The following is a 48,001-nucleotide window of genomic DNA, read 5'->3' as shown; positions in this document are numbered from 1 at the left end:
TTGGGGTCCGCCGCGGCGAATAAGAAGTGGTGGCGCGCGGAGACACACAGATTATGCGGGGGGTCTATCTCGTCTTTTTGTCAACGGAAGAAAACGAACCCGCCATTCGCGACAGCGTGCGCGGTATGTGCACAAACTAAAGCTGTTGAACAGTCCTGGCGCGCTGGTTAATCTGCGCGCCAGTAATCGTTTTGTTGCAAAATAAGAAGCGGACGCCCCGGCCTGGGCGTCCGCTTCTTCTTTTGGATTGGAGGACCGTTTACTCTATAATCGACGTTATCTTTGTAATGACATTGACGTTATCCCTGCGGTATTCAAACTTGAATTTCCGCATCACCCTCTGCACAATGCTCTGCGCGGTCTCAACGGTGACGGTCTGCAGCAGGGCAATGTACTGCGTCGTGCTGCAGGAAGCGACGGTGTCCCCTTTTCTCATACTGGTCAGAATCGCGTTTTTCAGCTTTTCAGAGGCTGTTTTCAGCGCGTCCGGCTCCGGAGCGCCGCCGTCCTTTCCTCTAAGCGTAAAGAGGATCAGAAAGATGGAAAGCCCCGTGCGCGGCATCAGCCTAACCTGCGACCGGTACAGACATTTGAACATGTCGTAATCGCAGAAATAGGCTCCTTCCACTTTGGTTTTTTCCTGAAGGTCATTCCAGATTGTATCCAGATCCGTTTCCGACCGGCTTTGATTGTTCACCCGGCTGGAATACGGCTTCAGAAATTCTCCGAGGTCCACGCCGAATTCCTGGTAAAATGTTTTGACGGTGCGGTTGTAATGGTCAAACGCCTTCGCAGCGCGGCCCGTGTTCGAATAAGCCTTCAGCAGCAGGATATGGAACGGCTCCTCATAGGGGAACAGCCTCAGCGCGCTGTCGACGACCGGAATGATTTCTTCGTACCGGTTCTGGTCCGCCAAAAGGCCGCAGAGCTCATTGACGCAGCGTCTGTAAATCTCCGAGTAGCGCGCGCTCTGCAAAATCACCCAAGTGCTGTAGGAGGATTTCGGCAAAAAGCCTCCCCGGTACAGCCCAATCGCCTTCCGGTACCAGCCGATTCGCTTTTCCTCCTGCCCGGTCTTTACAAAGGCCTTTTTGGCACATTCAAGAAAGCGCTCGGAATCCACGCTGCAATCGCACTGGTTGTTCCACGCATAGGTTCCGTTTAAAAATATGATAAACTGGGACTGGTCCCCCGACAGTTCGCGCAGCAGAGCACGTGCCCGGTAAACCAGATTCTTCAGGGCGTTTTCCGGGTCGCCGCACTCGCGGCCGTCCCAGATGTCCCGCAAAAGGCGGTCAAGCGGCACCGGCGCAAAGCGCCGGACGACCAGGTACTGAATCAGCATCCAGACCCGCTTGGTACGCCCTTTCAGGTTTGTCAGGGTGTTCCCGTTAATGGTAATGGTAAATTCACCGAACATTTGAATCGCAATTTTGCTGTTCTCGGAATACAAATACATCGCTTCCCCATCCGAAAATCTACGCAAACAGTTTACCATATTTTACATAAAACCACAAGATTAAGTTTAGTAATTTTATATCTTGTATTCTGTATAATGAATAATACGAATTAATTGTCTTCCTCTAATTTCTCTAAAACAATGATCCCCCTGCGTCTGGTCTCGGCCATATCGATGACCCGCTGGTTCCGGCTTCCCCGAAAACGCAGCGTCAGGTCCTTCTCTTCCTGCAGAAACGGCCCGTCCACCAAAAGGTCGGTCTGCTCCAGCAGCGCGTCGATTTCAGGCCTTTGCATCGCAACCAGATTCTCATACAAATAACCGGTGTAGGTCGTCACGTCCAGCCCGGTGGAATGCACCAGCCGGGCAAGCTCCGTGAGCGGCCCGGGCTGGCAGAAAGGCTCCCCGCCGCTGAAAGTAACGCCCTTCAGCAGCGGATTTTCACGGATTTTTTCGAACAGGTCGTGAATCTTGCAAACCGTTCCGCCCTCAAACGGATGAGACTGCGGATTGTGGCACCCCGGGCAGTGATGCGGGCAGCCCTGCACGAAAACAACGAATCGGATGCCCTTTCCGTCCACAATGGATTCCGGCTCGATTCCGCAGACTTTCAGCTCAGATTCCATGCTTGACCCGGTCCCTTTCCTCGGCGCGCTTTGCGTCGTTGAACCGGTCCAGCGTACCCACCAGATAACCGGTGATTCGGCGGATGCGCTCAAACTTCGGCCCGTCGTCCTCCGTGCGGTGGCAGTGAGGGCACTCGTTGTCGATGATTCCGTTATAGCCGCAGACCGGGTCGCGGTCCACCGGATGGTTGACGGAACCGTAGCCGACGCCATTTTCCTTCATGCAGCGGATAATCGCCTCGAACGCTTCCGGATTTTTCGTCGTGTCGCCGTCCAGCTCCACATAGCTGATGTGCCCGCCGTTTGTCAGCTCATGGTATGGGGCTTCCAGCTTGATTTTTTCGAACGCGCGGATGGGAAAATAGACGGGGATATGGAACGAGTTCGTGTAGTATTCGCGGTCGGTCACGCCGGGGATTTTACCGTACTTTTTCTGGTCGATGCGCACGAAGCGGCCCGAAAGGCCCTCCGCGGGGGTAGCGACAAGGGAAAAATTGAGGCCGGTTTTCTGCGATTCGTCGTCGACCCGCTTTCTCATGTGGCCAATAATTTCAAGGCCGAGCTTCTGGCTTTCCGGGCTTTCGCCGTGGTGCTTGCCGGTCAGCGCCTTGAGCGTTTCCGCAAGGCCGATGAATCCGACGCTGAGCGTGCCGTGCTTGATGACCTCTTCAATGCTGTCCTCCCAGTCAAGCTTCTCGCTGTCGATCCAGACGCCCTGACCCATCAGGAACGGATAGTTGTAAACCTTTTTGGAGCACTGGATTTGAAAGCGGTGCAGCAGCTGACGGATCACAAGGTCGATCCGTTTATCCAGGATTTCATAGAATTTCGCCACGTCTCCGTGCGCCTCGATGCCGATGCGCGGAAGATTGATCGAGGTAAAGCTCAGGTTTCCGCGGCCGCAGGTGACTTCGCGGTCCGGGTCGTGAACGTTTCCCATCACGCGCGTGCGGCAGCCCATATACGCAACCTCCGTGTTATAGTCGCCCGGCTTGTAGTATTGCAGGTTGAACGGTGCGTCAAGAAAGCTGAAATTCGGGAACAGGCGCTTCGCGCTGATCCGGACGGACAACTGGAACAGGTCGTAATTCGGGTCGCCCGGATTGTAGTTGACGCCCTCCTTGACTTTGAAAATCTGGACAGGGAAAATCGGGGTCTCTCCCCCGCCGAGGCCCGCCTTTGTCGCCAGCAGCAGATTTTTGACCGCCATGCGGCCTTCCGGGGATGTGTCCGTGCCGTAGTTCAGCGAGCTGAACGGAACCTGTGCGCCCGCGCGGGAATTCATGGTGTTCAGGTTGTGGATAAGCGCCTCCATCGACTGGTACGTGGCCCGGTCCGTATTCCGGGTCGCCGTTTCGACCGCGTACTGATGCGCTTTCGCGGCCTCCTGCTCCGAAACCTCCTCATAGCCGCCCGCGCGCTGATGGCCGGGCAGAAACTGAACGAAGCGAATGCCGTAACCGTCCGCGCCGCCCATGGTGATATCATCGCCGACGGAACCGCGCACCGTGTCGATCATTGCGTCGGCATCGGCAACCGGCATGGAGTGGGCCACCTGAAAATAACGGGAAAGCTCCTGAAAATAGTGACGGCGAAAGGTTTTCGCAACGCCCGGCGCCATGGAATAATCAAAGTTCGGAACGCTCTGCCCGCCGTGCATTTCGTTCTGGTTGGCCTGAATCGCGATGCAGGCGAGCGCCGCGTAGGAGCTGATGTCGTTCGGTTCGCGAAGCGTCCCGTGCCCCGTGCAGAACCCGCCGTGGAACAGCTTTAAAAGGTCGATCTGGCAGCAGGTCTCGGTCAGCATATAAAAATCTTCGTCGTGAATATGGATGTCACCGCTTAAATGCGCTGCGGCGATGTCCTTCGGAAGAATGTAGTTGTTGATAAAGTACTTGGAACCCTCCGACCCGTATTTCAGCATGGTTCCCATTGCGGTGTCCGCGTCGATATTGGCGTTTTCCCGCTTCAGGTCGATATCCTTCGCGTCGCGGAAGGTCAACTGGCGGTAAATGTCCATCAAATCGCCCTCGGCCTGGCGGATTTTCGCGTGCTCCGCGCGGTACAGGATATAGGCTTTGGCGGTCTTCGCAAAATCCTTTGCAATCAGCTTTTCCTCAACGGCGTCCTGAACCTGCTCCACCGTCGGCACCGCGTCCCCGCCAAACCTCGCGGCGATCTCCGCCGTCAGGCGGTCCAGCTCCGCCTTGGACATCTTTTCGGCTTCCACCGCCCTGTTTGCCTTCTCAATCGCGCTGCGAATCTTCTTTTCATCAAATGGAACGACCGAGCCATTCCTTTTTTGAATCCGTGTCGCCATTTCAACTTCATCCTTTCCGGTTCTTCTCCGCCGGTAAATATTGGCATCCGACGGACGAGTGTAATAAGAATTATACTTGTTTTTCCCTGGAATGTCAAGAACGCTAACACAATATATTGTGTTTATTTTTTAACTTACCCCCATACGTGCAATAATCCGCGATTCGGCGCGAAATCAGCGCCAGGTCCAGCTTCTGCCGCCGTCCGCCGTTGCGAGCAGCCCGTGCGCGGCCAGAATCCAGCCGTGCGCCCCGTCCGTAAACTGCATGGGGCAGGGGTCCCGCAGGAGATCGAAAGCGTCCTGCGCAACCCCCTTAAATGGGTGCGGATTCCACGTTTTGCCCGCGTCGGACGTTGTCAGTAGTTCATAAACGCCGTCGCCGGATGATCCTGCCGTCAGAAGCATCCCCTTTCCTTCGGGCAGCAGCGCGGCGGCAACGGCCCCCGCGCTCTTCAAAGCGGAAACCGGGCTTTTCCAATCGGTTTTGTCTCCGGAGATGCGGCGCAGCTCGCGCTGATCGGAAATCACGCTGTCTCCGCCGCCGTACGCCGAGGAGCTCCATGTTTTTCCCCCGTCGGACGTGCGGTACACGCGGCTCCCGGTAATCAGCGCCCCGCTCTCCCGATTGAAAAACCGGAAACAGGCCGGGGAATCATCCGAGGCCGGTCCGTCGCACAGCTTGCTCCATGAGGCGCCTCCGTCCAGGGTGTGCAGAACCGTCAGCGAGCCGTCCGAAGAGCCTGCGGCAAACGCCAGAATCCAGCCCTCCTCCGGACTGATGAAGGACAAATTCTGAACGGTATAGCTGCCGGTGAAGCTTTTGACCGTCTTCCAGGTCAGCCCGCCGTCCTCTGTTTTCAAAACCGCGTTCGGGTCTGAAAGCTCCCCCAGGCCGAAACCGGTCCGGCTGTCGGAAAAAGAGAAGTCGACGGTGGGCTGCGGCGCGGGGTAAATCTGAGTCCACGCGGTCCCGCCGTCGTCGGTTTTCAGCAGAAAATCCCCTCTGTTCAGGTCTTCTCCAACGGCCCATCCAAGCCGCTCCGTTTGAAACACGATCTCCCGCGCGCTCGTGACCTTTCGGGTTTCCTCCGAATACTCCCTTCCGTCGTCCCCCAGCACGGAAAAGGTTTTTCCGCCGTCGCGCGTGACGGAAAGGCCGCCCGCGATCGGTCCCGCGCCGACGCTCAGCGGGACCCATCCCGTTTGGGAATCGGTAAAATCGAGTCCTTCCGGCGTCGGACGGACGCTTTTGATTTCCCCGGTTTTGCTCCAGTGCCTCCCTCCGTCCGCCGTACGGTACAGCTCTCCGTTCCAGGTGGCGAGGTCGGAGGTCAGGAACCAGCCCTCCTTCGCATTGAGAAAATCCATTCCGGCGCAGCCCGCCGCGCCTTCGTCCAGCTTCTTTCTGAACTGAAAAGTCCAGCTTTTCCCGCCGTCCGCCGTGTGCAGAACGGACAGGCTGTCCCTTTTGCCGGAAACGCCCGCCGCCCAGCCGGTTTTCCGGTCGGTAAAGAACAGTTTGACCGGGGAAAAATCTTTGATTCCGAACGAAACGGAATTCCACGTTTTCCCGCCGTCCGCTGTTTTCAGCAAATTGCCGGGAACCAGCGCATAGCCGCTCTGAGCGTCCTCAAACCACAGCACGGGGCCCGGAGCTTCCAGCGAATTGTTCTTTTGCACGACCCCGCTCGTCCACTGGGTATCCCAGGTTGCCCCGCCGTCCGACGTGTGCAAAACGGAATATTTTACCTGCCCCTGCCGGGAAGCGGTCTGCTTTTGAACCGTTTCTTCCGAAACCGCCCAGCCCTCTGTCGATCCGGTAAAACGGATTGCGTCCAGCTGCCGGCCGTCGGCCCCTGCCGTTTCCCAGTCTGCGCCGCCGTCCGCCGTTGCGAGCAGCTGCGAGCGGTAAGAATCAGAGCCGGAGTCGTACCGGTCCCGGATCATCCAGCCCGTTTTCCCGTCCGTAAAATCAACGCCGTGCAGTGAAAAGTCATTGTCTTCCCCCGTTACCGCTGCGGTCTCGCCCGGTTTTAAACCGATTTCAGAGGAAACGCTCCGCGAACTTGCCGCTTGCGGGGTCGCAGAGCCGCCCGCAGCCTGTGAACTTGCCGGAGCGCGCGAGCACCCCGCCTGAACCGTCAGAATCAAAATTGCCGCCAGGATTCCCATCCGCCTTTTCAACAGACATCCCCCTTTTCAAAATCCTCCGTAAGGAAGGGCCTTTCCGAAACGGAAAGGCCCTTCGCGTCTGATTCAAATCCGTGCTATTTCAGAATCTTTTCGATTTCCGCCAGCTCCTCGTCACGGAACGTCAGGCGGTTGACGGCGCCGACGTTCTCCTCCAGCTGGGCGACGCTGCTCGCGCCGATGAGCACGCTGGCCATGGTTTCCTGCCGCAGGATCCACGCGAGCGCAAGCTGCGCGGTGGTTTGCCCGCGCCGTTTCGCAAGCGCGCCGATTTTGCGCACCTTCTCGATTACATCCGGAGTAATCCGGTCCTTCGTCAGAAACGGCGATTTTCCGGAAGCACGGGAGCCCTGCGGAATGCCGTCGTTGTACTTTCCGGTCAGAAGTCCCTGCGCGAGCGGGCTGAACGCGGTCAAGCCCATCCCCTTTTCTTTCGCCGCTTCAAACAGGCCGTCCGTCTCGATTTGGCGGTCGAGCATACTGTAACGCGACTGGCAGATCAGGCAGCGCACCCCCATTTCACACAGCAGGGCGGCAGCCCGCTTCGCCGCTTCCGGGCTGTAATTCGAAATGCCCGCGTACAAAGCCTTTCCGCTTTTGACCGCCTGCGCCAGCGCGCCCATGCTTTCCTCCAGCGGCGTGTCCGGGTCCATGCGGTGATGATAGAAAATATCGACGTAATCAAGGCCCATCCGCCTGAGGCTCTGGTCCAAACTGGCAAGCAGGTATTTCCGCGAGCCGAAATCCCCGTAAGGGCCGGGCCACATCGCGTAGCCCGCCTTCGTGGTAATCACCATCTCATCGCGGTAGGGTGAGAAATCCTCCCGCATCAGCCGCCCGAAGGTCTCCTCCGCCGAGCCGACGGGCGGACCGTAATTGTTCGCAAGGTCGAACACCGTCACGCCGAGGTCAAACGCCCGGCGCATCACCGCCCGGTTTGTCTCGTAGCAGTCGTAGGTTCCGAAATTATGCCAGAAGCCGAGCGACACCGCGCTGAGCTTCAGTCCGCTTTCTCCGCACCGGCGATACTCCATTTTTTCATACCGTTCCTCATTCGCCGCATAAGGGGAAATTGTGGTTTTCCGTTCCATCCGCTAACCGCCTTTCTTTCGTTTCTTCACCCAGTCGCAGAACAGCTCCAGCGCCGGGTAAAGCCCCGCGGCGCAGCCGGCCGCGGCATACTCCACACGGGGCGGAATCTCCTGATACTGCCGCCGTTCAATCAGGCCGTCCGCCGTCAGCTCCCGCAGGCTCTGGCTCAGCATCATATCCGTGATGCCGGGAATCCGCTGCCGGATTTCGCCGTAGCGGGCCGGTTCGCCGGAGCGCAGCGCCCACAGAATGCGCAGCTTCCATTTGCCGCCGACCAGCGAAACGGCGTCTCTCAGCGGGGCGTCGTCCTCCGGCTGAGGCGCCGGGGAAGCTTCCGGCTGAATGCGAACCGATTCCTCCTGCCGGCTTCTTTTTTCCCGTTTCTTTTTCTTCTTCACGTCTCATACCCTCCCCCGCGCTCCGCACGTTTGAGGCGTGCGGCTTCCTTGGAAAACGGGCATCCGCAGAAGTCCTGCCGGTACAGCCCGTAGGTGCGGGAAAGCTCGATCGACCGCTGATACCCGCCGTTTTTCTTAAAATCGGACGGCAGAAACGGCACCTCATACTTCTGAGCGAGCTCCAATCCGATCTCATTGAGCTTCCGGGCGTTTTTATACGGGCTGACCGTCAGCGTCGTCGTAAAGAAGTCGTACCCGCCCGACCGGGCGTATTTTGCGGTTTCCGCGAGCCGCAGGCGGTAACAACCCATGCAGCGTTCCCCGCCCTCCGGCTCCTGTTCCATTCCGCGCGCCATTTCCAAAAACTGGCGGACATTGTACCGCCCCTCGATAAACTGCGCGGGATATTTCTGCGGCAGCTCGTCAAGCAGGCGCTTGACCTCCGCGACGCGCTTCCGGTACTCGTCCTCCGGCAGGATATTCGGGTTGTAGAAAAACACCGTGACCCGGAACAGCGGAGCAAGCTGTTCCAGCACACTGCTCAGGCAGGGGGCGCAGCAGTCGTGCAGCAGCAGCGTCGGCACCCTGCCCTCAAATCCTGCAATTACATCCAGCATCTGTTTTCTGTAATTGATTTTGTTCATCATGCGCCTCCTTTCCCGGCAGCGTTCCGCTGCACCTTCGCCCCGCCGTAGCGCAGAGCGGATTTGACAGCCCGGTTTGGCGGGAGAGTCTTCAAAAACTTCCGTTGAATATCCCGTACGAAATAATATTCGGTTCCGGCCGAGCTAAACCTTCGCGCACGCCCCGGACGCGGAGCGCCCGGGGCGCCTGCGGCGTCCGCGTCTGAAAAATACTGTTTTACATCATGATTTTCACCGCACTGGGATCCCACTTCCCGGGATTAGCTGAATTTGACGGGAAAGTTGTCGAAAAACTCCCGGTTAGCTTAACACAGTGAACGCCTGTAGGCACGAATGGTACTGTGCGTCCGGGTAAAGTTTCTTTTTTAATCCTTGTTCAGCAAAGCGATGCCCAGTTCTTCAAGCTGCTTGGGGTCGACTCCGGTCGGGGCGCTGCTCATCAGCTCCGCGGAGGAAGCGACCTTCGGGAACGCGATAACGTCGCGGATGCTGTCGCAGCCGAGCATCAGCATGACCAGGCGGTCCAGGCCGAACGCCATGCCGGCGTGCGGCGGCGCGCCGTAGCGGAACGCGTCGATCAAAAAGCCGAAGCGCTCCTGCGCCTGCTCGGGGGTAAAGCCGAGGGCCTGGAACATTCTCTCCTGGATGTCCGGCCGATTGATACGAACCGAGCCGCCGCCGAGCTCGTTTCCGTTGAGCACCATATCGTAGGCGATTGCCAGCACGCTGCCGGGGTCGGATTCCAGCTTGCCGAGGTCCTCCTCGCGCGGCATGGTAAACGGGTGATGCATCGCGACAAAGCGGTTTTCTTCCTTGCTGTACTCGAACAGCGGGAAGTCCGTCACCCAAAGAAGACAGGGTTTCGAGTCGTCGATCAGTCCGAACCGCCCGGCAAGCTCTTTGCGCAGCGCACCGAGAGAATCGAACACAACTTTGTTTTCGCCGCTCGCGACCAGGAACAGCACGTCGCCCGCTTCGGCGCCCAGCGCCTTGCGAACGCCCGCCGCTTCTCCCGGCGCGAGGAATTTTTCATAGGAGGAGGTTTCCCCGCCGGAGGCAAGCCGGGTCCACGCAAGGCCCTTTGCCCCGTAGGATTTGACCCACTCGCCCAGCTTGTCGATCTCCTTGCGGCTTAAAGCGTCCGCCTGCCCCTTCAGATTGATGCCGCGCACGCTGCCGCCCGCGGACAGAGCGCCGGCGAACACGCGGAATTCCGTGTTTTTCACGGCTTCGCTCACATCTGTTAATTCCATTCCGAAGCGCAAATCCGGCTTGTCGGAGCCGAAGCGGTTCATTGCCTCATGCCAGGTCATGCGGCGCAGCGGGATCGGAATCTCGACATCCAGAACCTTTTTGTAAACGTCTCTGATAAATCCTTCCGCGATCGCCATCACGTCTTCCTGGGAAGCAAACGACATCTCAAAGTCGATCTGCGTAAATTCCGGCTGACGGTCGGCGCGCAGGTCTTCGTCGCGGAAGCAGCGGGCCACCTGCATGTAACGGTCGTAGCCCGAAAGCATCAGAAGCTGCTTATACAGCTGCGGCGACTGAGGCAGCGCAAAGAAGCTGCCCGGGAACATGCGGGAAGGCACCAGATAGTCGCGCGCGCCCTCCGGCGTGGATTTGATCAGGTTCGGCGTCTCGATTTCAAGGAAGCCGTTTTCGTCAAAATAGTCGCGCGCAGCCTTGACGATGCGGTGCCGGCCGATGATTTTTCTCTGCATCTCCGGGCGGCGAAGGTCCAGATAGCGGTATTTCAGGCGCAGATCCTCCTTCACGTCGGTCTTTTCCTCAATGGCGAACGGCGGGGTCTCGCTTTTGGCAAGCACGCGCAGCTCCTCGACCTCAATTTCAATGTCGCCGGTCGGCAGCTCCGCGTTCTTGGAGGAGCGCTCCCTCACGGTTCCGCGCGCCGCCAAAACGAACTCCGCGCGGGCGGCAAAGGCCTTTTGAAACACCTCGCGGTCCGTCTTGTCGCCGAACGCGAGCTGTACAATTCCGGTACGGTCCCTTAAATCGATAAAAATCAGCTGCCCCAGGTCGCGCTGGCGCTGCACCCATCCGCAAACGGTCACTTCCCTGCCGCAGTCGGCCGTGCGCAGCTCCCCGCAGTAGTTCGTTCGTTTCAGGCCCGTTAATGATTCCGGCATTTTTGATTTCCCCATTCCGTTTAATCTTTTGATTTAAAAATACTCCTGTTACAGTCTTGGCGCGATTTCCCGAATCGCGGCCCTGACCAGCGAGTAAGGGCGCTTTTCCTCGTGCGCCGTTACGGTCACCACGGCTTCCCGCTCCGGCAGAAGAATGCTGAACTGGCCGTACTTGCCGTCCGCCCGGAATGAACCCGGCGCCGTGCAGAGCCAGACCTGGTAGCCGTACCCGGCGAGGCACTCCGGTTCCGAGCACCCGTCCCAGCCGCTTTTGATCGTGTCCCCGGACATCTTTTGCAGGTATTCTTCCGAAACCAGCCGCTTGTCCTCCCAGACTCCGTGATGAAGCAGGAGCCGCCCAAGGCGGCTGAATTCGTCCAGGGTCAGGAAAAGCTGGGTGGCGCAGAGCGTATGCCCCCGCGGGTCGGTGTGCCACTGCGGATTTTCGATCCCCAGCGGGGTAAACAGGCGCGGTACCAGAAAGTCCCGCACGTTGTTTCCGGTCGCCTTTTCCACCGCGCGCCCCAGCATATAGCAGCACGCGTTGGAGTAAAAGAACGCCGTTCCCGGCTTTTTTTCCACCGGCACGCGGAAGAAAATCTCCGCCCAGTCGTGCTCCGGCTTCTGCGCATCCAGCTCGCCGAACCAGAAATGCGGTTTGCCGGAGGCCATGTGCAGCAGGTCCCGCAGCGTAATGTTTTCGCTGCCGGGCGCGGCGATTTCCCGGTATTCCGGGAAAAAGTCCAGCACCCGGTCGGTCAGCGCGAATCTTCCGTCCTCCGCGCACATACCGACGGCAAGCGAGGTAAAGGTCTTGGCTGCCGAATACAGATTCACCGGATCGTTCGACCGCCAGAAGTGCGTGACGGACTCCCCGTTTTTCTTTTCCACGCGGATTCCGTATACCGTAAGACCCCGTTCCGCCGCGGTCAGGCGGAACCCGTCCAGAATTGATTCCTTCATGCAATCATCTCCGATTCCGTTAAAAAGAGAGGTCCTCTTCGTCTTCCGCCCGCGTGCTGATGGCGGCAAACTGCCCTTCGATATCGTTGTTCAGGTTGACCTTTGTTTTTTCGCCCGTCTTCATGTTTTTGACAACGCCAAGGCCCTTTTCCAGCTCGTCGTCGCCAAGCACCAGAGTAAACTGCGCGCCGAGCTTGTCCGCGTATTTCATCTGGGCGTTCAGGCTGCGGCCGACCTCGTCGCAGGCCGCGGCGATGGAGCATTCGCGCAGGCCGCAGGCCATTTGGAATGCCCGCTTCTGTGCCGCCTCGCCGATGGAGGCGATATACAGCTCGCAGGGGTGCGGTTCCGGGAATTCGACCTGCTGCGCTTCCATGATCATCAGCAGGCGTTCGATGCCGAGGGCAAACCCGAGCGCCGGAGTCGGTTTGCCGCCCATTTCCTCCACAAGGCCGTCGTAGCGGCCGCCGCCGCAGACCGTGCTCTGCGCGCCGAGGTCGGCGGAAACAAACTCGAACACCGTGCGGGTGTAATAATCCAGCCCGCGGACAATGGACGGGTCGACTTCGTATTCGATCTGAATGGAGTCGAGCGCCGACTTGACGCCCTCAAAATGAGCCTTGCAGTCGTCGCACAGATAGTCGAGAATGCGCGGCGCGCCCTTTGCCGCCTCGGCGCAGCCGGGCTCCTTGCAGTCCAGAATCCGCATCGGGTTCCGGTCAAGGCGGGAGCGGCAGGTCTCGCAAAGCCGGTCCTTCCGCTCGGTGAAATACGCTTTCAGCGCTTTCGTGTATTCCGCGCGGCAGGCCGGGCAGCCGATGGAATTGATCTTCAGCTTCAGATTCTTCACGCAGAGGCGGTCAAACAGGCCGTTTGCAAACGCGATCAGCCCGGCGTCCGCCAGCGGCAGCGAAGTGCCGAACAGCTCGACGCCGAACTGGTGAAACTCGCGCAGGCGGCCCGCCTGCGCTTTTTCATAGCGGTAGCAGGGGGTCAGGTAATAAAACTTCTGCGGGGCGGGGCTGTTGTAAAGACCGTGTTCCAGATAAGACCGCACGGCCCCGGCGGTTCCCTCCGGCTTCAGGGTAACGGAACGGCCCCCCTTGTCCTCGAACGTATACATCTCTTTCTGAACCACGTCGGTAGTTTCCCCGACGGAACGCTGAAACAGCCGCGTATCCTCAAATACCGGGGTGCGGATCTCCGAAATACCGTTCACCGCGGCCTCGTCCCGCATGACCTCCTCCACCGCCTGCCAGCGTTCGCTGTTTCCGGGAAGAATGTCCTGTGTTCCTCTCTGTGCTTTGATCAGTTCCATAGACGACTCCTTTTCTTTGTCTGCAAATAACAAAAAATCCCCGTCCCAATGGAAAGGGACGAGGGAGTTTCCTCTCGTGGTGCCACCCTTTTTCAGGGGCCGCAGGCGGCCCCCCTTTCGGCTGCCCCTCCCGGGGCGAAAAACGGCTCCCGGATGTCTTCGCCGAAGCTCGCTGTCGCGGACCCGCTCTCAGTCGCGGCGGGTCCTCCCTGTGCGGGGGCTTCGGGTACTCTTTCCGTTCTCAGCCGCAGGATTAGTCCTTTGGGTTCAAAATGTTGCGCCAGTCCAGGTCGCCGCGCTCCAGTCCGTGAATGAGCACCTCCGCCGTCGCGATGTTGGTTGCGACCGGGATGTTGTGCATATCGCACAGACGCAGCAGATTCATGTCGTTCGGCTCGTGGGGCTTCGGGTTCAGCGGATCGCGGAAAAACAGAAGAAGGTCCACCTCGTTGCAGGCGATTCTTGCGGCAATCTGCTGGTCGCCGCCCTGTGACCCGCCCAGAAAACGCTGAATTTCAAGGCCGGTAGCCTCCGATACCAGTTTCCCCGTGGTTCCCGTGGCGCAGAGCGAATGCCGGCTCAGCACGCCGCAGTACGCAATGCAGAACTGAACCATCAGCTCCTTTTTCGCGTCGTGGGCAATTAAAGCAATATTCATACAATTGATCCTCCAAAAATCAACAAATAGAATCAAAATCGGTTGACCGCGGGAAGCGGCACCTGTTCGCCCTCCAGCCTCGCCGCAAGGCGCCCGACCGCCAGCATCCCCGGCGAGGTTTCCGGCGCGGAGCCGGACTGGAACGTCGCCGCCGCCAAAGCCGGGTCCTCGGGAATCACCGCGATCAGCCTGACGCCGGCCGCGTCGATGACGGAATCGAGGTCGGGGTAACACTTCTGCGCGCGGAACCGCGCGCCGGAAAAGCGGTTGACCACCAGCCTGTGCTGCCGCACCCCGGCTTCCTCCAGGCTTTGCCGGGTGCGGGCCGCGGCCCGCAGGCAGACCGGGTCCGGCGTGGCCACGACAAGCGCCCTTTTAGCCGCTGCCGCCGCGCTTAAAAAGCCCTGCCCGATTCCCGCCGGGCTGTCGATGAGAACATGGTCGTAATACCGTGACAGAACGCCGACCAGCTGCCGCATCACTTCCGGGCTGACGACGTCCTCTTCCGTCCCCGGGGCGGAAAGCAGGAAGAGATTCGGATCAATCGCGCTCGGGTAAACCGCCTTTGACGGCTCCACCGCGCCGGAGACAACATCCGCGATGTCGAACACGCGGTGGTCCAGCACGCCGAGCATGTGGTCAAGGCTCCCCAGCCCCGCGTCGCAGTCGATCAGCAGCACGCGCCTGCCGCGCGCCGCGAGCGCGGCCCCCAGAGACGCGGTGACCGTCGATTTGCCGACCCCGCCTTTTCCCGATGTAATTACTGTTACTGAATCCATAGCTGGTACCTCTATTGTTATCATATTACCACAACAAATTATAGGAGTAAAGCATTTTGCCTGTCTGTTTTTACAATATTTTCGCCCCCGCGCCTCTCTTTATCCCTGTGAGGAGGTCTGGGACGACGCCGAACCGGAGGAACTGTTCTTTTTCGCCTGATCGGAGGCGGACGGCATGACCAGATTTCCGTTTGCATCGACGGTTTTCCCATAGAAATACGCGTCAAACGCGTCTTTTGCGACGGTCAGGCTGTATTTGCTCGTCGCTCCGTGCTCCAAAACGACCGCGACCGCGATCTGCGGGTTGTCGTAGGGCGCGAACCCGATGAAGGTGACGTTGTCGGAATGGGGCGTCTGAACCGCGGTTCCGGTTTTCGCCGCGAGCGGAACACCGTAGCTGTGGAAAACGGAGGACGCGCTGCCCGTCGCCGCCACGCTGCGCATGGCCGCTTTGACATAATCGATGTAGGACTGATCGACGCCGATATTTTCGGCCGTCTGCGGCTTTGTCTGGGAAATGACCTGACTTCTCGCATAATTGGTTATTTTATCCACAACATGGGATTTTAAACGCGTGCCGTTGTTGGCGATGGTCGCGGCATAGGTCGCAAGCTGCAGCGGGGTGAACTTGTTGTCGCTCTGGCCCACCGCCGCCTCGACGGTATCCGCGTCCCACCACGAACCGCCCGAAGCGCGCTTTTCCGCAGGTCCGGCGAGGACTCCCGCGCTTTCGCTCAGCTCGATCCCCGTTTTTACGCCGAGGCCGAAGCGCGGGGCGTAAAGATTCAGTGCGCTGATGCCGGTGCGGTAGCCGACCTCATAGAAAAACGAGTTGCTGGATTTTTCGATCGCGTAATTGGCGGTGATCATCCCGTAGTTGCCGATGCTGCCGAGCGGCAGCCCCACATCCGAAAAGCGGGTATACACGCTGTTGCCCAGAATTCGCGTGGAGGTGGTAATCGACTTTTCCTGCAGCGCGGTCAGCGCCACATAGGGCTTGACAACGGAGCCCGGCGTAAAGATGCCGTTGAACGCCCGGTTGATCAGCGGAAGGTTTTTATCCTTTAGAAGCTGGCTGTAATAATTCGTGTCCGTCAGATATTCGTTCTCATCGTAGGTCGGGAACGTGGACGCAGCCAGAACCGCGAAATCGCTGACGCGGAGGATCACCGCCCCGCCGGCCACGCAGTCTTCGCCGTGCGCGCTGGACGAACCCTTGTAGTGTTCGGCGCAGAGCTTTTCCCCGTATTCGCGCGTCGCCTTGATATTTTGAGCCAGCGACGCGTTCAGAACCTTCTGCAGGTGGCTGTCGATGGTAAGGTACACGGTTTCGCCCGGCTGCGGCGCGCTGGTCACCGTTTCGGAGGCGACGTTCCCCTGCCCGGTCATTTCAACGGCCTTTTCGCCGGTTTTGCCGCGCAGGGCGCTTTCAAACGCCTGCTCGATGCCGCTTTTTCCGATGCGGTCGTTGTATGCGTAGCCCTTATCCTGAAGTGTTTTCCATTCTTCGGCGGAAATGGAGCCGATGGTGCCGAGGATCTGAGGCATCAGGGTCCCGTCCGGGTATTCCCGCTTTGTGGTCAGCTTCGTCTGAACGCCCGGCAGCCGCATGGAGTTCTCGCTGATAACCTGCACTGTTTCCTTGCTCACATCCTGCGCGAAGACATAGGGCGTTGAAACGGAAAATCCTGATTTTGTCATATTGTACCGCACGGAGGCGATATCCCGCGTATCCCCGGCGGAGTACCCGCCGCAGTCGTACTGGTCGATCAGATGCTGCATGCACTGCGCCGCCGTCGCGTAGGATTCCACATTCAGAAAGTCCTTGGATTTCAGCGTTGCGATGTCCTTGTCCCTGCCGGGAACAAACTCATATTCCCCTTTGGAATTCACGGTAATCGGCAGCTCATCCTCCCATTTTTCCCCTTTGGACCCCAGCAGCCGGATCAAAGTCAGAATGGTCTGGTTCTCCGTTTCCTTCGTCAGGTACGCCTTGTCGAACACAACGGAGTAGCCGGTGCGGTTCACCGCCAGGCCGTTCCCGGCGGAATCCAGGATTTCTCCCCTGGCAGTGTCCATTTTCACTTTATAAGAGCTGGACTTGTCCGCTTTTTCCAGAAAGGACGCGCCGTTGACGATCTGCCAGTTAAACAGTCGCAGAGCGTAAGCGAGAAGGACGGCAAAAAGCAGCAGTCCGATAAAAAGCCGGCGCCCCAGACCTGTGGTTTTTTTCTCTTCCACCGTCATTCCTCCTTCGAACGGATCTGCAGGGCAAGCGCGCGGTTAAAATAGTACGCAAGAGGCATAACCGCCAGTGTATAGCAGAAAAGCGGCAGGTAATGGATTAAAAGCGCATACACCGCGTGTTCATATCCGCTCAGCACGAAAAAGAACAGCCACTGCAGCAAAAACGTCACGGCGACCGCCGCGGCCGCCAGCAAAAACGCGGAAACAAAATTCGTCCGGAACAGGTTGGCCGCCACCAGTGAAATGAGGTAGCACCCCGCCGCCAGCAGCAGAGCGTGAAACCCCAGAACGCTGCCGTACCCTAAATCGATCAGCAGGCCGCCCGCGATGCCGAATCCCATGGCGGCGGTCTCGCCTTCGAACATCGCGATGGAAAGCACCGCCGGAAGAACCAGCACCGGTCTCGCCGTATAGACCTCCGGAATCAGCCCGGGGGTTTCCTGCAGCACAAACAGGACCAGCAGTTCAATGGCAAAGGCGAAATAGCGGATCACTCTCAGCCTGGTTATCGCGCTCATTTTATTTTCCTCCCTGGGAAGAGGCGGACGAAGAGGAGGCCGGCTTCGTGTTGTCGTCCAAAGCCTGACCCTGGCCCTGAAAGGACGTGATGACCATGACGTCGCGCACGGTTTTCACGTCGACAAACGGGGTAACCTCCGCGTAAAGGGATACGTCGTAAGGGTCGCTCTTCACGCTCTTCACCGTTCCGACCGCGAGATCCCTCGGGTAAATTCCGCCGAGGCCGTTTGTCACGACAATGTCCCCCGCCTTCACGGTCGTGCCGGCGGAGAGCATCCCGAGTTTCACAATCCCCTGGTCCGAAAGCTTGACGTCGGTGCCGACCACGCCGCTTTCGCGGTTAACCTTGTCCATCGCGCTGATTTTCGTGTCCGGCGAAAGGACGGTGGTCACCCTGCTGTAATTCGCGCTGACGGAGGAGACCCATCCCGCCACGCCGCTTTCCGTAATGACGGGGTCGTACACGGCAATTCCGGCCAGAGTGCCCTGGTCGATGGTAAACTGGTAAAACAGGTTTGCCGGGTCGCGCGCAATCACCGCGGCGGAAACCGGTTTAAAATCCATGTTGTCATTTTTCAGTTCCAAAAATTTGCGCAGCTGCGCATTTTCCTGCTGGTAGGTATAATAGTTAATTAACTTGCGGTTCAGCTCGTCCACTTGCTGCTTCAGCTGAGCGTTTTCCGCCTCAAGCTCTTCTTTCGACTGCGTAACGGACTGCGCCGCCACCGTTGCGTTATTTGTAATCAGCGTGCTCACGCGTTCCATCGGCGTGGAAAGAAAGCCGAAAGCGTTCGTCGCGAACGACCCGCCCGAACCCGCCGTGATCAGCATGACCCCGAACAGGACAAACACGGTGATAATCAGAATTTTAAAACCGTTGGAATGGAACACATCCTTCATCCGGCGCGGCCCCCTTTTCCTGTCTCTGTTATTTTTCGGGCAGGGCTCGCCGCCCCGTCCGCTGATTTTTTATTATAGCATGCTTTCAGGCCGGAAACAAGGTTCCCGGGCGGCGCGGGAAAATATCGGAAAGAAACTCTTGACAACGGAAGAGAGCTGTATTATAGTTAGTTACACAAGTAATTAACTAGTTAAGGAGTGAGAAGGATGCCTCCCGGTTTTACAAATGAAAAACCGATCTTCCAGCAGGTCGCGGAAGAACTGGAGGACGCGGTTCTGAGCGGGGCCTTTCAGGAGGAGGAACAGATCCCCTCCACGACGGAAATCTCCGTCAGCTATAAAATCAACCCCGCCACGGCATTAAAAGGAATCAATCTGCTGGTGGAAGGATCCATTGTCTATAAACGGAGGGGAATCGGCATGTTTGTGGCCCCCGGCGCAAAGCAAAAGATTTTGGAAAAGCGCAAACAATCCTTTTACCGCGCCTTTGTGATTCCGATGGTCCGCGAAGCCGAAAAGCTGGGGCTTGGGCCGGAGGAAACCGCCGAACTGATGAAAAGAGGATTTAACAATGGGAATTGAACTGAATGGCGTGACGAAGCGTTTTAAGGGCGCGGCGGCGCTTAACCATATCGGCCTCACCCTGGAGGACGGCCATATTTACGGACTGCTGGGGCGAAACGGCGCGGGAAAAAGCACCCTGCTGAATCTGATTGCGGGCCGGCTCTTTCCGACACAGGGGGAAATCCTGATCGACGGGGAACCGGTTCTGGAAAACGACCGCGCGCTTGGCAAAATCTACTGCATGTCTGAGGCGAACTACTTTCCCGAGGGTCTGCGCGTCCGGGAGATCTTTCGCTTTACTTCTGAATTCTATCCCCATTTTGACCTGCCTTATGCACTCGACCTCAGTGAAAAATTCGAGCTGGACCTGAACGCGAAGAACAACAGGCTTTCCACCGGATACGGAACCATTTTGAAAATCATCACCGCGCTGGCGAGCGGCGCGCCGATCCTGCTGCTGGACGAACCGGTTCTGGGGCTGGACGCCGGAAACCGCGAGCTGTTTTACCGCGAGCTGATCCAGAATTTTTCGGAACACCCCCGGCTGATCGTTTTTTCCACCCACCTGATTGAAGAGGCGGCCAAACTGATTGACCGCGCGGTCATGCTCCGGAAGGGAAAGCTGATCCTCAATGAGGAGGTGGAAACGCTTTTGGAAGATTCGTACCTGATAAAGGGCCCGGCTCAGGCCGCCGACCGGTACGCCGAGGGGCGCACGGTTATCAGCTCTGAGCTGCTCGGCGGCCTGAAAACCGTTTACCTGCGCGGCAGGCCGGACCCCGGTGCGCTTGGAGGGGACCTGATTTCGGAAAAAATAGACCTTCAAAAGCTGTTTATCGAGCTGACGGGCCGCCGGAAGGAGAACCAGAAATGAATCTGAAACCGATCATCCGCATGCAGAGCCGGACCGACATCCGCGTGTTCCGCATCATGTACCTGGTGGTATACTGCATTGTGGCGCTCAACGTTTTTTACGAACTGTTCAGCGAAGACAGACAGCAGCTGACCACCTCCGGCCTGGAATTCACGACGGTCATCACGATTTTTATCGTCGGACTGAATTCGTTCCGTGAATTTTTTCTCTTCTACTCGGCAAACGGCGTTTCCCGCCGCCGCATGTTCGCCGGGATCGTTTCGTCGCTGGGAATCGCCGCCGCGTGCACGGCGCTGATCGACACGTTCAACATGTTTGTTTTCTCGCTGTTCATGAATTACCGGTCGGTTTACAGCCAAAGTCTGACGCCGACGGGCGTCAACCTTAAATTCAACCGGGTATGGCCGGCCCTTGGGAACCCGGCCGTGAGAAGCCCCGCCTTTCTGCTGAAAAACCTTCTGTGGTGTTTCTGTCTCTATTTTGTCGCCGCACTGCTCGGCCTACTGATTACGACCTTCTACTATCGGTTAACCCGCACCCAGAAGTTTGTGTTCTCCTTCGGGGTTCCCATCGTTTTGCTGATCGGTCTCCCCATGTTTGACCAAACCTTCACCGGCGGCCGCATTTCCGCCGCCCTCGCCGAAGCCTTCCGCTGGTGGATGAACTGCGCGATGAACCCGGCCGCCGATTTTGCGACCCACATGATTCTCGCCGCGTTTCTTGCCGCCCTGACCTTCCTGCTGGTCCGCCGTGTGGAAGTCAAGCGATAAGGGGGAATGAATCATGGGCGACCCGTCTAAATTTATCAGTACCGCCGAATATTTCTGGTTCAATTCGGCTTTCGGCCTGCTGTGCTGCTCGGAAGCACTGATCTGGCTGTTCACCTCCAGCCGCTGGGCACGGGGCGGTGTGCGTCCCGAACGCCGGGATGCCACCCTATGGCTGATTATTTTCGCGTGGTGGGGCGGCATTGTCGTCAGTTTCGGCCTGCGAAGCAAAGGGGTTTCCCCCTCTATGCAAAAGCTGCTTCTGCCCCACGCGTTCTATTTTGTGGGCATGGCTTTCCTGGTCGGCGGAATCCTTTTGCGGTGCGTTTCCGTATGGACTCTGAAACGCGCGTTCACGCTGAATGTTCAGACCACCGACGACCAGCATTTAATCACGAAAGGCCCTTACCGACTGATTCGGAACCCCGCTTATACGGGCAGCATCCTCAGCCTGCTCGGCATCGCGCTCTGCCTGCGCAGCGTGTTCGCGCCGGTTCCGGTGCTCATCCTCTGCGCCGTCTGCTACGGCCTGCGTATCCGCAAGGAGGAAAGGGCGCTGTCCGACCAGTTCGGCGAAGAATTCGAAGCCTACAAACAGCACACCTGGCGGCTGTTCCCCTGGTTGATATAAAAAGCCTATCGATTGCAAATATGAATATGTCCCTCCCCCGCCGAAGGCGGGGGAGGGACATAAGCAAATTCTACAATTCAACTGGAATTGCTGTAACCAGTAAGAATAATTATGCGCACGGCATGCTTTTGTGTTAAAATAGAGTACCAAAATTAAACCTAATTTCGCCAAGGGCACATCTGGGTCTTTACGCTAAGAGCGGTACTGTCTTTAACTTCTTCTATGGCGAGAGAGATGAGAAATTAATCTATGTCGCAAACTGAAATTAACGTTTATACATTTTTTCTGATATGGTTTCCTCTCATATGCCTTGTGTTAACTTTTTTGTTTTTTATCATCGACGGAATTTATAACGGAAAAAGCCGGTCTTCTCGCGGCTCGGCACTCTGTTCGCGGTTCTTTTCGTTCTCGATCTGGCATTCTGGGTTTTGGGAATCATCGTGGGAAGAATGAATTCCTGAGGAATACGCACGGCGCCCCGGCACATTTTTCTTGTGTCGGGGCGCCGTCTTTTTCTCCGTTATCCAAGCTCCGGGTCGTAGTGTGCCCGCTCGCCGCCGATATATTTCGGCCTTGTTCTGGCGCAGACCAGGTTTGCCTCGCCGATCTTTTTGACGCTTAGCCGCACCGGAACCGCCACCGGACGCAGGTGCATGCCGATCAGCGTGTCGCCGATGTCCATCCCCGCGTGAGCCTGTACACGCTCCACCGCGACCGGGCGCTCGAACGCGCGGTAGGCCGCCGTCGCGAACGAACCGCCCGCCTTCGGCTGCGGCACCGCGTTCACGATTGGCAGACGATACTGCTCCGCCGCCGCTTCCTCCAGAATGATCGCCCGGTTCAGGTGCTCGCAGCACTGGGCCGCGAGGTAAATTCCCTTTTCCTTTAAAACGGGATAGATCGCACCGAACACCGCGTTCGCCGTTTCCTCGCTGGAGCCGGAACCGATCCGCTTCCCGCAGATTTCGCTGGAAGAACAGCCGATCACCAGAATCTGCCCCGGCTTCACCGTTACCTGATCCAAAAATTCCGTCACGGCCGCGCGGGCCTGTTTTTCTATTTCGTTCAGCAATGTAATACCCCCATTCACAATTTTAACTATGACTATTATGATACCCCCGGCTGCGGCAAATGCAGGCGGGGGCGAAAATTCCGATTTTGTCAGTGTCTTGGCTTCGCGCGCACCCTGATTACAGCCTGAATCATCGCGGTAACGACCTGCGCGTTGGTCTGCGCGTCAAGGTCCGGCGTGATCTCCCTGTCGGAAACGACCCTGTATTTCGGCGGCAGCTTGTTCAGCGCCAGCGCGACGATGTCTTTTTTGCAGCGGTCGCAGCGGCAGCACTGAAACCGAGCCAGAACCGAATCCAGCTTCTCCAGAACGACTTCCTCCATGACGTTGACGACCTCCGTGCGGCGGCTGTCAAGTGACGGAACGCTGACCTTATGCGGCTCCGGCTCCCGGTGCGCGGCGGGCTCCTGTTCGGGCGGCGCGCTGAAATCGGACTGCAGCGACGCCGCGGCTTCGTTGACCGCGCCGGCTTCCTCCGCGGGATTCTGCTGTTTCGACTGGGACGGCATCAGTTTTTTATACATCAGTTCCTTGTCGATCTCTTTTTTCGACCTTGGCATGCGCCGTCATACCCCCCTTGCCAGCAGTTCGTCGATAAATTTCCCGTAATCCTGTGCAATATGGCTGCGGGCGTCGTAGTCGAACACGTTCTGCTGAAGCGACTGCGCCTCGCTGGCCGAAACGCTGCTGCGAATATAGTTTTCAAACATGCTGATTTTCAGGTCGTTCGCAATCAGCTCCGCGGTGCCGCGCACCTCCCGGCTCAAGCGGGTGCGGGGATTAAACCGGGTCAGCAGGATTCCCGCGATGGAAAGGTGCGGATTGCAGTATTTTTTGACGCGTTCCACGGTTTCGTAAAGCTGCGCGATGCCCTGAAGACTGAAGATATCCGAAATCATCGGCACAACGATATGATCGGACGCCGTGAACGCGTTGATGGTCAGTATGCCCAGATTCGGGGGCGTGTCCAGCAGGATGTAATCGTAAAAGGTCTGTATCGGCTGGATTGCCTCCTTGAGCAGAAACTCACGGCCCGTGTTGGTAAATTCCAGCTCGATTCCGCTTAACAGAATGCTGGAGATGATGATGTCCATGCTGTCGGTTTTCTGAATCGCATACTGGGTTTTGACCTCGCCCTTTAGCACGTTGTAAATCGACGCGCTGGTTTCGGTGTCAGCCCCGACGCTGAACCCCAGATTCCCCTGCGGGTCAAGGTCGATTGCCAAAACACGGTAGCCCCTTTTCTTTAATCCAGCGGCCAGGGCGCAGGTCGTCGTCGTTTTGCCGACCCCTCCCTTTTGGTTGGAAATTGAAATCACCTTGGCCATTTCGATTCCCCTTTCCCGTGATTCGACACGATTCGCATAATATCTTTATTATATCGTCTCACCGTGTGTTTTACAAGCGGTTCAAAGGAAAAAGCCCCGCCGCAAGGGCGGGGCTTAGCAGGAAATTCCTTACGAAAAAAGACCCGCAAAAGCGGTTTTCGCGGATCAGGCACGGGAAAATCACGCAGGAAGCTTTTTACGAGCGGTCGGAGCAGACAAGAAAGATGCGGGAGCAGTGCGCCAGCAGGAAGACGGCGCTGGAGGAATTTAAGAAATTGATGGAGAATCCAACATTTGCAATAAACTGTAGCCGCCGGGTTTACGGCGGCTGTTTTACGGTCTTTTCGGTCCCCGATTGCGCTAAGGATCACGGCCGCGATGAAGGCCCCGAGAAATTATCGCCATCGTGCGCAGGTAATTTCCTAAAATTTATTACGGCTATTAAATATTTTAATTAGCTTAATTCCAATAACAATAAGTACAAGATAAGCACATATTCTAAGGACAAACGCGATTACTGAAATCGCAGGCAACCAAAAAAGATTTTCCATACTTTTGTCCCTTTCATGTTTTTAAAAAAGAGGCTTGCTAGCCACTTATGCAGCTAGAAGCTTAAAATTATTGCATTTTCTCTTGTAATTTTCTTTATTGGTATCATAACGTTTGTTTTTCTGCTTTTCAATGATAAATATTGTTTTTGCAATAAATTAAAGTCTCATAGCAGGTTAGACCTTGGAGGTTGGTCGGTTGACCAAAGAAAAACGGGATTCTTCCTCAATAAGCGGCACGCCCGCCGGAATCAAAGAGTACCGGCCTGCTCGCCCTCCGGCACAATTTCTTAAGGGAAAACACATTTTATATAGAAACAAATCCCCCTTGCATCTCTGAATAAACAGATTGCAAGGGGGATCGTTTCGCTAATAAGATTTCCCGGCTTGAGACAGTCCAAATTTTTCCGGTGCTTCCTTATGACGTTTCAGCTTTTGGCGGGGTCCGGTACCGGAAAATCGCGTTACAGTCCCATCGCGATTTTAAAGTTCTTGCGCATTGTTTCGCATGAATCGCCGAATTTTTCCAGTTCCTCCTGCGTCATGCCGATCTCGACGATCCGCTCCGCGCCGTCCGCGCCGAGCACCGCCGGAACGCTCGCGTAAACGTTCCGCTGCCCGTACTGCCCTTCCAGCAGGCAGGAAACGGGAAGGATCTTCTTCTCATCGTGGAAAATGGTCTTGACGATTTCCGTCAGCGCCGTGCCGATGCCGAACTCCGTCGATTTCTTTCCGTGAAGAACAATCCAGCCGCCCTTTCGCGCCGCGGCCGCGATTTCGTCCAGATTCAGTTTTCCATAGCTCTCCGGATGTTTTTTCATCAGCTCCGTCAGGGAAACCCCGGCAACCGACGCGTTCGACCACGCCACCATCTGCGATTCGCCGTGCTCACCCATCACATAGGCGTGAATGGATTTCTGGTCGATTCCGGTCCGCTCGGAAAGGACCCGCCTCAGGCGCGCGGAATCCAGCGTGGTGCTGGTGGAAATCACATGCCTCGCGGGCAGGCCGGTGCGTTCCTGCAGATAATGCGCGATCACGTCCGCCGGATTCGAAATGCTGACAAGGATTCCCGAAAATCCGGATTCCTTCATCGGGCCGACTACGGTTTTCATTTCTTTGATCGTTGCGCCCAGCGTGTCCATTCTGGTCTGGTGCTCGTCCGGCAGCGGGCCGGCGGCCATTACGGCGATGTCCGCGTCCGCCAGCTCGTTGTAATCGCCGGCGCGCACGTTCACGTGGTGCGGAAGATAAACGGTCGCGTCCGCGAGGTCCATTGCCTGGGAAACGGCCTTGTCCCTGTCCGTGTCAAGATACACAAGCTCGTCGCAGACGCCTTGTGTAATCAGGCTGAATCCGCAGTGGGAGCCCACATGCCCCGCGCCGATCACAACGATTTTCCTTGTTTTCATGTCCACAGACCTCCTATTGAATCAGATATTTATTCCGGAGTGCGCCGCAACGTACCGATCGCGCCACACGCACCACCCGGTAATCGAGATGAGAACCAGCGCGCCGCCGAACAGCGCGTATCTGCCCGGAGCCTCCCCGTAAAACAGGAAGACCCAAATAGGGTTCAGGAGCGGTTCCAGCGTGCCGATGAGCGAGCACGCGAGGGGCGGGCAGTTTTTCAGCGCCAGGCCGTACAGAACATAGGGAACCCCAAGCTGAAAAATTCCCAGAATCAGGATGGCGGTAAGAGACTGCGCCGAAAAGACGGGCGGATCAAAAAAGATCACAGGCACGCCGATCACCGCCGTCGCAAGGTGTGCGAACAGAATGCCGCTCATGCGGGTGTCGGTGTCCGCCCTGGCGGAAACGATAAAATTCAGCGCCATCAGCACGCCGGAAAACAACGCGATGCAGCTGCCGAGCAGACCGCCGGCACTCAGCCGGTCGAAAAAAAACAGTGCGATGCCGAACATCGTTCCCGCGACCGCGAATACATCGGCCGGGTGAAAGCGCTGTTTGAAAATCAGCGCCGAAAACACAACGATGAACGCGGGGGCCGAATACTCCAGCACAATCGCGTTTGCCGCTGTTGTGAGCTTGTTTGCCACTACAAAGGAAAACAACAGCCCGCAAAGAGTCAGACAGCTGAGAATGGAATAGCGGTTGACGCATATTTTGATTCCGGCGTGCCTGATGTACAAAAACATGACTCCCGCCGCCAGCAGGCTGCGGAAGCCGGAAATGATAAAAGGATTCCACGGAAGCAGCTTGATCAGCGCCCCCGCAATGCTCCACAGCAGCGCGCTCCCGATCATCAGCATTACGGACTGCTTCCGGGCCTTTGACAACACCATCCGGCGATTCTCCCTTTTTAAACAGCAAACCTATCAATCTGGTACATTTTAGCACAGTTCGCACTGTGACTGCAATATTTTTAAAAACTTTTTATAAGCCGACGGCACGGCGCAGCGGGAACCGAAATCTTCCCGATCCGCCCAGAAAAAATTTTTCGTCATGAATTCCGATTTTACAAGGTAGCCGCTCATTTGCCACTCCACATGGGTGAAAACATGTTTCGCACCCGGCAGCGGCTCCATCCCCTGTGCCGAAACGCCCCACCCGCTCAGAATAAGCCGGGCCTCCTCCTCCGAAAGGGTCCCCGGCGCGCAGGGGAATTCCCACATCCCGGCAAGAAGACCGGTTTCCGGGCGTTTTTGCAGCGCCGCCTTTCCATCGCAAAGAATCAGAAACACCGTTTTCTCCTCCCTGCGGCGCGCGGGCTTCGGCGAAGCCGTAGGCAGAGCCTCCGCCCGCCCCGTTTTCAGCCCTTCGCACAAAGAGGAGAGCGGACAGCGTTCGCACAGCGGCGCGCCGTTCGGAAGGCAGACCGTCGCCCCAAGCTCCATCAGCGCCTGTGTAAAATCCCCGCTGCGCCCGGCGGGGTAAATTCCGCGCAGGTTTTCCGCCGCGAGGCGCTTCGCCGCCGGGTCGCGGATATCCCGTTCGTCGGCGGTCAGCCGCGCTAGCACCCGCAGCACATTGCCGTCAATGGCCGGCTCCGGTCTTCCGAACGCGATGGAAGAAATCGCCCCGGCGGTGTACTCCCCGATGCCCGGCAGTTTTCTCAATTCCCCCGGGTCGCCGGGAAGGATTCCGCCGTACTGCTCCACAACGATTCTCGCGGCCTTTTGAAGATTCCTGACCCGGCTGTAATACCCCAGCCCCTCCCAGAGTTTTAGCAGGCGGTCCTCCGGGGCGCGGGCCAGCGCCTCGGCATCCGGCAACTCCCGAAGGAAGCGCTCGAAATAGGGCTTAACCGCCTCCACCCGCGTCTGCTGAAGCATGATCTCCGAAATCCACACACGGTAAGGGGTCGGTTCCTCCCGCCAGGGTAAGCTGCGGCGGTTCTCTTCGTACCACCGCAGCAGCGGCCTTACAATATCTGCTAAATTCATGCGGTTTCCTCTCCCCCAATAAGCCTTTAAACTCGGATTCAATCCTTTTCCGCCTCAAAACGGAACAGCTCTTCCACCGTTGTATGGAAAACATCCGCAAGGTCCATCGCCAGCCGCAGGGAAGGATTGTATCTCCCGTTTTCCAGGTTGACAATGGTTTCGCGCCTCACGCCGACAAGCGCCGCAAGCCCGCTCTGCGTCATGCCCGTTTCCCGCCGAAACCGGGGCAGCTCCGTTTTCAGCCTCATACCGCGCTCCCCCGCCAGTCATACAGTACAAAAAACAGCGCGTACAACACGTCGATTCCCGCAAGAACAAAATCCATCACCGCCGCGGTCAGCGCGATCGTTCCCCCCGTAAAGATGCAGTACAGTGCCGCTCCCGCAAGAAGAACGGCAAGCACCGCCCAGGAAGCTGAGGCCGCCGAAACCGCGGTGGACCGCGCCATCTCGTCGTACGGCTGTCCTTTTTTCAGGTACCAAAAGAGCAGAAGCCCCCAAAGCAGCAGGAATACCGCATCGGATGCAAGCACAAAGGCTTTGGATGGAATGCTCCATGCTTTGTAAAGGCCGGAGACAAACATCACCGCTCCCGGCAGAGAAAACAAAAAGAAAACAGATACCCTTAAACTTAGTTTTTTCTGATTCATAGGATCCCTCCGGTGTGAACTATTTCTAACATATGTTAGAATTATATCACTTTACCCGGCGAAGTCAAGCAAGAAAAAACGGGGACCGCCGAAAAAGATCAGCGTTCGCCCCCGATGATTCCATTCAACAGGTCGGCCCATCCGGTTTCAGGTGCCGATCATTTTCATGATATCCTTTTTGCTTTTCACCCCGACCTTGCGGGCGGCTTCTTTGTTATCCCTGAGCAAAACCAGAGTCGGAATGCTCATGATACCGAACCTGTCGGCAAGCTCCGGCTCGCTGTCGATATCGACCTTTCCGACCCGGACCTTTTCCGCGGCCTCCCGCGCAATCTCGTCGACGATGGGGGCGGCCATACGGCAGGGCCCGCACCAGGGCGCCCAGAAATCGATGAGCAGCGGCTTGCCGGAATTCAAAAACTTGTGGATATTCTTGCTGGTAATGGTTACTGGCAACATTTGGAGTCTCTCCTTTTCCTATTTAAATTTGCTTTTGCTGTATTCTATGAAGAAGAGGAGAAATGTTCCGTAACATTGTCACGCAGGCAAAAAGTCAGCTTTTTTTCCGCGCCCGGAATTCTTTGATGACGTCCGCCCCCGCCAGCGCGCCGTCGCACACCGCTTTTGAAATTTGAAGCAGCCCGCCGGTGCAATCCCCCGCCGCGTACAGACCCGGCACATTCGTGCGCTTCTTTTCGTCGACCACAACCGAAACGCCCTTCACCTCCGCGCCGATCTTCCGCGCAAGGTCGGCGCTGCCCGCCACGCCGACCGCGACGAACAGACCCGCCGTTTCCAGCTCGGAGCCGTCCTCGAACCGGACTCCTCCGAGCTTCCCGTCGCCGGTCAGCGCCGCCACCTTCCGGGAATTTACCGTCATTCCCGCGGGGAACACGGCCTGCGGCTCCTGCCCGTCGGTCAAAATCGTGACGGAAGAAGCCAGCGGCAGCAACTCGGCGGCTTCGTGCAGGGCGTAATCGCCCGCGCCCAGTACTACAACCGGCTTTTTCCGATAGAAGAAACCGTCGCAAACGGCGCAGTAACTGACTCCCTTTCCCTCAAACTCCGCAAGGCCCGGGATTTTCGGCGCTTTGCGCGACGCGCCCGTCGCCATGACGGCAAACGGCGCGCGATAGGAATTTTCTTTTGTCGCGACCGCAAATTCACCGTCGAAAGAGAGCCCGACTGCCTCTTCCCGAACAATGCGAACGCCGAGGCGTTCGGCCTGTGCGATTCCGTTTTCGAGCAGCTGCCGACCAGAGACCGGTTCGGCGAACCCGTAATAATTTTCAATTTTATCCGTTTTTTCCAGCGCCCCCGCCCCGGAGGCGAGAATCAGCGTGGAAAGCCCGGCGCGGGCGGTGTACAGCGCGGCGGAAATTCCCGCTGGGCCGCTCCCCAGTATAATAACGTCCGGCATGACAGATCCTCCGTTCTTTTTTCGTGATTTTCATCCTAACCGGCTTTGCCGGTTTCTTCCGTGACAACGTCACAAAGTTATTTTTTTAACTTATGTGATTTTGTCACGGAAAAAGCGATACAATACATTTATTATATACTTGTATTTAAAAAATGGAAAGACGGGAGGGAAAGAAGACGGAATACCTGATCACCTTTTTGGAAGGCGTCGTCACCTTTGTCTCCCCCTGTCTTCTTCCGATGCTGCCCGCCTACGCTTCTTTTTTTGCCGGGCAGGAAACTTCCGGCGGCAATCGCGGCGCGGTGAAAAACGCGCTTGGGTTCACAGCGGGATTCACCGCCGTTTTTCTGGTCCTCGGCGCGTTCGCGGGAACGCTCGGCGCGGCGGTGCGCCAGCACTCCCGATTGGCCGGCCTTTTCGCGGGCGCCGTCATGGTTCTGTTCGGGCTGCATTTCGCGGGGGTGCTGCGCATCGGGTTCCTGGAGAAAAGCCGCGTTTCCGGATTCCGCCCGAACGGGCTTGGCTTTTTCCGTTGCGCGCTGTTCGGCGCCGCGTTTTCCGTCGGCTGGACTCCGTGCGTCGGCGCGTTTCTCGGCTCCGCCCTGATGCTAGCGGCGGCGGGCGGAGAAAGCTGGAAAGGGATTCTGCTGCTTCTCGCGTATTCCGCGGGGCTGGGAATTCCGTTCGTTGCGTCCGCTTTGCTGATCGACCGGCTGAAACGCTCGTTCGACCGCATCAAGCGGCATTACCGGGCCGTCACGGCGGCATCCGGGATTCTTTTAGTGATCGTGGGAATTCTAACAGCGGCCGGACTTCTGGTTCCGCTGTCTTAAAGGAGGGAGAAAATGAACCGGGCATGGAAAACGGTGCTTCTTACCGCCGCATTCGCGGCGGTCCTCGGCGGAGCTTACTTTGCCTACACGGGCCTTTCCGCGCGCTACCGGCCTGAAAGCGATTTCTTGGTCTCATCGGCGCCGACCTCTTCGCAGAGTGCCGCGGGTTCCTCGCAGGCGGCGTCCTCGGCGGTCGAAGCGCCGGATTTTACGGTTTACGACGCGGACGGAAACGCCGTGCATCTGTCGGATTTCAAGGGAAAGCCGGTCGTTCTCAACTTCTGGGCAAGCTGGTGCTACTACTGCAAGCAGGAAATGCCGGAGTTCAATCAGGTTTACGGCGAAGAGAAGGATCGGGTCCAGTTCTTATTTGTCAACTGGACCGACGGAAGGCAGGAAACGCAGGAAAAGGGCGAAGCGTTTTTGAAGCAGAGCGGCTATAACTTTCCGGCTTATTATGATCTGAATCAGGAAGCGGTATCCGCATACGGGCTGACGGGCATTCCGGCGACCTTTTTCATTCGAGCGGACGGGACGGTAGCCGCCGGCTCGCCGGGTGCCATGGACGGCGACACGCTGAAAAAGGGAATCGAGCTGATTCTGTCCGGCTCATAATTTCTTTATGCCCTGATTTATTTGACAATTCACAAACTATTATGAAAGGCGGTTTTACTATGAAGGTTTTAATCGTAGGCGGAGTCGCGGGGGGTGCCAGCGCGGCGTGCAGACTGCGCAGGCTCAGCGAGGACGCGCAGATCATTCTGTTTGAAAAGGGAAAATACATCTCCTACGCAAACTGCGGCCTGCCGTATTACATCGGCGGAACGATCAAGGATAAAGACAGGCTTCTGGTCACAAAGCCGGAAACGCTGCGCAGCCGTTTCAACATCGACGTGCGTGTGGAAAGTGAGGTCGTCTCGATCAACCGGGACAATAAAACCGTCACGGTCGTAAACCACGCGGACGGCTCCCGGTATGAGGAAAGCTACGACAAGCTGATTCTTTCCCCCGGCGGAAACCCGAAGCGGCCGAAGCTGCCCGGAATCGACCTGCCCGGAATCTTTACCCTGCGCACTGTTCCGGACACATTCCGCATTGACGAGTATATCAAAGAGCACAGCGCCAAAAGCGCCGTGGTGGTCGGCGCGGGCTTCATCGGCGTGGAAATGGCGGAAAACCTGAAAGAACGCGGGCTCGACGTCACCATCGTCGAATTCCTGCCGCAGGCGGTGTCGAACCTCGACCCGGAAATGGCCGCGATCCTGCACCGGCATCTGCGGGAAAACGGAATCCGGCTGATGTTCGGAACGGGTGTAAAGGGCTTTGAACAGAAGGAGCGGCTCTGCGTCAAGCTATCCGACGAGAACGAGCTTCCGGCGGACCTTGTCATTCTGAGCATCGGCGTCGCGCCGGACAGCTCTCTGGTAAAAGACGCCGGCCTTCCGCTCGGCATCAGGGACAGCATCCGGGTGGACGACACGTTCCAAACCGGAGACCCGGACATCTACGCGGTCGGCGACGCAATCGACGTGAAGCAGTTCATCACCGGCGAAGAGACCATGCTGGCGCTGGCGGGCCCGGCAAACCGGCAGGGCCGCGCGGCGGGCGAAAACGTGCTTGGAAAGCGGGTTCAAAAAGACGAGGGCGTCATCGGCAGCGCAATTCTGAAGGTGTTCGGCCTGACCGCCGCTTCGACCGGCCTGAACGAAAAGCAGCTGAAAGAAAAGAAGCTGCCGTACCTTAAGACCTATGTGCATCCCAGCGACCACGCCACCTATTACCCGAACTCGACCCAGCTGAGCATGAAACTGCTGTTCGCGCCGGACGGCAAAATTTACGGCGCCCAGGCAGTCGGCGCGGCCGGTTCCGACAAACGCATCGATGTAATCGCGACCGCAATCCGCCTCGGCGGCACGGTTTACGACCTGGAAAAGCTGGAGCTGTGCTACGCGCCGCCCTATTCCTCCGCGAAAGACCCGGTGAACATACTGGGCTTTACCGCCGCCAACATGCTGCGCGGGGACGTCAAGCCTTTCTACGCGGAGGACACGGACGGTCTTGACCGCTCCAAGGTTACGCTCCTCGACGTTCGCACCCCGGAGGAAACCGCGACCGGCATGCTGGACGGCGCCGTCAACATTCCGGTCGACGAACTGAGGAACCGCCTTTCCGAGCTGCCGAAAGACAAACCGGTCTACGCCTACTGCGCGGTGGGCCTGCGCGGCTATGTCGCGTCCCGCATCCTTGCGCAGCACGGGTTCGACGTTTACAACCTGAGCGGCGGGATGAAGACCTGGCGCGACGTTCACGACAAGCCGTCCGCCCCCTCGCCCACCGACTGCGTGGGCATAAAAAAAAACTGTGAGCCGGTAAAACCCGCGCCGCCCTCCGCCCCCGAAAAGACGATTGAGGTGGACGCCTGCGGCCTGCAGTGCCCCGGCCCGATCATGAAAACGGCGCAGGCCGTGAAAGCGGCATCGGAGGGCGAGACCCTGTGCATCCGCGCGACGGACCCCGGCTTTGTCTCAGACATCGGCGTCTGGTGCGAACGGACCGGAAACCGCCTGCTCGGCTCCGAGCGGAAAGGCACCGTCTATGAGGTCCGCGTGCAGAAGGACGCTCCGGTGCCCGCCGCTCCGGCTTCCGCGCCCGCCGCGGGCGGAAACGACAAAAGCATCATCGTGTTCAGCGGAGACCTTGACCGCGCCATCGCTTCCCTGATCATCGCGAACGGGGCTGCTTCCATGGGGCGGAAGGTAACGATGTTCTTCACATTCTGGGGCCTGAACGTTCTGCGCAGAAACAACCGCGTCGGCGTCCAAAAGAACCTGATTGAAAAAATGTTCGGCGCCATGATGCCGCGCGGCACGCAAAAGCTCGGCCTTTCCCGCATGAACATGCTCGGCATCGGTCCGAAAATGATCCGCGGCGTGATGAAGCGCAAGCACGTTTCTTCGCTGGAAGAACTGCTCCAGTCCGCGATGGACTCCGGCGTGCGGATCGTCGCGTGCCAGATGTCCATGGACATTATGGGAATCCGCAAAGAGGAACTGATCGACGGAGTCGAGGTCGCCGGAGTCGCGACCTTCCTGGGCGCGGCGGAACAGTCCGACACGAACCTGTTCATTTAAACGCTTCCCGCAGGTTTCAAATCCCGCTGCCGGACATACCGGCGGCGGGATTTTCGTTTTTTTCGTTCTGTAATTGTAATTGCGCCTCAATCCGGGTATAATCGTTTTTGGGATTATTTTCATTCGCTTACAAATCCATGTTTCTTAAGGAGTGTTTCAGATGGAACAGCTGTATCCGATCCGGCTGAACGCCGTTTGCAAGGATTATATCTGGGGAGGCACCCGGCTGAGAACCGAATACCGTCAGCAGAGCAGCGCGGCGAAAGTCGCGGAAAGCTGGGTTCTTTCCTGCCACCCGGACGGGCCCGCGGTCATCGCGAACGGCGAGTACCGGGGGCTGACTCTGAACGAATATTTTGAAAAAGCCGGAAGGCGGGTTCTTGGAACCGACTGCGAAAAGTTTCCCGATTTTCCGGTTCTGATTAAACTGATCGACGCAAAGAACGCGCTCTCCATTCAGGTTCACCCCGACAACGAGTACGCGCGCGCGCACGGCGGCGGATTCGGCAAAACCGAAATGTGGTACATCGTTGACTGTGAGGAGGGGGCGTACCTCTATTACGGCTTCGACCACGAGATCTCCAAAGAAGAATTCCGCGAACGGATTGAGAACAACACGCTGACCGAAGTCCTCAACAAGGTGACGGTGCACCCCGGGGACGTGCTGTATATCGAATCCGGAACGCTGCACGCCATCGGCGCGGGGATTCTGATTGCGGAAATCCAGCAGAATTCCAACCTGACCTACCGCATTTACGATTACGGCCGCCCGGGCGCGGACGGAAAACCGCGCGAGCTGCATATTCCGCAGGCGCTCGACGTTACCCGCCGAAGCCGCCCCTCGCGTCCCGTCGGCCCGCAGGGGGACGAAATCCGGGAACCGGGCTGCGTAAAAACCCTGCTCGGCTCGTGCGAATATTTCACCGTCAACCGCATGAAAATTACGGAACACGCGCTTTGCGCGAGCGAAAAAAGCTTTCAGTCCATTTTATGCCTGCGCGGCGACGCGCTGATTCTGGACCGCGGCCGGACGCTTCTGACCTTTGCAAAAGGAGACAGCGTCTTCCTCCCGGCGGGATTCGGCCGGTACACCGTAAAAGGAGACTGCGAAATTTTGCTGACCGAGGTCTGAGCCGGAGCAGCCGTTTGCCGTTTTTCCGGGTGGTCAGATCACCATGCCGCCGTTGACCCCCAGGACCTGCCCGGTGATGAAGCCCGCCTGTTCGGAAGCAAGGAACGACACCGCCGCGGCAATATCCTCCGGGGAGCCGATGCGGCACAGCGGGGTTTCCTCCCGCAGCTCTTCCATGGTCTGTTCGGAAAACCCCGCGTTCATTTCGGTGTCGATCACGCCCGGGGCAATGCAGTTGACCCGCACGCCGGAGGGGCCGACCTCTTTCGCGAGCGCTTTCGTCAGCCCGATGACGGCGGCTTTGGCGGCGGAATAGTGTGCTTCGCACGAAGCGCCGACCTGCCCCCACATGGAAGAAATATTGACGATGCAGCCGCTCTTTTCCCGGATCATATCGGGAAGGGCGGCGCGGCAGCACAGAAAAACGCCGCGCACATCCACATTGAACATCTCGTCCCAGTCGCGGTCTGTCAGGTCGGTAAACAGCTTCTGCTGCGCAATCCCCGCGTTATTGACCAGCAGGTCAAGCTTTCCGGCGGAGCGGAACAGTTCCGCCGCCTGGGCGGAATCGGAAATATCCGCCCGCGCCAGAACGGCGGATTCCGGGCCGCAGGCGCGCGTCAGCCTTTCCCAAAGGCTGCGCGCGCCTTTTTCATTTTTTAAATAATTCAGATACACTTTGTAGCCGTCGGCGGCCAGCCGGGCGGCGACCGCTTGTCCGATCCCCCCGGAGGCCCCCGTCACCAGCGCTTTTTTCACGCGGAACTCCCCTTTCTCCCCTCTTGATTCTCAATGCCGATTATACCACAACGCCGGAAAAAGCGGTACGGAAATTCGCCGAACGGCAGACAAATTCTCCTTTCCCGCATAGTATATACAGGGAACGGTCTGTAAAAGACCGTTCAGCATAAGTGAAAAGGAGGTTTTATTTTGAGCTGTTTCAATTGCAGCGATCCTTGCTCTTGCAACCGGATCTTCCCAGCGTTTCTTCCCATTAGCCGCGATCCGTACCAATGCCAGTGCTGCCAATGCGTCCCCTGCCCGCCTGTCTGTGATCTAAGGGTTCCTTCCTATGCGTTTTATTATACCACCGCATCCCAGGCGGTAGCGGCCGGCGCACCCGTGGTCTTCGGGACCGGCAGCTCCACTCCCGACATCGTACTGTCCGGCGGGAATCTGCTGTTCACCAGGCCGGGCGTTTATCTGATTCAATATCATATTTCCGTCACGGCGCCTATTGCGGGCGTTACGTTAGGTCTGGCTCTCAACGGCGTACCGGTCGCAGGCTCCGCCGCCATTACCACGACGGACACCCATTACAGCGGCCAGGCAATCGTCAGCGTACCCGCCGGCGGCGTTGTTTCCCTCACCGTAAGCGGTGCTTCTACAATATCCTCTGCCAGTATCACCGCCGTGCGGATTTCCTGCTAATCCCTCTGCTCCCCAATTCCGGCTTTGCCGGATTGGGAAGCTTTTTATTCCTTATTTGGACAAATCCTGCCGCAAGTCACTTAAAATATTATTGGCACAGAAGAACTTTCGGCATATTATGGTAGAAAAGGTAGCCGGCTTACTGCCGGCGAATCCGTTTTGACAGCAGGAGGGGATTTCTTGGGTTGCAATCAAAATTTTCCACGCCGTAACGGCCGGGATCCGGCCGGAAGCTCCAACCCCGCCTTCGCGGCGCCCGGCGGACGCTTCTGCCCTCCGGGGCCTCCCGGACCTCCCGGTACGAGGGGCCCGATGGGCTTTCAGGGCTTCACGGGCGATCCCGGTCCCGCCGGACCTCCGGGCCCTCCCGGACCTCCCGGCTTTCCGGGACCTCCGGGCTTTCCGGGGCTGCCGGGTCCAACCGGGCCGACAGGGCCCATGGGTATCAGCATTATCGGACCCGTCGGGCCCACAGGGCCGACTGGCCCCACGGGCGCAACAGGCCTGAGCATTACCGGGCCAACCGGGCCGACGGGCCCCACAGGCGCGGCGGGCCTGAGCGTTACCGGGCCGACCGGACCGACGGGGCCAACGGGAACCGCGGGCCTGAGCATTACCGGGCCAACGGGGCCGACAGGTCCCACGGGCGCGGCGGGCCTGAGCGTTACCGGGCCGACGGGGCCGACAGGTCCCACGGGCGCAGCGGGCGCTGCGGGTGCGGGTGCTATCATTCCATTCGCATCCGGCACTCCAACCTCTCTGACAACCGTGGCGGGAGGTCTGGTCGGAACCCTGGGATTGATCGGGTTCGGTCTGAACGCGCCGGGTGCCCTCGCTTTGGGAGTCATCGACCTGTCCGGCCTGACCAACTTTGCGTTCTCAATGCCTCGTGACGGCGTCATCAATTCCGTCGCCGCCTATTTCAGCGTGACCGCGGCGCTTGCGCTTGCCGGAACGACCGTGACCATCACCGCACAGCTTTACAGCTCGCCGACCCCGAACGACACGTTTTCACCGGTTGCCGGCGCGCTTGTAACACTTCCGCCGCTGACCGGCGCCATCGCCATCGGCGACACCTTCAATGCCATCACGACCGGGCTCGCCATTCCGGTCACCGCCCAGACGCGGCTGCTGATGGTCTTTTCGGCCACCGCGACGGGCGTTTCCCTGGTCAATACGATCGCGGGCTATGCCAGCGCGGGCGTTGGCATCAGCTGACGGCGCACTCCCGGAACGAAAAAGGGAAGCCCCTCTCCGTAAACTCGGAGAGGGGCTTCCCATCGTTTAAATGAAACTCAGAAGTGAACGTATTCCAGAATGTAGCGGATGATAAAGAGCACCGCGATCCCGTACATGATCGGGCTGACCTCCTTAACCTTGCCGCGCACCAGCTTGATGAAGCAATAGCTGATGCTGCCGAACGCGATGCCTTCGGAAATGCTGTACGCGAACGGCATCATTGCGATCGTCAAAAAGCAGGGAATCGCGATTTCCATGTCGTCCCAGTCGACATCCTTCACGCCGCCGATCATCATGACGCCGACGATCAGAAGGACCGGGTACGTCGCGGAGCCCGGAATAAAGCCGAGGAACGGAGCAAGGAAAATCGCGAGGATGAAGCAAATGGCGGTGGTCACGCTGGTCAGGCCGGTTTTGCCGCCCTCCGAAATACCCGCGCTGGATTCCACATAGGTGGTCACGGTGGAGGTGCCGAACACGGCGCCGACGGAGGTTGCAATCGCGTCGGCCATCAGCGCCCTCGTCGCGTTGGGCAGCTTGCCCTCCGGAGTCAGGAAGCCCGCCTTGCCGGCGGTGCCGTACAGCGTGCCGACCGTGTCGAACATGTCGACCATCGTCAGGGAAATCAGGACCGCAATCAGGGAAAAGAACGCCACACCGATGCCTTCATTGGTGTGAAGCAGCTCGGAAAAGCCGCCCGTGAATTTGCCAAAGGTCGGGGCAAGCGAACCGCCGACCGAAAGGCCCTGCGAAATGCCGACGTTGGCGCCGAACCCGAACTGCATCACAGCGCCCACGACGCTGGTTGCCAGAATGCTGATGAACAGGCCGCCCTTTACGCCTTGAACCACCAGGAGGACGGTGATGAAAATTCCGATCACGGCAAGCGCCGTCGTAGGATTCGTGAAATTGCCCAGCGTAATGATGGTGGATTCGCTCGGCGCGACGATTCCCGCGCCCTTAAGCGCCACGATTGCGATAAACAGCCCGATTCCGCCGCTGATGGCCTTTTTCATGGGAAGCGGTATCGCATCCACGATTTTTTCGCGGATTCCTCCGGCGGAAAGAACAATGAAGATGACGCCGGAAATGAACACGGCGGACAGGCCCGCCTGCCAGGAATAGCCGTAAGTGCCGCAGATGGTGTAGGCAAAGAACGCGTTCAGGCCCATGCCCGGCGCCTGTGCCAGCGGGTAGTTGGACAAAAGGCCGCTTAAAAGCGTCCCGATCGCCGAGGCGACACAGGTGGCAAGCATGACCGCACCCTTGTCCATCTTGGCGTCGCCGAGAATCGCCGGGTTTACAAAAATGATGTAAGCCATCGTGAAAAATGTGGTAAGCCCCGCGATGATCTCCGTGCGGATATCCGTGTGGTTCCCCTTCAGGTTAAAAAAGTCGCCCTTGGGATGGATCGCCGACGTTGTACTGTCTGCCATTTCGATTCCTCCGTAAAATAAAAATCGCCCGACAAAATTGCCGGGTCCCGTTTCGATTACAGGTTAAGTATATCGGTTCCTTTGTGAAAACGCAATATTGCATTTACACAAAATTTTTAATTCAGAAACAGTTTATTCATACTTTTTATAAAACGATGCCGAATTATAAGGAATTTCGGCTGATTTTCTTGCAATATAAAATGCGCCGTCCGTCCCGAGTGGGACAAGCCGGCGCATTCCGCATGAGTCATTTATGCAAGTTTTTCTTTCAGCTTTTTAAGTTCCGCTTTCAGTTCCTTCGGGAGCTTGTCGCCGAATTTCTGATAGAACTCTTCGATTCCGTCGGCTTCCTTCGCCCAGTCCGCGCTGTCGACGTTCAGAATCGTCTTGAGCGTGTCGACGGTCAGATCCAGGCCGGAAAGGTTGATGTCATCCGCTTTCGGCACAAAGCCGATCGGTGTGTCGACCGCGTCCGCCTTGCCCTCGCAGCGTTGCAGAATCCATTCGAGCACGCGCAGGTTGTCGCCGAAGCCCGGCCAAATGAAATGGCCTTCGTCGTCCAGACGGAACCAGTTTACATTGAAAATCTTCGGAGCCTTGTCGCCGAGCCTTTCGCCCATGTCGATCCAGTGCTTGAAGTAATCGCCCATATGGTAGCCGCAGAACGGCAGCATGGCCATCGGGTCGCGGCGGACGACGCCCACGGCGCCGGTCGCGGCCGCGGTTGTTTCAGACGCCATGATGGAGCCTACAAACACGCCGTTATTCCAGTCCCTGGACTGATACACAAGCGGCGTAGTGCGCGCGCGGCGGCCGCCGAAAATAATTGCGGAAATCGGAACTCCGCGTCCGTTTTCGAACTCGGGGCTGATGCACGGGCAGTTTTTCGCCGGTGCGGTAAAGCGGCTGTTCGGGTGCGCGCCCTTTTCCTTGCTGCTGGTGCCGTCCCACGGGCGGCCCTTCCAGTCCACGGCGTTCTTCGGCGGATTGTGGTCCAATCCCTCCCACCAGACGGTGTTGTCATCCAGATTATGCACAACATTTGTAAAAATCGTGCCTGATTTTGTCGTCGCAAGCGCGTTCGGGTTCGATTTCACGTTGGTTCCCGGCGCCACGCCGAAAAATCCGTTTTCCGGGTTGATCGCCCAAAGCCTGCCGTCCGGCCCGATGCGCATCCAGGCGATGTCGTCGCCGACCGTCCAGATTTTGTAGCCTTTTTGACGGTAGAATTCCGGCGGAATCAGCATGGCGAGGTTCGTCTTGCCGCAGGCCGACGGGAACGCCGCCGCCACATATTTGATTTCGCCCAGCGGATTCTGAATGCCGAGGATCAGCATGTGCTCCGCCATCCAGCCCTCGTTTTTGCCAAGGAAGGACGCGATGCGCAGCGCAAAGCATTTTTTGCCGAGCAGAACATTCCCGCCGTAACCGGAATTGACGGAAATAATCGTGTTGTCCTCCGGGAAATGGCAGATGTATCTTTTTTCTTCGTCGATCTCGCATTTGCAGTGCAGGCCGCGCACCCAGTCGCTGCTGTTGCCGAGAGTTTTAACAACCTCGTTGCCGACGCGGGTCATAATGCTCATATTCAGAACAACATAAATGGAATCGGTCAGTTCAATGCCGATTTTGGCAAACGGTGAGCCCACAGGGCCCATAGAATAAGGTATCACATACATGGTGCGGCCCCGATAGCTGTTCTTCGCGATTCCGTACAGCATTTCATAGGCCTTTGACGGCTCCATCCAATGGTTGGTGGGGCCCGCGTCCTCCTCGCTGCGGGAGCAGATAAAGGTGCGTCCCTCCACGCGTGCCACATCGTTTACGGCCGTGCGATGAAGATAGCAGCCGGGAAGCTTCTCTTCATTGAGCTTGATCATCTCGCCGGTTTTGCAAGCTTCGGCCCTCAACGATTCAAGCTGCTCCTGAGTCCCGTCAATCCAGATCACCCTGTCCGGACAGACCAACTCCTTCATCTTTTCCATCCATTCCAGTACCGATTGATTCTGAGTCATATGCTTCTCCTTTCGGCCCAATGGCCTAATGAATATACTGCCATTATAATACAACATTTCGTATTGTGCAATAACATCGCATCTGATTGTTAAGAATATATCAATTTTGCTATTTTATGCTTATGCGGAATAATGAATAATGATGAATCGCGTCCTGCAAAATTAAACGGAAAGGGATTCCACAGAAAGCTCCGCGCGGGCGTTCAGGCCGGGTCCGGCGACGTTCCCGGCCGCATACTCATAGAAGCCCTGAGCCGCAACCATCGCGCCGTTGTCGCCGCAAAGGTCCAGCCGCGGGCAGTAAAAAGACAGGCCGCGTTCCCGGCACACCGCCTTCAGTTCCCGCCGCAGCAGCGAGTTTGCGGAAACGCCGCCCGCCGTCACCAGCTTTTTCGCACCGGTTTCCTCCGCCGCAAGCAGCGTGTTCCGCACCAGGCAGTCCACGACCGCCCTGCGGTAAGACGCCGCAAGATCCGGAATCGAGACCGTTTCTCCGCGCTGCCGCGCGTTGTGCAGCTGATTCAGCACGTTGGTTTTCAGGCCGGAAAAGCTGAAATCGAACGGAGCCCCGTCCACGGACGGGCGCGGGAGTTTGTATGCCTTATCATTCCCCTGCTCTGCAACTTTATCCAGCTCTACCCCGCCGGGGTACGGCATGCCCATCGCGCGCGCGGCCTTGTCGAACGCCTCCCCCGCCGCATCGTCCCTGGTCTGGCCCAGCACGCGCAGGTCCGTGTAGTCCCGGACGTCGATCAGGTGCGTGTGGCCGCCGGAAACCACCAGGCAGAGAAACGGCGGCGTAAGCTCCGGAAAAGTCAGGTAATTCGCGGCGATATGCGCGCGCAGGTGGTGCACCGGAACGAGCGGCTTCCCCGTCGACAGGGCCAGACCCTTCGCGAAGTTGACGCCGACCAGCAGCGCGCCGATCAGCCCGGGCGCGCAGGTAACCGCGATCGCGTCGATTCCGTCCAGGCTTGTCCCGGCGTCGTCCAGCGCGTTTTTCACAATTCCGGAGATCGCCTCGCAGTGCCTGCGGGAGGCGATCTCCGGTACAACACCGCCGTAAAGCCGGTGTTCTTCAATCTGCGACGCGACCGCGTTGGAACAAATGATTCTGCCGTCTTCCACAACGGCGGCGGCGGTTTCGTCACAGGAGCTTTCAATTCCTAGAATTCGCATGTATCCTCCCCGGGTTCTTCTTCCCGCGTCCGGAAGCGCTTTCCGCCGCGGTGCTTTCGTCTCTTGGCGTCCGGTCCCTCAAGCGTATTGTTGTTGCCGCAGGAAACGGTGGTTCCGGCCTTGATCGGCGCAAGCAAAAAACCGATCACAATTCCGATGAACGTGCAGGCAAGCGCCAGCAGACGGGTTTCGCGTTTTGTCATGTTGCATTCCCCCTGATTCTTAAATTTGAGTTGAATTTCATACTCGATCTTTCCCATTCAGGAATTGAACCCCTATTTTTTCTTCCAGCCCCGAAGGGCGGCGTGCGGCGGGCTTTCGACCCCGCACAGGCCCGTACTTTCGGTCCCGTACGAAAGGCCAAAGTACGGGTCGGGGGAACAGCGCGGCGATGCATCCAAATGGTCGGTATCAAGAGCGGCGAGAGAAAATAAACATCCTAAAAACGCAGGGTAAGAATCAGCGCGTCCTCCGTCGGGTTCCGGTAAAAGTTCTTCCTTCTCCCGGCGGGGCGAAGTCCCAGCGATTGATACAGCGCGACCGCCGCCGTGTTGGAGGGACGCACCTCCAGGCTGAGAAACTCCGCGTTCCGTCCGCGCGCCCGGCCGATCAGCCCCCGCGTCAGCGCGCGCCCGACGCCCCGGCGCCGAAAAGCGGGGAAAACGGCGATGTTGTCCACATAGCATTCCCCGCAGACACAGTGCATCCCGGCGTAGCCGACGATTTCTCCGCCGCTCTCCGCGGTCAGAAAGACGGCGGTATCGCTGGAAAGCTCGGCGGCAAGCCCGTCCCTCGTCCACGGCTGTGCAAAGCAGAGCCGTTCCAGTTCGGCGAGGCGGTCCAGATGCCGCGGCGCCATGGGGACCAGCTTCAGTCCGTCCATCCCCGTCTCATCACCTTCCAGTCCGAGCCGTCCCGGATGCGGTAGATAATGTGAATCGCGACCCAGATCAGGTTAAAGAGCATCAAAACGGAAAACAGCTTCATGCTGATAAATCGGAACCGAAACAGAAACCGGCTGTAGGCGTAGACGGAGGACATCACCGTAATGACCGGGACATAAAACTTTTCCGGGAAATAAAACGCGAACACAAGCGAGAGCAGATCCGCCGGGTACCAGTACCTCTCATGCATAAACGGAAGAAAATACGGCAGCAGCATCACATAAAACAGCGCGAGGGAAACCAGCATTTCATCCGTGATGCGGAATTTCCGGGCGCAAAGATAGGCAAACGTGAACAGCACCAGCGCCCCCGCGGCCAGCACCGCCGCCTTGCCGACGGATTCCGGCGCGTCCGCGGGAAACCAGGAAAACAGATTCGGCAGGTTCATCGTCAGCTCGTTGTACTCCTGCGACTGCCGGAAATAGACGGTCAGCAATTCCCAGAAATCGCGGCCCATCAAAGCGGCGGGCAAAATGGAAATCACATACACCAGCGGCGGGATCAGCAGACAGCGCGCTTTGATTCTTCCCTTGAAGAGCAGGACGAACAAAAGCGGAGCGAAAAACACGGCCTGCAGCTTAAACGCAAGCGCAATTGAAAACGCCGTGACGGCAAGGTACTGCCGGTCCTCCATCAGATAGCAGACGCAGGCGAGCAGCGCGGCGGTGTAGATGGAATCGCACTGCGCCCAGACCGCCGAATTCAGAATCACGCTGGGCAGGAACAGCGTGACCGCGTAGGCGATTTCCCCCCAGAATTCACCGTATTTCCGGTCGACGATGCGAAACACATAATACGCCGCCGCGACGTCCCCCGCGCAGGAGAGCGCCTTAATCAGGTGCAGGCCGGAAAACGGAAGATAGGTGAGAAGGGCAAGCAGATAGTAGTAGGCCGGCGTGTAGTCGCCGAAATTGATTCCTACCGCCGAAAGGCCGCCGTTCTGGCGAAGCAACTCAAACCATCCGGATAAAAACTGCCGGTAGTCGCTGGAGATATACCCGAAAAATCTGAGACGGACCGCCATGGCGAGGACCGTGACGGCGACCATGAAGAAGATATTCTCCGCTTTGACAAAGTTAACGAACGCCTTGCGCTTGCTCATCATTCTCCCACCTTGCGATAGAGTAAAAAATCGAATCCTATTTCCGTTCTAAGCGTTTGCGTCCTGGCAAGCCGCTCGCAGCCCTCGCGCGGGGTTTTTCGGAAGTAGGGCGTCATGGCGAACAAGTCCCCGATTTCCCGCGCCCCGTTTAATGTGATATTCCCCCGCACCGGCACGCGCCGGAGGAACGCAAAACCAGGGTACTCGGTTTCCCGGTATTCGTTCTCGTACGGTTCGTCGTAAAGGATCTCTTTCAGGCCGTACAAATGCCGCTGCGACGGCACGGCGAGGATCAGAAACCCGCCGGGGCGCAGTACCCGGGCATATTCCCGCGGAACAATCGGCGCGAACACATCCGTAAGAACGTCGGCGGACGCGGAAAGAGCCGGAATGCCGAAGATGCTGCCCACGGCGAACGAAATCCCCTGATACTTCTTCGCGGCGGCACGCACCGCGGATTTGGAAATATCGAACCCGTACTGCTCCGGAGCCGCTCCCCTTTTCAGCAGATGTTCCCGCAGCCGCCCGGCATAGTACCCCTCGCCGCAGCCAGCGTCCAGAATCACGGGGCTCCCCTGCGGAAGATTCTCCTCCGCCAGACGGTTCAAACAGTCGCTGAACGGCGCGTAATGCCCCGCTTCCAGAAACCGCCGGCGCGCCGCGACCATTTCGCGGCTGTCCCCCGGGTCGGCGGAATGCTTCTTGTTTGGCGGAAGCAGATAAACATAGCCCTCTTTCGCAAGGTCATAACTGTGCCCCTGAGGGCACCGGTATGCCGTTTCCTCCCGCAGGAGCGGCTCCCCGCAGACGGGGCAGGCAAAAATCCCCATACGCTACGCCTTCGCCTCGTACCAGGTTTCCCCGGTTTTCGCTTCCGCGATCATCGGAACGGAAAGCGACACGGCGTTCTGCATTTCCTCGGTCAGAAGCAAGGCGGCACGGTCCGCCTCCTCTTTGGGGGCCTCGACGATCAGTTCATCGTGCACCTGCAAAATGAGCTTCGACTTCATCTGTTCGCGTTCCAGACGGTCCCGCACACGGATCATCGCAATTTTGATGATGTCCGCCGCCGTTCCCTGAATCGGCATATTCCGCGCCACGCGCTCCCCGAACGCGCGCAGATTGTGATTCGACGATTTCAGCTCCGGCAGATACCGCCGCCGCCCGAACAGCGTCTGCACATAGCCGTCTTCCTTTGCCTGCTCCACCACGCGCTCCATGTAGGAATCCACGCCGGAAAAATTCGCGAGGTAATCCTCGATATACCGCTTTGCCTCCGCAACGGAAACATGGATGTTTTTGGACAGCGAAAACGCGCCGATGCCGTACACGATTCCGAAATTGACGGCCTTCGCCCGGCTGCGCATCAGCGGCGTGACCAGCTCCTCCGGCATATGGAACACCTGCGCGGCCGTGCTGCGGTGAATATCGTTGTTGTTCAGAAAAGCATGGATCATATTTTCATCGTTCGCAACATGGGCGAGCACCCGCAGCTCGATCTGCGAATAGTCCGCGTCCACCAGCACCCAGCCGGGGCGGGCGCGGAAAAAGCGGCGCATTTCGCGCCCGAGCTCCGTGCGAACGGGAATATTCTGCAGGTTCGGCTCCGTAGAGCTGATGCGCCCCGTGCGCGTTTCGGTCTGGTTAAAGCTGGAATGAATCCTGCCGTCCGGCCCGATGACCTTTAAAAGGCCGTCGCAGTAAGTGGATTTCAGCTTTGTAAGCGCGCGGTAATCGAGCACCATCTCGACCGCCGGGTGGTCGTACCGCAGCTTTTCCAGCGTTTCCGCTCCGGTCGACCAGCCGGTCTTCGTCTTTTTGCCGTGCGGAAGACCCAGCTTTTCAAACAGCGCGTCGCCAAGCTGCTTCGGTGAATTGATGTTGAATTCGTACCCGACGGATTCATAAACCTGTCGCTGCAGCTCCGTGATGCGCTGCTCCAGCTTTTCACCAAACTCTCGGATTCCGTCCTCGTCCACCGCGAAGCCGGTGTTTTCCATATCCGCAAGCACCTTCGCCAGCGGAATCTCGATGCGGTCGAGCAGCTCCGTCTGGGAATTTTCGGCGATCTTTTCCGCGAGCCGGTCCACAAGGCCGGGCATCAGCGCGGCGGCCGTCTGCGCTTCCGTCAGTTCCCCGGCAGGTTCCGGCGCGCCGTACTCCCTCGCAAGCCGCGCCGGCTCGTACCCGGAGGCCGACGGGTTCAGCAGATACGCCGCCAGAAGGGTGTCGAACACCGGCCCGGCCAGCTGCACGCCGTCCTTCAGCAGTCTGGAGCAAAGCGGCTTGACGTTGTGGGTGTTCTTCCGGACGGATACGTCCGAAAACAGCGCGCGCAGGGTGTCCGCGTCTTCCACGGTATGGAGGACGCCGTCCCGGTTCCAAAGCACGCGCAGCGCCCCGTCCGTCTCCGCGACAAAGTCCGCCCGCCCGGCTTTTCGCGCGGCTTTCAGCAGCTCCGCCGGGTCCGTATGCTCCGCGACCGTCACGGCCTGCTCCTGACGAACCTCCTCCGGCTCCGGCACGTCCAGGCCCATTTTCTCGATCAGCGAGAAAAACTCCAGCTTCGCCATCAGCCGCGCCGCGCCCGCGCGGTCGCCGGGAACGGGAACATAGTTTTTCAGGTTTGTGTCGATCGGCGCGTCGGTGCGGATGGTTCCGAGGTGACGGCTCAAAAACGCGCTGTCCTTCCCGGCCTCCAGTTTTTTCCGCATCCCGTCCTTGATTTCCAGCTCGTCCAGGTGCTCATAAATGTAATCAATATTATGATAGGCCTGAACCAGCTGCCCCGCGCCCTTCGGCCCGATTCCGGCGACGCCCGGAATGCAGTCGGAGGTATCGCCCTGAATCGCCTTGATCTCGATCATTTCCTCCGGAGTCACGCCGTAATCCTCTTTGATTTTCGCTTCGTCGTAAAGTGTGACCTGCGGCTGCCCCATTTTTGTGGAGGCAAGGCGGACCGTCACATGCGGCCCGACCAGCTGCAGGCTGTCGCGGTCCCCGGTCGCGAGGACGCACTCGTCGCCCGTTTTTTCGCATTGGTGCGCGAGGGTGCCGAGGATGTCGTCCGCCTCGAAGCCCTCGCATTCCACCAGATGATAGCCGAGCAGCACCAGAAGCTCCTTTAGCGTCGGCAGCTGCTGGGCAAGCTCCTCCGGCATCCCCTTGCGGTTCGCCTTGTAGCCCGCGTATTCTTTGTGCCGAAAGGTTGGCGCGCGCAGGTCGAATGCGACCGCGACCGCATCGGGGGAAGTTTCCGCGTTCATTTTTTGCAGGATGGTCAGAAAACCGTAGATTCCGTTGGTAAACAGCCCCTCTTTCGTCGTCAGGAGCCGCACGCCGTAGAACGCCCGGTTCAGAATGCTGTTGCCGTCCAGTACCAGTAATTTCATCGCTTTTCCCCCGGAATACAAGTTATGGAAGTATTATATCACGTTCCCGGGGAAAAATTAAGGGTTATTCTCAACGATGAGAAAAGAAACAAACCGCCCGGAGCAACGGGCGGTTTGTTTCTTTCCAGATATAATTTGACTACCACGCGACGGCCACTCCAACGCCGCGCAGAGCTATCCGCCCTTAAATCATAAAGAAAGCCGCGTGAGTGCTGAATCACCCACGCGGCCCAGTGTCGGCGGCCCCGCCGTTTCAAAAGGACGGAGAGCCATGTTGCCTGCGGCACACTTCAAGAGAATGAACTCGAGAAGAGCGTGCCTGATTCAAAGAACTCCTTTTCACGCGCTTTGCACTTTCCCGTCCGTCAAAACGGAAAAGCCGCCGGTACCGGGCGGCGTGCTCCCGCCCCCGCGGAGAGAATGGCGGCACGAAATTTCCGGGTTCCGTGCCAAAAAATACGCGGGAGCGGGCGTTTCGCCCAATACAGGGCACAAAAAAGCACCGGTACGGAATTTTCATTCCATACACCGGCGCGCGTGAAAAGCAGGATTTATTTTTCGCCCCTTTTTTCCCGCTCTGTACAAAACAGGGGGAATGAGGTATAATATTACCTGCAAATGCGCGGTTTTACCGCTGTGTATGG

The 48,001-nt window shown here is 58.0% G+C and carries 44 protein-coding genes; 10 read left to right on the top strand and 34 right to left on the bottom strand.

The window, feature by feature from the left end; translation table 11 throughout:
• Window positions 1–259 precede the first annotated feature (259 nt).
• The 15 genes from ACLQ3M_RS04145 to mreC all read right to left on the bottom strand — a co-directional run bounded on the left by ACLQ3M_RS04145 (window position 260) and on the right by mreC (window position 18,263).
• Window positions 260–1,459: an AfsR/SARP family transcriptional regulator gene (locus tag ACLQ3M_RS04145; RefSeq protein WP_411676443.1), complete on the bottom strand. Its 1,200-nt coding sequence runs from the start codon at window positions 1,457–1,459 to the stop codon at window positions 260–262.
• A gap of 110 nt (window positions 1,460–1,569) precedes the next feature.
• On the bottom strand, window positions 1,570–2,085 hold the full coding sequence (gene nrdG, locus ACLQ3M_RS04140; RefSeq protein ID WP_411676442.1) for an anaerobic ribonucleoside-triphosphate reductase activating protein: 516 nt from the start codon (window positions 2,083–2,085) through the stop codon (window positions 1,570–1,572).
• The gene (locus ACLQ3M_RS04135) at window positions 2,075–4,405 is read right to left on the bottom strand and encodes an anaerobic ribonucleoside triphosphate reductase (protein ID WP_411676441.1); all 2,331 of its coding nucleotides are present in this window, start codon (window positions 4,403–4,405) and stop codon (window positions 2,075–2,077) included. The genes nrdG and ACLQ3M_RS04135 overlap by 11 nt, the downstream gene beginning before the upstream one ends.
• A gap of 174 nt (window positions 4,406–4,579) precedes the next feature.
• A complete protein-coding gene (locus ACLQ3M_RS04130) occupies window positions 4,580–6,589 on the bottom strand; it encodes a YCF48-related protein (RefSeq protein WP_411676440.1) in 2,010 nt (669 codons plus the stop codon).
• 83 nt (window positions 6,590–6,672) lie between these two features.
• Window positions 6,673–7,686: an L-glyceraldehyde 3-phosphate reductase gene (gene mgrA, locus ACLQ3M_RS04125; protein WP_411676439.1), complete on the bottom strand. Its 1,014-nt coding sequence runs from the start codon at window positions 7,684–7,686 to the stop codon at window positions 6,673–6,675.
• A gap of 3 nt (window positions 7,687–7,689) precedes the next feature.
• Window positions 7,690–8,085 carry a winged helix-turn-helix transcriptional regulator gene (locus tag ACLQ3M_RS04120; RefSeq protein ID WP_411676438.1) on the bottom strand — a complete coding sequence of 132 codons (396 nt, stop codon included), beginning with the start codon at window positions 8,083–8,085 and terminating at the stop codon, window positions 7,690–7,692.
• Complete coding sequence (locus ACLQ3M_RS04115; protein WP_411676437.1) at window positions 8,082–8,732, bottom strand: epoxyqueuosine reductase QueH; 651 nt, start codon at window positions 8,730–8,732, stop codon at window positions 8,082–8,084. The genes ACLQ3M_RS04120 and ACLQ3M_RS04115 overlap by 4 nt, the downstream gene beginning before the upstream one ends.
• A 362-nt stretch (window positions 8,733–9,094) precedes the next feature.
• The gene (aspS, locus tag ACLQ3M_RS04110; protein WP_411676436.1) at window positions 9,095–10,879 is read right to left on the bottom strand and encodes an aspartate--tRNA ligase; all 1,785 of its coding nucleotides are present in this window, start codon (window positions 10,877–10,879) and stop codon (window positions 9,095–9,097) included.
• A 48-nt stretch (window positions 10,880–10,927) separates the two neighbouring features.
• Window positions 10,928–11,842, bottom strand: a complete 915-nt coding sequence (locus ACLQ3M_RS04105) for a serine hydrolase domain-containing protein (RefSeq protein WP_411676435.1) — start codon at window positions 11,840–11,842, stop codon at window positions 10,928–10,930.
• A 19-nt stretch (window positions 11,843–11,861) separates the two neighbouring features.
• Window positions 11,862–13,160 carry a histidine--tRNA ligase gene (hisS, locus tag ACLQ3M_RS04100; protein ID WP_411676434.1) on the bottom strand — a complete coding sequence of 433 codons (1,299 nt, stop codon included), beginning with the start codon at window positions 13,158–13,160 and terminating at the stop codon, window positions 11,862–11,864.
• 253 nt (window positions 13,161–13,413) lie between these two features.
• Window positions 13,414–13,818: a methylglyoxal synthase gene (locus ACLQ3M_RS04095; RefSeq protein WP_066646634.1), complete on the bottom strand. Its 405-nt coding sequence runs from the start codon at window positions 13,816–13,818 to the stop codon at window positions 13,414–13,416.
• Window positions 13,819–13,850: 32 nt separating this feature from the next.
• Window positions 13,851–14,597 (bottom strand): P-loop NTPase, encoded by a 747-nt coding sequence (locus ACLQ3M_RS04090; protein ID WP_411676433.1) that lies wholly within the window; start codon window positions 14,595–14,597, stop codon window positions 13,851–13,853.
• Between the two features lie 99 nt (window positions 14,598–14,696).
• Window positions 14,697–16,838, bottom strand: coding sequence for a penicillin-binding transpeptidase domain-containing protein (locus ACLQ3M_RS04085; RefSeq protein ID WP_411676432.1), 2,142 nt, complete (start codon window positions 16,836–16,838; stop codon window positions 14,697–14,699).
• Window positions 16,839–16,840: 2 nt separating this feature from the next.
• Window positions 16,841–17,362: a rod shape-determining protein MreD gene (mreD, locus tag ACLQ3M_RS04080; protein WP_411676431.1), complete on the bottom strand. Its 522-nt coding sequence runs from the start codon at window positions 17,360–17,362 to the stop codon at window positions 16,841–16,843.
• Between the two features lies 1 nt (window position 17,363).
• Window positions 17,364–18,263: a rod shape-determining protein MreC gene (mreC, locus tag ACLQ3M_RS04075; RefSeq protein WP_411676430.1), complete on the bottom strand. Its 900-nt coding sequence runs from the start codon at window positions 18,261–18,263 to the stop codon at window positions 17,364–17,366.
• A 207-nt stretch (window positions 18,264–18,470) separates the two neighbouring features.
• On the opposite strand from mreC, the gene ACLQ3M_RS04070 reads away from it, so the two are divergent.
• From ACLQ3M_RS04070 to ACLQ3M_RS04055, 4 genes are read left to right on the top strand one after another with little or no spacing between them, the layout of a single operon-like run.
• Window positions 18,471–18,845, top strand: coding sequence for a GntR family transcriptional regulator (locus tag ACLQ3M_RS04070; protein ID WP_411676429.1), 375 nt, complete (start codon window positions 18,471–18,473; stop codon window positions 18,843–18,845).
• Complete coding sequence (locus ACLQ3M_RS04065) at window positions 18,835–19,701, top strand: ATP-binding cassette domain-containing protein (protein ID WP_411676428.1); 867 nt, start codon at window positions 18,835–18,837, stop codon at window positions 19,699–19,701. The genes ACLQ3M_RS04070 and ACLQ3M_RS04065 overlap by 11 nt, the downstream gene beginning before the upstream one ends.
• Window positions 19,698–20,471, top strand: a complete 774-nt coding sequence (locus ACLQ3M_RS04060) for a hypothetical protein (RefSeq protein WP_411676427.1) — start codon at window positions 19,698–19,700, stop codon at window positions 20,469–20,471. The genes ACLQ3M_RS04065 and ACLQ3M_RS04060 overlap by 4 nt, the downstream gene beginning before the upstream one ends.
• A 13-nt stretch (window positions 20,472–20,484) precedes the next feature.
• On the top strand, window positions 20,485–21,099 hold the full coding sequence (locus ACLQ3M_RS04055; RefSeq protein WP_411676426.1) for a methyltransferase family protein: 615 nt from the start codon (window positions 20,485–20,487) through the stop codon (window positions 21,097–21,099).
• Between the two features lie 520 nt (window positions 21,100–21,619).
• Here the strand turns inward: ACLQ3M_RS04055 and ACLQ3M_RS04050 are convergent.
• The 10 genes from ACLQ3M_RS04050 to ACLQ3M_RS04005 all read right to left on the bottom strand — a co-directional run bounded on the left by ACLQ3M_RS04050 (window position 21,620) and on the right by ACLQ3M_RS04005 (window position 29,523).
• Complete coding sequence (locus ACLQ3M_RS04050; protein WP_411676425.1) at window positions 21,620–22,171, bottom strand: TIGR01440 family protein; 552 nt, start codon at window positions 22,169–22,171, stop codon at window positions 21,620–21,622.
• Between the two features lie 89 nt (window positions 22,172–22,260).
• Window positions 22,261–22,731: a late competence development ComFB family protein gene (locus ACLQ3M_RS04045; protein WP_411676424.1), complete on the bottom strand. Its 471-nt coding sequence runs from the start codon at window positions 22,729–22,731 to the stop codon at window positions 22,261–22,263.
• A gap of 6 nt (window positions 22,732–22,737) precedes the next feature.
• Entirely contained in the window at window positions 22,738–23,499 is a 762-nt protein-coding gene (locus ACLQ3M_RS04040; RefSeq protein ID WP_411676423.1) for a ParA family protein, read from the bottom strand.
• 1,012 nt (window positions 23,500–24,511) lie between these two features.
• Window positions 24,512–25,459, bottom strand: a complete 948-nt coding sequence (locus tag ACLQ3M_RS04035; protein WP_411676422.1) for an L-lactate dehydrogenase — start codon at window positions 25,457–25,459, stop codon at window positions 24,512–24,514.
• Between the two features lie 21 nt (window positions 25,460–25,480).
• The gene (locus ACLQ3M_RS04030) at window positions 25,481–26,353 is read right to left on the bottom strand and encodes a DMT family transporter (RefSeq protein ID WP_411676421.1); all 873 of its coding nucleotides are present in this window, start codon (window positions 26,351–26,353) and stop codon (window positions 25,481–25,483) included.
• Between the two features lie 48 nt (window positions 26,354–26,401).
• Window positions 26,402–27,454: an A/G-specific adenine glycosylase gene (gene mutY, locus ACLQ3M_RS04025; protein ID WP_411676420.1), complete on the bottom strand. Its 1,053-nt coding sequence runs from the start codon at window positions 27,452–27,454 to the stop codon at window positions 26,402–26,404.
• Between the two features lie 38 nt (window positions 27,455–27,492).
• Window positions 27,493–27,702 carry a helix-turn-helix transcriptional regulator gene (locus ACLQ3M_RS04020; RefSeq protein ID WP_066646691.1) on the bottom strand — a complete coding sequence of 70 codons (210 nt, stop codon included), beginning with the start codon at window positions 27,700–27,702 and terminating at the stop codon, window positions 27,493–27,495.
• Window positions 27,699–28,103 (bottom strand): hypothetical protein, encoded by a 405-nt coding sequence (locus ACLQ3M_RS04015; RefSeq protein WP_411676419.1) that lies wholly within the window; start codon window positions 28,101–28,103, stop codon window positions 27,699–27,701. The genes ACLQ3M_RS04020 and ACLQ3M_RS04015 overlap by 4 nt, the downstream gene beginning before the upstream one ends.
• A gap of 147 nt (window positions 28,104–28,250) precedes the next feature.
• Window positions 28,251–28,562, bottom strand: coding sequence for a thioredoxin (trxA, locus tag ACLQ3M_RS04010; protein ID WP_411676418.1), 312 nt, complete (start codon window positions 28,560–28,562; stop codon window positions 28,251–28,253).
• Between the two features lie 94 nt (window positions 28,563–28,656).
• On the bottom strand, window positions 28,657–29,523 hold the full coding sequence (locus ACLQ3M_RS04005; RefSeq protein ID WP_411676417.1) for an NAD(P)/FAD-dependent oxidoreductase: 867 nt from the start codon (window positions 29,521–29,523) through the stop codon (window positions 28,657–28,659).
• Between the two features lie 152 nt (window positions 29,524–29,675).
• Between ACLQ3M_RS04005 and ACLQ3M_RS04000 the strand changes: the two genes are divergently transcribed.
• The 4 genes from ACLQ3M_RS04000 to ACLQ3M_RS03985 all read left to right on the top strand — a co-directional run bounded on the left by ACLQ3M_RS04000 (window position 29,676) and on the right by ACLQ3M_RS03985 (window position 34,619).
• Window positions 29,676–30,356 (top strand): cytochrome c biogenesis CcdA family protein, encoded by a 681-nt coding sequence (locus ACLQ3M_RS04000; protein WP_411676416.1) that lies wholly within the window; start codon window positions 29,676–29,678, stop codon window positions 30,354–30,356.
• Window positions 30,357–30,368: 12 nt separating this feature from the next.
• Window positions 30,369–30,971, top strand: coding sequence for a TlpA family protein disulfide reductase (locus tag ACLQ3M_RS03995; protein WP_411676415.1), 603 nt, complete (start codon window positions 30,369–30,371; stop codon window positions 30,969–30,971).
• A 59-nt stretch (window positions 30,972–31,030) separates the two neighbouring features.
• On the top strand, window positions 31,031–33,487 hold the full coding sequence (locus ACLQ3M_RS03990) for a DsrE/DsrF/DrsH-like family protein (RefSeq protein ID WP_411676414.1): 2,457 nt from the start codon (window positions 31,031–31,033) through the stop codon (window positions 33,485–33,487).
• Window positions 33,488–33,647: 160 nt separating this feature from the next.
• A complete protein-coding gene (locus tag ACLQ3M_RS03985) occupies window positions 33,648–34,619 on the top strand; it encodes a type I phosphomannose isomerase catalytic subunit (protein WP_411676413.1) in 972 nt (323 codons plus the stop codon).
• A gap of 33 nt (window positions 34,620–34,652) precedes the next feature.
• Here ACLQ3M_RS03985 and ymfI read toward each other — a convergent pair whose 3' ends face one another.
• A complete protein-coding gene (gene ymfI / locus ACLQ3M_RS03980) occupies window positions 34,653–35,378 on the bottom strand; it encodes an elongation factor P 5-aminopentanone reductase (protein WP_411676412.1) in 726 nt (241 codons plus the stop codon).
• Window positions 35,379–35,549: 171 nt separating this feature from the next.
• Here ymfI and ACLQ3M_RS03975 point away from each other — a divergent pair, with 171 nt between their 5' ends.
• On the top strand, window positions 35,550–36,050 hold the full coding sequence (locus ACLQ3M_RS03975) for a BclA C-terminal domain-containing protein (protein WP_411676411.1): 501 nt from the start codon (window positions 35,550–35,552) through the stop codon (window positions 36,048–36,050).
• 438 nt (window positions 36,051–36,488) lie between these two features.
• Window positions 36,489–37,268, top strand: a complete 780-nt coding sequence (locus ACLQ3M_RS03970) for an exosporium glycoprotein BclB-related protein (protein ID WP_411676410.1) — start codon at window positions 36,489–36,491, stop codon at window positions 37,266–37,268.
• Window positions 37,269–37,345: 77 nt separating this feature from the next.
• Here the strand turns inward: ACLQ3M_RS03970 and ACLQ3M_RS03965 are convergent, their stop codons facing one another.
• The 8 genes from ACLQ3M_RS03965 to polA all read right to left on the bottom strand — a co-directional run bounded on the left by ACLQ3M_RS03965 (window position 37,346) and on the right by polA (window position 47,357).
• Window positions 37,346–38,725, bottom strand: a complete 1,380-nt coding sequence (locus ACLQ3M_RS03965; protein ID WP_411676409.1) for an NCS2 family permease — start codon at window positions 38,723–38,725, stop codon at window positions 37,346–37,348.
• 251 nt (window positions 38,726–38,976) lie between these two features.
• Window positions 38,977–40,740, bottom strand: a complete 1,764-nt coding sequence (locus ACLQ3M_RS03960; RefSeq protein WP_411676408.1) for a phosphoenolpyruvate carboxykinase (GTP) — start codon at window positions 40,738–40,740, stop codon at window positions 38,977–38,979.
• 162 nt (window positions 40,741–40,902) lie between these two features.
• Window positions 40,903–41,919: a tRNA (adenosine(37)-N6)-threonylcarbamoyltransferase complex transferase subunit TsaD gene (gene tsaD / locus ACLQ3M_RS03955; RefSeq protein WP_411676407.1), complete on the bottom strand. Its 1,017-nt coding sequence runs from the start codon at window positions 41,917–41,919 to the stop codon at window positions 40,903–40,905.
• Window positions 41,907–42,122, bottom strand: coding sequence for a hypothetical protein (locus ACLQ3M_RS03950; protein ID WP_411676406.1), 216 nt, complete (start codon window positions 42,120–42,122; stop codon window positions 41,907–41,909). The genes tsaD and ACLQ3M_RS03950 overlap by 13 nt, the downstream gene beginning before the upstream one ends.
• A 236-nt stretch (window positions 42,123–42,358) precedes the next feature.
• Entirely contained in the window at window positions 42,359–42,802 is a 444-nt protein-coding gene (gene rimI, locus ACLQ3M_RS03945; RefSeq protein ID WP_411676405.1) for a ribosomal protein S18-alanine N-acetyltransferase, read from the bottom strand.
• Window positions 42,790–43,968 carry a glycosyltransferase 87 family protein gene (locus ACLQ3M_RS03940; protein WP_411676404.1) on the bottom strand — a complete coding sequence of 393 codons (1,179 nt, stop codon included), beginning with the start codon at window positions 43,966–43,968 and terminating at the stop codon, window positions 42,790–42,792. Before ACLQ3M_RS03940 ends, rimI begins: the two co-directional genes overlap by 13 nt.
• Complete coding sequence (locus ACLQ3M_RS03935) at window positions 43,965–44,795, bottom strand: putative RNA methyltransferase (protein ID WP_411676403.1); 831 nt, start codon at window positions 44,793–44,795, stop codon at window positions 43,965–43,967. The genes ACLQ3M_RS03940 and ACLQ3M_RS03935 overlap by 4 nt, the downstream gene beginning before the upstream one ends.
• A gap of 3 nt (window positions 44,796–44,798) precedes the next feature.
• On the bottom strand, window positions 44,799–47,357 hold the full coding sequence (gene polA / locus ACLQ3M_RS03930) for a DNA polymerase I (protein WP_411676402.1): 2,559 nt from the start codon (window positions 47,355–47,357) through the stop codon (window positions 44,799–44,801).
• Between the last annotated feature and the right edge of the window lie 644 nt (window positions 47,358–48,001).

The organism is Caproicibacter sp. (assembly GCF_046707225.1).
Classification (GTDB): Bacteria; Bacillota; Clostridia; order Oscillospirales; family Acutalibacteraceae; genus Caproicibacter.
Note: the sequence above shows the minus strand (reverse complement) of the source record. Positions and strands in the feature narration are given on the sequence as shown.

Excerpts from the sequence above, each read along its gene's own strand:
- ACLQ3M_RS04000 (WP_411676416.1), top strand. The coding sequence starts at position 29,676 with ATGGAAAGACGGGAGGGAAAGAAGACGGAATACCTGATCACCTTTTTG.
- ACLQ3M_RS04070 (WP_411676429.1), top strand. The coding sequence starts at position 18,471 with ATGCCTCCCGGTTTTACAAATGAAAAACCGATCTTCCAGCAGGTCGCG.
- ACLQ3M_RS03985 (WP_411676413.1), top strand. The coding sequence starts at position 33,648 with ATGGAACAGCTGTATCCGATCCGGCTGAACGCCGTTTGCAAGGATTAT.
- mreC (WP_411676430.1), bottom strand. The coding sequence starts at position 18,263 with ATGAAGGATGTGTTCCATTCCAACGGTTTTAAAATTCTGATTATCACC.
- ACLQ3M_RS04145 (WP_411676443.1), bottom strand. The coding sequence starts at position 1,459 with ATGTATTTGTATTCCGAGAACAGCAAAATTGCGATTCAAATGTTCGGT.
- ACLQ3M_RS03970 (WP_411676410.1), top strand. The coding sequence starts at position 36,489 with ATGGGTATCAGCATTATCGGACCCGTCGGGCCCACAGGGCCGACTGGC.
- ACLQ3M_RS04045 (WP_411676424.1), bottom strand. The coding sequence starts at position 22,731 with ATGCCAAGGTCGAAAAAAGAGATCGACAAGGAACTGATGTATAAAAAA.
- ACLQ3M_RS04065 (WP_411676428.1), top strand. The coding sequence starts at position 18,835 with ATGGGAATTGAACTGAATGGCGTGACGAAGCGTTTTAAGGGCGCGGCG.
- mreD (WP_411676431.1), bottom strand. The coding sequence starts at position 17,362 with ATGAGCGCGATAACCAGGCTGAGAGTGATCCGCTATTTCGCCTTTGCC.
- ACLQ3M_RS04035 (WP_411676422.1), bottom strand. The coding sequence starts at position 25,459 with ATGAAAACAAGGAAAATCGTTGTGATCGGCGCGGGGCATGTGGGCTCC.
- rimI (WP_411676405.1), bottom strand. The coding sequence starts at position 42,802 with ATGGACGGACTGAAGCTGGTCCCCATGGCGCCGCGGCATCTGGACCGC.
- ACLQ3M_RS04090 (WP_411676433.1), bottom strand. The coding sequence starts at position 14,597 with ATGGATTCAGTAACAGTAATTACATCGGGAAAAGGCGGGGTCGGCAAA.
- ACLQ3M_RS04105 (WP_411676435.1), bottom strand. The coding sequence starts at position 11,842 with ATGAAGGAATCAATTCTGGACGGGTTCCGCCTGACCGCGGCGGAACGG.
- ACLQ3M_RS03990 (WP_411676414.1), top strand. The coding sequence starts at position 31,031 with ATGAAGGTTTTAATCGTAGGCGGAGTCGCGGGGGGTGCCAGCGCGGCG.
- ACLQ3M_RS04095 (WP_066646634.1), bottom strand. The coding sequence starts at position 13,818 with ATGAATATTGCTTTAATTGCCCACGACGCGAAAAAGGAGCTGATGGTT.
- ACLQ3M_RS04060 (WP_411676427.1), top strand. The coding sequence starts at position 19,698 with ATGAATCTGAAACCGATCATCCGCATGCAGAGCCGGACCGACATCCGC.
- trxA (WP_411676418.1), bottom strand. The coding sequence starts at position 28,562 with ATGTTGCCAGTAACCATTACCAGCAAGAATATCCACAAGTTTTTGAAT.
- ACLQ3M_RS04055 (WP_411676426.1), top strand. The coding sequence starts at position 20,485 with ATGGGCGACCCGTCTAAATTTATCAGTACCGCCGAATATTTCTGGTTC.
- ACLQ3M_RS03995 (WP_411676415.1), top strand. The coding sequence starts at position 30,369 with ATGAACCGGGCATGGAAAACGGTGCTTCTTACCGCCGCATTCGCGGCG.
- ACLQ3M_RS03935 (WP_411676403.1), bottom strand. The coding sequence starts at position 44,795 with ATGGGGATTTTTGCCTGCCCCGTCTGCGGGGAGCCGCTCCTGCGGGAG.
- ACLQ3M_RS04020 (WP_066646691.1), bottom strand. The coding sequence starts at position 27,702 with ATGAGGCTGAAAACGGAGCTGCCCCGGTTTCGGCGGGAAACGGGCATG.
- mgrA (WP_411676439.1), bottom strand. The coding sequence starts at position 7,686 with ATGGAACGGAAAACCACAATTTCCCCTTATGCGGCGAATGAGGAACGG.
- ACLQ3M_RS04040 (WP_411676423.1), bottom strand. The coding sequence starts at position 23,499 with ATGGCCAAGGTGATTTCAATTTCCAACCAAAAGGGAGGGGTCGGCAAA.
- ACLQ3M_RS04135 (WP_411676441.1), bottom strand. The coding sequence starts at position 4,405 with ATGGCGACACGGATTCAAAAAAGGAATGGCTCGGTCGTTCCATTTGAT.
- mutY (WP_411676420.1), bottom strand. The coding sequence starts at position 27,454 with ATGAATTTAGCAGATATTGTAAGGCCGCTGCTGCGGTGGTACGAAGAG.
- aspS (WP_411676436.1), bottom strand. The coding sequence starts at position 10,879 with ATGCCGGAATCATTAACGGGCCTGAAACGAACGAACTACTGCGGGGAG.
- ACLQ3M_RS03960 (WP_411676408.1), bottom strand. The coding sequence starts at position 40,740 with ATGACTCAGAATCAATCGGTACTGGAATGGATGGAAAAGATGAAGGAG.
- ACLQ3M_RS04015 (WP_411676419.1), bottom strand. The coding sequence starts at position 28,103 with ATGAATCAGAAAAAACTAAGTTTAAGGGTATCTGTTTTCTTTTTGTTT.
- ACLQ3M_RS04115 (WP_411676437.1), bottom strand. The coding sequence starts at position 8,732 with ATGATGAACAAAATCAATTACAGAAAACAGATGCTGGATGTAATTGCA.
- nrdG (WP_411676442.1), bottom strand. The coding sequence starts at position 2,085 with ATGGAATCTGAGCTGAAAGTCTGCGGAATCGAGCCGGAATCCATTGTG.
- ACLQ3M_RS03950 (WP_411676406.1), bottom strand. The coding sequence starts at position 42,122 with ATGACAAAACGCGAAACCCGTCTGCTGGCGCTTGCCTGCACGTTCATC.
- ACLQ3M_RS04030 (WP_411676421.1), bottom strand. The coding sequence starts at position 26,353 with ATGGTGTTGTCAAAGGCCCGGAAGCAGTCCGTAATGCTGATGATCGGG.
- ACLQ3M_RS04005 (WP_411676417.1), bottom strand. The coding sequence starts at position 29,523 with ATGCCGGACGTTATTATACTGGGGAGCGGCCCAGCGGGAATTTCCGCC.
- ACLQ3M_RS03965 (WP_411676409.1), bottom strand. The coding sequence starts at position 38,725 with ATGGCAGACAGTACAACGTCGGCGATCCATCCCAAGGGCGACTTTTTT.
- ACLQ3M_RS03940 (WP_411676404.1), bottom strand. The coding sequence starts at position 43,968 with ATGATGAGCAAGCGCAAGGCGTTCGTTAACTTTGTCAAAGCGGAGAAT.
- tsaD (WP_411676407.1), bottom strand. The coding sequence starts at position 41,919 with ATGCGAATTCTAGGAATTGAAAGCTCCTGTGACGAAACCGCCGCCGCC.
- polA (WP_411676402.1), bottom strand. The coding sequence starts at position 47,357 with ATGAAATTACTGGTACTGGACGGCAACAGCATTCTGAACCGGGCGTTC.
- hisS (WP_411676434.1), bottom strand. The coding sequence starts at position 13,160 with ATGGAACTGATCAAAGCACAGAGAGGAACACAGGACATTCTTCCCGGA.